Consider the following 57671-nt stretch of genomic DNA (forward strand, 5'->3'; position numbering starts at 1 on the left):
CAGTCTCGGGCCCTCTCCGGGCTGCAGCAGGGAGCGGAATCCGCGGCTGCCAGCCTGGTGACCGGATACGATGGACTGTCGCCTGCCGCGCTGCGCACACCAGTCGCACGGCGCGCACCGGCGCACCAGAACCCACGGCTGAGAGAAGGAGCGCGCTGCTTGCAATGACCGCCCAGAGCACGCCGTTTCGCACCAGCCGAGGCCTTGATGCGCTCGCGCTGGTCTGCCTCGTGCTCATCGCCGCGAGTCTGCGCCCAGCGGCCACCTCGCTGGGCCCAGTGCTGGCCGAAGTCACCGACGCCTTCGCCCTGACGGCCTGGCAGTCCGGGCTGCTCACTGCCTTCCCCGGCCTCGTCTTCGCCGCCTGCGGACTCATCGCCTTGCCGCTGCTCGCACGGGCAGGCCTGTTCGGGGCGCTCACGATCTCGTGTGCGTGCACGGCCACCGGTATCATCGCCCGCGCCCTGTCGGCCAGCTGGCCGGGCTTCGCGACGCTGACGGTGCTCGCGCTCATCGGCATGGCGCTGGGCAACGTCGTCCTCCTCGTCTACGTCAAGGCCCGCTTCCCGGCCCGCGGCCAGCTCGCCGCGACCGTCTTCACCGTCTCGCTCGGCCTCGGCGCCACCCTGCCCTCGCTGCTGACCGCCCCGCTGACCGGCCAGGCCGGCACGTGGCGGGTGGGCCTGGGCTTCTGGGCGGTCATCCCCGTCACTGCTCTGCTCGCCTGGCTCGTGCTGCGGGCTGCCGGCTCGGTGCCGCGCCTGGCTGGTCCTCCCGCTCCCGAGGCGGGCGGCACCCGCGTGCGCAAGCGCATCGTGGCCTCGCCGAAGGCCCGCTGGATGGCGCTGTTCTTCGGCTTCCAGTCCGTCAACGCCTATGTGCAGTTCGGGTGGCTGCCCCAGATCTACCGCGACGGCGGCCTCGATGCCGTCACCGCCGGGATCATGATCGGCATCGTCGCCTTCTCCGGCATCCCCGGCGGGTTCCTCGCCCCGCAGATCATCGTCCGCGACATCTACCCACGCGCTTTCATCATCAGCTTCGCCGCCGCCTCGACCGCCGGTTACACCGGCCTGCTCATCAGCCCCGCTGCCGCACCGGTGCTGTGGGCAGTGCTGCTGGCCTACGGCGGCTTCGCCTTCCCGGCCGTGCTCGCGCTCATCACCCGGCGCACGACCGATGTCACCGTCACCGCCTCGACCTCGGCATTCGTCCAGTCCGGCGGTTACATCCTCGCGGCCGTCTGCCCGATGATGGTCGGTGCGCTGCTCGGCCTGACCGGCGGCTGGACGGCCCCGATCGTCTTCATGATCGGCATCAGCGTGCTCATGGGGCTGACCGGCGCACTGGCGGCAGCGCCGGGCAGCGTCGACGAGGAGCTCGGCTGACCTCAGATGTCGAGGACGAGCCGATCGGTCTGGGCACGTGAGACGCAGATCATCATCGTCTCCTGCGCCTCCTTCTCCTCACCGCTGAGGACATGATCACGGTGATCGGCCCGCCCCTGCAGGATCGTCGTCTCACACGTCCCGCACGTGCCCTTCTGACATGAGCTCAGCGTCCGCACCCCGGCAGCACCAAGGGCTGCGAGGATCGACTGACCGCAGGCTACCTGCACTTCCGCGCCACTGGTCGTCTCGACGGTGAAGGCGGTATCCGCGCCCGAGGCGCCGGCCGCTTCGGTCTGACCGCTGCCGGTGGCCTCGGCTGCCGGTGGGGCGTCGTCGTCGAAGTCCTCGAAGATCACCTCGATGCCCTCGGCCTCCATCCCGGCGGCGAGCGCACGCATGAGCGGAACCGGGCCGCATGTGTAGACGACCGGACCGCACGCGGAGGCGACAGGACTGCCGACGGTGCCCTCCGCCTCGGTCGCGGTCCCGTCGGTGCCCTCCGCCTCGGGCGCGGTGCCGCCGGAAAGATGCTGACCGGCGGTGGCGAACCAGTCGCGGGCCAGGGCAACGACATCGGGCCGACCGGTCTCGGCGGTGATGCGCACATCGACGCGCTCGGAGCCGTGGGAGTCGATGAGGTCGCCGGCGAAGGCCATGAGTTCGTTGCGGCGGCCGACGTAGATGAGGTGCCAGTCGAGGCCGGCGTTCTCGGCGTCGTGGATCATCGCGGAGATCGGGGTGATGCCGATCCCGCCGGCAACGAACAGCATCGGCGAGCGGCGCTGGTAGCCGAAGGTGTCGCGCGGGCCGCGGATGAGCAGGCTGGTGCAGTCGGCGAGGTGCTCGTGCAGCCAGTGGGAGCCGCCGCGGCCGGTCGGCTCGTTGAGGATCGCAACCCGCCAGCCGTCGCTGCCATCGGGTTTCGAGCACAGCGAGTAGTGGCGGATCGCCGGGCCGTCGGGCAGCGGGATCGCAACTTCGAGGTGCGCGCCGGGGGTGAACGCCGGGTCAGCGCCCAGCGGCGGAGCGACGGTGATGGACAGGATTCCGCGTGCGACGGTCGTCAGTGATTCGATGCGGGCGGGCCTGAAGCCCTGCCGGATGAGCATGTCGATGTCCGGTCCGTCGAAGCTCGTGATCGACGGGCTGCCGGCCAGCGGCTGGGCCGGCTCGGTGCTGGTGTCTGCGAGTGCTCTCACGCCTGTCCCTCCTGCCGGCCGGTGGTCGCGGCGGCATCTGTGATCTGCCTCTCGGTGACGACCAGTCTGACCGATAGACACCCACATGAGCGATGCCGGTTCCCGAGCCCTGAGAAACAGCCGCCCACCCGCATCCGGGCCCGTTCCCCCGGGCCCCGCTCCCCCGGGCCGATTGCGCTGTTACCGTGGCGACATGACCATGCCCGATGCTGCCCGCCCACCTGTCACAGAGCTGCTGTCCACCGACCGCCGGCTCGTCGGCGCTCCGATGGCCGGCGGTGCCACCACGCCCCGGCTGGCCGCAGCGATCGCCGCCGGCGGCGGGTTCCCGTTCCTGGCCGGCGGCTACCTCACCGCCGCAGCGCTGAGGGCGCAGATCGATGAGTTCCGGCAGCTGGCCGGTGATGTGGCTTTCGGCGTCAACCTCTTCGTGCCCGGGCAGGCTGGCGTCGATGAGACTGCGTTTGCTGCCTATGCCGACCGGCTCACCCCGCTGGCCGATGCGCTCGACGCGCCGATCAGTGCCCGTCCGGTGATGGACGATGACGATCACTTCGGCGAGAAGCTCCAGGCGCTGCTGGCCGACCCGGTTCCGGTGGTCTCGCTGACGTTCGGGCTCCCCGCCCCCGAGGCGGTTGCGCGTCTGCATACGGTCGGCACCTGCGTGCTCGCCACGGTGACGAACGCCTCTGAAGCCGAGGCGGCGGCGGGGATCGGCTGCGATGGTCTCGTCGTGCAGGGCAGCCGGGCCGGCGGGCATGCCGGCACACATGATCCGCTGCAGGTGGTGACCGAGGTCGAGACCGCTGACCTGGTGCGCGAGGTGCGTGAGCGGGTGGATCTGCCGGTCATCGCCGCTGGTGGTGTCGACGGTCCCGAGGCGGTGGCCGCTCTGCTCGAGGCCGGTGCGCTGGCCGTGCAGGTCGGCACGCTGCTGCTGCGAACGCATGAGGCGGGCACCTCGGCGGTGCACCGGCAGGCACTCGCCGACCCCCGTTTCACCCAGACCGCACTGACCCGGGCGTTCACCGGGCGGCTGGCCCGCAGTCTGCGCAACCGGTTCATCGACGACTACGCAACCACTGCTCCGGCTGCCTATCCGCAGGTCCATCACCTGACCAAGCCCATCCGCACCGCGGCGGCGAAGGCTGGGCAGCCCGACTGGGTGCACCTGTGGGCTGGGACCGGCTGGCAGTCGACGCGCGAGGAGCCGGCTGCTGAGACGCTCGCCCGGTTGACCCCGCCGCGCTGAGGGTCACCGTCCGGCGGCGTATCCCTGCATGCCGCGCGGGTTCGCGGCCGCCTGCATGATCCCGGTCTCCGGGTCGTAGGTGACGCAGGAGAGCCGGCCGAGCGACCAGTCCCCTGCCCGGGAGACGTCGTGGCCGCGGGCGATGAGCCCGGCGATGACCTCATCGCCGAGCCGGTCCTCAACCACAACGCCGCCGGGAGTCCAGGTGCGCGGCCAGAACGAGCCCGGCAGCGCGGTTGTGTGGAACGCCGGTGCGTCAATCGCCTGCTGCGGGGTGTAACCGCCGACGAGCATCCGCAGGATCGCCAGCAACTGCCACTGATCCTGCTGATCCCCGCCCGGCGTGCCGATGGCGATCACCGGTATGCCACCGCGGCTGATGAGAGTCGGGGTGAGCGTCGTGCGCGGGCGCTTGCCGGCGGCAAACCGGGAGGGGGAGTCCTCATCGAGCCACATCATCTGCAGGCGGGTGCCGAGGCAGAAGCCGAGGGCCGGGATGAGCGGGGAGGACTGCAGCCAGCCGCCGGACGGGGTGGCGGAGATGATGTTGCCCCACCGATCGATGACATCGAGATGGCAGGTGTCGCCGCGCACCGCACGCGGGGTGGCGTTGGTCTGCATCGTCGGCTCACCGGAACCGCCTGCCGAACCGGCCGAGGCTCTCGCATCGGCGCCGACCGCCTGGGCCGGCAGCTCGAACTCATCGCCGGTCACCAGCGGCGGCACGAAACCAGGCTCGCCCTCGTCGCGGAGCCCAGGGCGGAAGTCGAGGGAGGCCCACTCGCTGATGAGCTCGCGCCGGCTGGCCGCATACTCCTCACTCAGCAGAGTCTCCAGATCGATCTCGCCGTGACCGTAGTGGGTGTCGCGGTCGGCGAGCGCGAGCTTGAGAGCTTCGAGGATCGTATGCGCACCGCGCTCGGTCGAGGGGTCGAGGTCCGCGTCATCGAAGCCGTCGAGGATCCGCAGGGCCTGCAGCAGCACCGGGCCCTGCCCCCACGGGCCGGTCTTGGCGATCGTGTGGCCGCGGAACTCAATCGACACCGGCTCCTCGTACCCGGCTGAGAACCTCGCCATATCCTCAGCCGTGAGCACCCCGGCGTGCGTGCTGCCGCTTGAGTGCATGTGGGGTTCGCGGATGAACGCGGCGGCTTCCGCGGCGACGAAGCCCTCGCGCCACTGGCGCCTCACCGCCTCGATCCGGGCGACCCGCACGTCGCTATCAGCCCCACCGTCCCCGGCAGCCCCGTTATCCCCAGCCGGCCCGGCCTCATCGGCAGCGGTAAGCAGCCGTTTGAGCGTGCTGGCGTATCCAGGCATCCTCACCAGATCGCCGGGCTCGGGCACCTGACCGCCAGGCAGCCACTGCGCAGCTGAACTGGGCCAATGAGCGCGGAACGTCTCAGCGGCGGCAGCGATCGCAGCACAGGCGCCGGCGTGGACCGGGTGGCCGTTCTCGGCATAGTCGACCGCGTAGGCGAGGACATCGGCGATGTCCCAGCTGCCGTGATCGCGCAGCAGCACCAGCCACGCATCGACCGCACCCGGGACGGCTGCAGCGAGCGCCCCAGCACCGGGGACCATGTCGAGGCCCTCGGCACGAAGGTGCTCGATCGTCGCCCCGGCCGGGGCTGGGCCCTGGCCCATGAGCACCTGCGGCACCGGCTCCTCGGCGGTGGCGAACAGGCCGGTCATGTCCCCGCCGGGGCCGTTGAGGTGCGGTTCGACGACGTGGAGGACGAAACCCGCCGCAACGGCCGCATCGAAGGCGTTGCCGCCGCGTTCGAGCACCGCCTGCGCGGTCTGGGCGGCCAGCCAGTGGGTCGAGGCACTCATGCCGAAGGTGCCCTGCAACGTAGGACGGGTGGTGGGATCCGGTGGCGGGGTGAACGTCACAGCAGCTCCTTGGCATCGGCTGCTGCCAGCCTACCGGTCACGCAGCCGCACCGCTTCGAACTGCCCGGCACCCGGCCCCATCAGGGAATACTCGCGACCCCTGCATCGTTTTCCTGCGCAGGAGAACCAACGGCCGCATCCCCCAGCGGTCTGAGAACAGGAGTAGCCCGTGACCAGCCCCTCCGCTGACAGCCACAGCAACCCACTCGCCGCCCTGCAGCGCCGTGCCCGCAACGGCCTCGTCATCCAGGGTGTGCTCGCCCTGCTCACCGGCGTCCTCATGATCGTCTGGCCGGGCGCCAGTCTGCAGGTCTTCGCCTGGCTCATGGCCGCCTGGCTCATCATCAACGGCATTCTGGGACTCGGTGCCTGGCTGCGCGGGCGCGCCACCGGCGTCCGCGGCGGCGGGACGCTGGCCTTTGCCGGAGCCCTCTCCCTCGTGCTGGGCATCATCGTCGGGCTGCTCCCGGAGACCGCAGTGGTCGCGATCGTGCTGTTCATCGCCTTCTGGGCGCTTGTGCTCGGTCTCATGCAGGTCTTCGGCGCATTTGCCTTCCGGCGCATGGGCGCGCCCAGCTGGTGGGTCATGCTCATCAGCGGCATCGCAGGCCTTGCGATCGGTCTTCTGCTCGTCATCAACCCCATCGCCGGCGCGGTCTCGCTGCTGTGGCTCATCGCCGCATTCCTCATACTCGCCGGCGTCATCGCGATCGTTCTCGGTGTGCGCATCGGCCGCGCCACCCTGCCGACTGCTTCCGCCGGGTTCGGCCCGGCAGGCTTCGGTCCAGCTGGCTTCGGCCGCAGCGGAGGCTACGGTGCCAGCGGCCCAGTCGTGCAGTCCGAAACCGTTGACCCCGATGACGAGGATCGCGAGGACCCCGGCACCCCGCCTCAGCTGAGGTGACCCACCCCGGCTCCGGTGACCGGAGCCTCCGGCACGGTCAGCGCGAACGCCGCCGCAGAAAGATTCCTGCGGCGGCGTTCGCCATCTCACGTCCGCGTGCTGCGATCCGCGCCCGAGGCGATGGACCCGGTTCCCGCAGCCGGTCCGGTTCAGCCGGTGCGGCCGTTGCGGGAGTTGCGCACAGCCTCAGCAGCAGCATCGTCAGCGGCCTCCTGCTCGGCCACGATCTGCTCGGCTGACTCGTCGGTGCCCTTGCGCGACTGGTGCATGAAGCGCTCGGTGCGCTCGGTGTCCGGCTTGGTCATGAGCGAGACGACGACGTAGAAGATGAAGCTCAGGCCCAGGCCGATGAAGATCCGGGTCGGTCCGTCATTGGGCCAGAAGTACGGCAGCGGCAGGCCGAGCTCGACGAGGAACCCGTAGATCGTGAAGCTCGACCCGGCGATGATGCCGGCCACCGCGCCCTTCTGCGTCGCCCGGCGCCAGAACATGCCCATGATCATCGGGAAGAACATGCTGGCTGCCAGGATCTCGCTGGCCAGGCCGAGGAGGATGAGCGCCTCCGGCAGCTGGATGGCGATGAGGAAGCCGAGCACCGAGGCGATGACCGTGCCGATCATTCCCACGCGCACCTTCTGCTTGTCAGAGACCCGGTTGCGTTTGATCTTCGTGTACAGCTCGGTCATGTACAGCGAAGACAGGTTGAGCGTCGTACAGATCGTCGACATGATCGCTGCGGCGATGCCGATGAAGACGAGCACACCGAAGATCGGCCAGAAGCGCTCGCCGGCGAGGGTGGCAACGACGCCGTTCTCCGGAACTTCGGGGAACACGCCGATCGAGGCGATGCCGGCGGCGACGACGAGGAAGTACAGCGGAATGAAGTACGACAGCGCGAAGCCGGCGGTCTTGCGCGCGTCACGCGGGGTGCGCCCGGCCTGCATGCGCTGCCAGGCCGCACCCTCGATGAGGAAGGCAAGCGCGAAGCTGACGACGAAGGCGATGTTCGGGGTGAAGCCGGCGAACAGGTTGAAGTAGTCATCAGGCCGTTCGGTCGTCGCACGCTCCATGACCGGGTCGATGCCGCCGGAGAGGATGAGCGCGCCGACGAGCGTGATGAACAGGCCGAGCAGCAGCAGCCCGAACTGGATCGTCTCGGTGAGCACGACGGCACGGAAGCCGCCGATGGTGGCGTAGAAGATCGCGACGACGATGCCGATGAGCACGGCGAGGACGAAGTTGATGCCGAAGAACGCGGCGAAGAACTTGCCCAGTGCGACCATCTGGGAGGCACCCCAGACGACCATGTAGATGCCCATGACGAGCGAGAGCAGAGTGCCGGTCAGCCGCCCGTAGCGCATGTTCATGACGCCGTCCTGGCTCAGCACACCGATGCGGCGGATGATCGGGCCGATGAAGATGAGGGCGACGACTGCGATGACCGTCGGGCCGCCGAGCACCCACCAGGAGCCCATGCCTTGCGAATTGGCTTCATCGATGGAGATGAGCGCGGAGTTGCCGCCGTACCAGGAGGCGGCAAAAGCCATGGCGAGCATCCAGGCGGGCATAGTCCTTCCGCCGAGGAAGTAGTCCGTGCCGGAGTCGGCGCGCCGACGGTAGAACGACAAGGCGATGAGCACGCCGAAATAGACGAGCAGTGCGAGGACGAACCAGATCGGATTCATCAGTTGTTCCTTTCAGAGCCGGTGCCCGGCTACTTTGCCAGGGCCCGGAAGATGATCGTGCGCTGGATCTCCGAGGAGCCCTCGTAGATCCGGTAGATGCGCACGTCGCGCGCATAGCGCTCAAGCGGGAAGTCACGGATGAACCCGTAGCCTCCGTGGATCTGCAGCGCCTCATCGGTGATGAAGCCGGCAGCTTCGCTGGCGACGAGCTTCGCAGTGGCCGATTCCAAGGTGAAGTCCTCCCCGGAATCGCGCACCGCTGCGGCCTCCATCGTCAGCAGCCAGGCAGCACGGTACTTGGCGTGCATGTCGGCGAGCTTGAAGGCGATGCCCTGCAGCCGGTTGATGGGCTTGCCGCCGATCTTCCGCTCCTTGGCCCAGGCGATCGCGGCATCCAGCGCCGCCCGGCTGATGCCCAAGCTCATGGCGGCGACTTCGATGCGGCCGCGATCGAGCACCCGCATCGCGGTGGCGAAACCCTGCCCTTCCTCGCCGAGGAGGGCCTCGGCGGGCAGTTCGGCGTCGATGACGAACTCGTAGATCGGGCTGCCGCGCAGGCCCATCGTCTTCTCCGGCGGGTTGAAGCTGATGGCGTCGCCGAGCTCACCGGGGCGGACGAGGAAGGCGGAGATGCCGCGGTGGGCGGCTTCCGGGTCGGTGATGGCGAAGACGACGATGAAGTCGGCGAAGCCGGCGTTGGTGATGAAGTGCTTGGTGCCCTTGAGCCGCCAGCCGGTCTCGGTGCGGACGGCCCGGGTCGACATCTCCGCCGGGTTCGATCCGGCGCCCGGCTCGGTCAGTCCGAAGGCGCCGATGAGCTGGCCGTCGGCTGCTGCCGGGAGGATGTCCTGCCGCTGGGCGTCGGTACCGCCGAGCAGCACGGCGTCGGTGGCCAGATAGTGGGCGGTGATGATCGAGGCCGTCGATCCGCAGCCTTCGGCCACGGCTGCGACCATGTGGCTCATCGCCACAGACCCCACCCCGGGACCGCCGTACTCGGCGGGCAGGTTGAGTCCGAGCACTCCGACCTCGCCGAGGGTGGCGATGACGTCGTCAGCGACGCGTTCGTTCGCATCCGCCTCGGCGGCCTGCGGGGCGAGCACGTCGCGCGAGACTGCGCGTACGGCGTCGATGAGCTCCTGTTCATCAGCGGTGGGTTCGAGGTTCATCCTCACTCCTCGTCAATCGGGTTCGCGGCGGTCAGGGCGTCGTTGTGCTCGCCGAGCTGTGGGACCGGCAGGTCGCTTGCGGCTCTCGTTCCGTCGATGAGCAGCGGGTGGGCGATGAAGCCGTGCCCGAGGCGGGAGTCGCGGGCGTGCAGATCGCGTTCGACTCCCAGGTCGCTGGTGAGAGCGTCTGCCATGTTCCACACCGGGGAGGCCGGCACGCCGGCAGTGTCGAGCAGTGCGCACATCTGCTCGACCGTGCGCGAGGCGGAGACTCCCTCGATCTCGTTGCGCAGGGCTTCGTCGTTGTCGCTGCGGTCTGCGTCGGTGGCGAATCTTGGGTCGTCTGCGAGTTCGGGTTTGCCCAGTGCCTCAGCGAGTACTGCGAAGAGCCGGTCGTTGGCCACTGCGATGACGAACAGGCCGTCGCTGGCCTGGTAGGTGTCGAACGGGGCGGAGACCGGATGCCGGTTGCCCACCCGGGTCGGGGCGGCACCGGTGGCAGCGTACATAGCGGAATTCGTCGGCTGCATTGCGAGCATGACGTCGAACATCGGGATGTCGATGTGGGCAGGAGCCCCGGTGCGCTCACGGCGCACGAGCGCTGCGGAGATTCCGAAAGCGGCGAAGACGCCGGCGGAGACATCGGCGATCGATTCGCCGACGCGGGTCGGCGGCCCGTCGGCGAAGCCGGTGGTGGCCATGAGCCCGGAGAGCGCCTGGATCACGGTGTCGTAGGCCGGACGCTTCGTCTGGCTGCCCGTCTGGCCGAACCCGGAGATCGAGGCGTAGACGATATCGGGTTTGATCGCTGCGACGTCGTCGTAGGACAGGCCGAGCTTGGCGGCGACGCCGGGCCGGAAGTTCTCAACGACGACGTCACAGGTCGTGATGAAGTCGCGCAGCCGTTCAAGGCTTTCGGGGTCTTTGAGGTCGGCTTCGATGCTGTGCTTGCCGTGATTGAGGCCGGAGAAATAGGTGCTCTGCGCGTCGATGAACGGTCCGAGATGCCGAGAGTCGTCACCACGGCCGGGCATTTCGATCTTGAACACCTCGGCGCCGTGGTCGGCGAGCATGCGGGTGCAGTACGGGCCTGCCAGCACGCGGGAGAAGTCGGCGATCCGAATGCCGTCGAGAAGCGGAGGTGATGCAGTCATAGGCATATGCTGACCGCTGCACACAAAGCCTGGGAAGACATGGCCAGGGTGAATAGTCCAGCATGTCGGACAGACAGTGGTCGGCACCACATCTGCGACTCAAGCCCCACGGACCTCGCCGGCAAAACCCCTGAGCTGCGACAGGCCACCCGCCGCAAGGCTGCCCGCCGCGGGCAGAGCCGCCGACGGGAACAGCGAGGTGCCGCCGCAGACAGAGATGCACCAGGGAAACCCATACCGGAGTAGTGAAACGTATGGGCTTCCCTGGTGCGGCAACCTCACTCCACAACCTACTCTAGCATTTAAGGTTAGGCTCACCTATAGCTCTAGGAGGAAAAGGTCGAAACGTCAGTCACGATATGATTTAACTTTCAATTATGTAGTGGTAGAGTGGGCATATGTCTGAGAACCCCACCCCCCGCGATCACGGCGCCGCCCAGCCCGACGAGAACCCCGAGCACTCACATCCCGGCGTCTATGTCTCCAAGGGCAAGGCATTCACCCGGGACATGAACTACATCGACGACCGCATTGTCGCGGACCCGCAGACGGCTGAGAAGTCCCACCCCGATCAGCAGCTGTGGCCCGTTGAAGCCGGCCGCTACCGGCTCGCGGCCGCCCGGGCCTGCCCGTGGGCCAACCGCACGCTCATCGTCCGGCGACTGCTCGGCCTCGAGGACGCCCTCTCGCTCGCCTTGGCAGGGCCGACCCATGACGAGCGGTCGTGGACCTTCGACCTTGACCCCGGCGGAGTGGATCCGGTGCTCGGCATCGAACGCCTCCAGCAGGCCTACTTCGCCCGCTACCCGGACTACCCGCGCGGCATCACGGTGCCGGCGATCGTTGAGATCGACAGCGGCCAAGTCGTGACCAACGACTTCAACCAGATGACCCTCGACTTCTCGACCGAGTGGACCGCCCACCACCGCGACGGCGCCCCTGATTTGTACCCGGAGGCGCAGCGGGAGGAGATGGACGAGCTCATGCGCTGGGTGTTCACCGAGGTCAACAACGGCGTCTACCAATGCGGGTTCGCAGGTTCTCAGGAAGCCTATGACGAGGCCTTCGAGCGGCTGTTCTCCGCACTCGACACGCTTGAAGCCCGCCTGCAGGACCAGCGGTTCCTCATGGGCGCTGCGATCACCGAGGCCGATGTCCGCCTGTTCACCACGCTCGCCCGCTTCGACGTCGTGTACTACTCCCACTTCAAGTGCAACCGCCAGCAGCTGCGCGACTTTCCGAACCTGTGGGCCTACGCCCGCGACCTGTTCCAGATGCCCGGCTTCGGCGACACAGTCGACTTCCAGCAGATCAAGGACCACTACTACATCGTCCAGACGTCGGTGAACCCGACCGGCATCGTCCCGCTCGGCCCCGACACCTCCGGCTGGCACACCGCCCACGGCCGCGAGTCGCTCAGCGACCGCCCGTGGGGTGAGGGCACCGCTCCCGAACCGGTCAGCTGAAACCGTCCCTCAGCTCTGACAGGCCTTGGGCTGCGACAGGCCCTGAGCTGGGGCGAGCCCTCAGCTCACGCAGCCGCTGAGCTGAGCCGCTCAGCCGAATGTCGGCTTGCGGCGCTCCTGGAAGGCGGTGAATCCCTCGCGGTAGTCATCGCTGGTCCGTGCGCGCTCCTGCATGAACGCCTCGGTCTCCCACACCTGGCCCAGCCGGGTGCGCTCCTCGGAGACGTTCTGGGTGAAATGCTTCTCCATCCGGAACGTCTCAGCAGGACCTGCCGCCATCTTCACCGCCTTCTCGCGGGCGAAGTCGAGCAGCTCACCGGCCGGGACCGCACGTGAGACGACCCCGGTGGCCGCCGCCTCGGTCCCGGTCATGAAGTCGCCGGTGAAGATGAGGTCCATGGTGCGGTGATAGCCGAGCCGGTCGACGAACACGGCGTGGGCGCCGGAGTCGAGGATCGCGCCGATCGCGGCGAACGGCGAACCGAACTTCGCATCCTCAGCCGCGTAGATGACATCGGCGGCTGCCGCCAGCCCGTAGCCCAGGCCCAGCGCTGCACCCTGCACGACGGCGATGACGGGGACCTCCAGGGACCGGATGGTCTCGAAGACCGGCCAGAAGTCACTGTTGAGGAACTCATAGGCGTCATCGGTCTCAACGTCGACGCCTGCGATGTCGCGGCCTGAGCAGAACACCGTGCCCTCCCCGCGCAGGATGAGCGCGCGCACGGCCCCTTCGTAGATGAACGGCAGCAGCGCCTCGACGTGGTCGAGCAGCGCATCGAGTGCATCGGCATCAAGCGCGTTGCGCGAGGCAGCGCCGTCGAGGACGATCTCGGCGACCGGCCCGGCCTCGACCGGTGCGCGCGTGGCATCGTCGGGGCTGTAGTGGGTGGAGGTGATGGTGGTCATGGGGTCCTTTCGAGAAAGCTGGGCTGCTGCCCGGAAAGCCTGGCCTGCTACTGGTCGTAGTCGACTTCGACGCTGTCGCTGGTGGGCACGGACTGGCAGGTGAGGACGTAACCGGCGTCGAGCTCATCGGGTTCGAGCGCGTAGTTATCAGCCATGTCGACGGTCCCGGTGATGAGCTTGGCCTTGCACGTGCCGCACACCCCGCCGGCGCACGCATACGGCACGTCGGGCCGGGTGGTGAGTGCGGTCGAGAGGATGGTGTCGGGGCTGTCCTGCGGGGTGGTGGCGTTGCCGGTGCGGCCGTCGAGGGTGAAGGTCACGGTACGCACCGGTCCCGAGGCGGTGGTCGCCTGACGCGGCCCGCGCGGACCTGAGCGGCCCTCGCCCTCCTTGCCGGTGGTGAAGAGCTCGAAGTGGATCCGTGAGCGGTCGACGTCGTGGGCGTCGAGGGTGGTCCGGGCCATCTCGACCAGCGGCAGGGGGCCGCAGAGAAACCATTCGTCGACGGTTTCGGGCGGGATGACGAGTTCGAGCAGCCGCTTGAGCTTGTCCTCGTCGATGCGCCCGGAGTACAGCTCGGCGTTGCGGCCTTCGCCGGAGAGGAAGTGGTGGACGTCGAAGCGGCCCATGTGGGCGTCTTTGAGGTCGGCGAGGTCTTCTAGGAACATGACGTCGGTGCTCGTGCGGTTGCCGTAGATGAGCGTGAAGTGCACTCCCGGGTGGGTGCGCAGCACCGAGGCGGCCAGCGACATCACCGGAGTGATGCCGGAGCCTGCGGCGATCGAGACGATCCGGCCGGTGTCGGTCTTCGTCAGCCGGGAGGTGAAGCTGCCCTGCGGGTTCATCACCGCGATCGTGTCGCCGATGGACAGGTCGTTGCGCACGTGGGTGGAGAACAGGCCGTCGGCGACTTCCTTGACGCCGATGCGCAGGGTCTTGCCGTCCGGGGGTGCGCACAGCGAGTAGCTGCGGCGGATCTCGGTGCCGTCGATGGTGGTGCGCAGGGCGATGTGCTGGCCGGGGATGTAGGAGAACTCCTCAGAGAGCTCCTCGGGCACCGCGAAGCTGACTTCGACGGCGGTGGCGGTGAGTTCGCGGATCCCGCTGACTTCGAGGTCGTGGAAGCGCAGCCGCTGCCGAGGCGGGGCCGCGGTCTGCGGGGCCGGTGCGGTGGTGGTCTTGGCCGGGCCGGGGTTCTCAGCCGGGCTGGGATTCTCGGCCGGGCTGGTGTTCTCGGTGTCAGAGGTTGCGGTCATCAGTGCACCTTGAAGTAGTCGAAGGGCTCGAGGCAGTCACTGCAGCGGTAGAGCGCTTTGCAGGCTGTGGAGCCGAAGCGGGAGAGTCCGGTGGTGTTGAGCGAGTGGCACAGCGGGCATTTGACAGCCATGCTCAGCCCGATCGGGCCGGCGGCTCTGCCGGCCGGAGGGGCGATACCGTACTCGGACAGCTTCGCTTTGCCCTCGTCGCTCATCCAGTCGGTCGTCCAGGCCGGTGAGAAGACGAGTTCGACATCGACCTCGGCAGCACCGGCGGCACGCGCGGCGCGCTGGACATCGGCGCGGATCGTCTCCATCGCCGGGCAACCGGAATAGGTCGGGGTGATGACGACGTGGGCGCGCAGCCCTGCGGTCTCGCCGGTCGCCTTGCCCTCCCCGGTCGCTTCGCCCTCTCCGGGCCCCTCGGCCTCGCCGGTCTCGTCCGCCTCGGCGGCGGCTTCGACCTCAACAGAGCGCAGGATCCCGAGGTCCTCGATGGTGAGCACCGGGATCTCCGGATCGCACACAGCGCGCACTGCGCGCACGATCGCCTCGGCGGTCTCAGCCGGTTCGGTCATCGGGGCGGCGGTCTCGGTGGCCATCACGATCGGTCCTCCTCACCAGGTGGCGCCGGGATGCTGGCGGGCGAGCACCTGCATCTCGGCGAGGATGTAGCCCAGGTGCGGTGAGTGCAGACCGAAGCGTCCCTGCCCACGCGCCGCCGGGATCTCTGGAAGGCTCAGCGTCGCGGTCTCAAGGATCTCAACCAGCCGGGCGTCGAACTCCTCACGCAGGCCAGCGGCGCTCACGGCGACTCCGGAGTCGATGAGGTCTGTGCATGGGCTGTCGTCGAACAGCTCGTCGACATACGGCCACATCATCTCCAGGCCGGCCTGCATACGGCGGTGGGACTCCTCGGTGCCGTCGCCCAAGCGCACGGTCCACATGCTCGCGTGTTCGACGTGGTAGTCGACTTCCTTGATCGACTTCGCAGCGACCGCGGCGAGGAACTCATCGCTGGAGTCGAGCAGGCCGCGGTAGAGCAGCTGCTGGTACAGGCTGGTGAGCAGCACCTTGGCGATCGTCTGCCCGAAGTCGCCGTTGGGCTGTTCGACCAGCGCGCAGGAGCGGAATTCGGCTTCGTCGCGGAAGTACGCGAGCTCGTCCTCGGTCGTGTCCAGGCCGCGGCCCGCGTACTGCAGGAACATGCGCGCGGCCCCGAGCTGGTCGAGGGCGATGTTGGTCAGCGCGATGTCCTCTTCGAGTTCAGGTCCCTTGGCGACGAGTTCGCCGAGCCGCTGGGCGGTGATGAGCGCATCGTCGCCGAGCATGAGGGCATAGCCGGCGACGTCCTCACTCGGCACGGAGGTGATGGTGGCTGTCAGCGGGACGCCGGCGCCGGGCAGCAGCGGGTCGACTTCGAGTTCGTCGCCGACGGTCGGCATGCCCCGGGCTGCCGGCTGAACAGGCGGTGTCGGCTCGACGGTCTCGTACGCCTGCGGTGCGTGCCCCGCTGCTTGGGCAGCGGCGGTTTCGGGAGTGGGATTGGTCTCGGTGCTCACAGGTGCGGGACCCCCTCGGCACGGGTGTAGAAGGTCGGGTGGCGGTAGACCTTGTCGGCGGCCGGTTCGAAGTAGGAGTCCTTCGAGTCCGGTTCCGAGGCGGTGATCTGCTCGCTCGGCACGACCCACAGGGACACGCCTTCGCTGCGGCGGGTGTAGAGGTCGCGCGCGTTGGCCAGGGCCATGCGCGCATCAGCTGCGTGCAGGGAGCCGGCGTGGACGTGGGAAAGGCCGCGCTTGGAGCGGATGAAGACCTCCCACAGCGGCCAGCCGCCGGTCGGCGTGCTGCCTGCCGGGGAGCCGGTGGTGGTGTTCTCCGTGCCCGAGGCGGTGGTCGGGTTGGTCATATCAGCTGGCCTCCTGGTAGGCGCGGGCTGCGCGACGTGACTGCTTGGCGGCATACGCGGTGGCGGCTTCGCGCACCCATGCGCCGCCTTCATGGGCGGCTCTGCGGTTGGCGATGCGCAGGTGGTTGCACGGTCCACGGCCCTTGAGGACCTCCTTGAACTCCGCCCAGTCGATCTCGCCGAAGTCGTAGTGACCGCGCTCGTCGTTCCACTTCAGGTCCGGATCCGGCAGGGTGAGGCCGAGGACCTCGGACTGCGGGACGGTCATGTCGACGAAGCGCTGGCGCAGCTCGTCGTTGGAGAAGCGCTTGATCTTCCAGGCCATCGACTGTGCTGAGTTCGGCGAGTCGGCATCTGGTGGGCCGAACATCATGAGCGAGGGCCACCACCAGCGGTTGACGGCGTCCTGGGCCATCGCCTTCTGCGCCTCGGTGCCGTGGGAGAGTTCGTAGAGGATCTCGAAGCCCTGCCGCTGGTGGAAGGACTCCTCCTTGCAGATGCGCACCATCGCCCGGGCGTAGGGGCCGTAGGAGGCGCGGCACAGCGGCACCTGGTTGCAGATCGCGGCGCCGTCGACGAGCCAGCCGATCGCGCCCATGTCCGCCCAGGTGGGGGTGGGGTAGTTGAAGATCGAGGAGTAGCGGGCGGTGCCTTCGATGAGCTGCTCGGTCATGGTGTCGCGGTCGATGCCGAGGGTCTCAGCGGCCGAGTAGAGGTAGAGGCCGTGGCCGGCTTCGTCCTGGACCTTGGCCATGAGGATCGACTTGCGCTTCAGGCTCGGGGCGCGGGTGATCCAGTTGCCCTCTGGCTGCATGCCGATGATCTCGGAGTGGGCGTGCTGGCCGATCTGCCGGATGAGGGTCTTGCGGTAGGCCTCAGGCATCCAGTCGCGCGGCTCGATTCGGCCTTCGGCGGCGATCCGGGCGTCGAATTCGGCCTGTGCCTCGGTGGTGTCGGGCTGGCCGTCCTGGGTGGGTACGGCAGTGGGTGCCGGGCGGTCTGCGGTGTGCATCGTTGCTCCTCTGCAGATCAGAATTACTGACCATTTGTTCAGATAATAGTAACCGGTGTGACGCGGGCCTCGCAACAGGAAAATCTGTGCGCATTCCGAGATGTTCGGCCCGTGTGGTTGACAGCACAGTCCTCGAGGGTGGACATTTAATGACCAAATGGTCGTTTAATCGCCGCGTGCTCAAGGAGGAGCCCCATGACCGACACCCAGCCCGCCCCTCACCTCATCGGCGGCCACGAGCACACCGGCCCCGAGGCGATGTACGCCAACGATCTGGCCTCCCGCCACCTCGGGATCACCCTCGACGACCACGGCGACGGGTACGCGACCTGTTCGATGACGGTGACCGAGACGATGGTCAACGGCCACGGCATCACTCACGGCGGCTACGTCTTCCTCTTTGCCGACACGACCTTCGCGATGGCCTGCAACTCCATCGGCTCGGTGACCGTCGCCTCGGGTGGGGACATCACCTTCCTGCGCCCGAGCCGCACCGGTGACATGCTCACCGCCCACGGCAAGCGCGTGGCTGCCACCGGACGCTCCGGCATCTACGACGTCGAAGTGTTCTGCGGCGACGAGCTCATCGCCGTCTACCGCGGCCGCTCCCGCACACTGCCGGCACCGCCGGCCAACCGCTGACCTCCTCGCCCCAACTGACCCGCTCCCCTGCCGCTGAGACGAAGGAGTCCTCACCTCATGGCCGACACCACCGTCCCCTCCACGACCGCCGCTTCGGCAGCGGGTGTCCGGTGGCACCTCGGGCAGGCGCCGGACCCGCAGACCCTCGATCCCGAGGAGCGGATGAGCCTCGATGAGCTGCGCGCCCTGCAGCTCGAACGGCTCAAGGCCAGCGTCCGCCACGCCTATAAGAACGTAGAGCACTATCGCCGCTCGTTCGCCGAGGCCGATGTGCACCCCGATGACATTCAGAGCCTGGAGGACCTGCAAAAGCTGCCCTTCACCCGCAAGTCGGATCTGCGCGACAACTACCCCTTCGGGATGTTCGCCGTGCCCCGCGACCAGGTCGCCCGCATCCACGCATCCTCCGGCACCACCGGCGAGCCGACCGTCGTCGGTTACACGAACGACGACATCAACTGCTGGTCGGCGCTCATGGGCCGGTCGCTGCGGGCCGCCGGCGCCCGGCCGGGCCAGATGCTGCACAACGCCTACGGCTACGGCTTGTTCACCGGCGGACTCGGCGTGCACACCGGCGCGGAGCGCTCCGGTTACACCGTCGTGCCGATCTCCGGCGGGCAGACCCCACGCCAGGTGCAGCTCATTCAGGACTTCCAGCCGGAGGTCATCACCTCGACTCCGACCTACCTGCTCACCATCGCCGATGAGTTCGCCCGGCAGGGCATCGACCCGGTCGAGACATCGCTGCGCACCGCGGTGTGCGGCGCGGAGCCGTGGACCGATGGGATGCGCCGGGAGATCGAGCGGACCTTCGGCCTCGACGCCGTCGACATCTACGGCCTGTCCGAGGTGATGGGCCCTGGTGTGGCGATGGAGTGCGCAGAGACGAAGGACGGCCCGACGATCTGGGAGGATCACTTCTACCCCGAGATCGTCGACCCGTTCACCGGCGAGGTGCTGCCCGATGGCACGGAAGGCGAGCTCGTCTTCACGTCGCTGACCAAGCAGGCCACCCCGATCATCCGCTACCGCACCCACGATCTGGCCAGCCTGCTGCCGGGCACCGCGCGGCCGGCATTCCGGAGGATGTCGCGGATCACCGGACGCTCCGATGACCTCATCATCATCCGCGGCGTCAACCTCTATCCGGCGCAGGTTGAAGAGGTCATCTTCGACTTCGAGCAGCTCAGCCCGCACTTCCAGCTCGTCCTCACCCGCCCGGGCCGCATGGATGAGCCCACCATCGAGGTCGAAGCGCGCCCGGACCTGCCGACGAGCGCCTGGCAGGCACTCGAACGTCAGCTCGCCGGGCGGCTCAAGGAGACGGTCGGCGTGACCTCGACGGTCATCATCGTCCACCCCGATACGCTGCAGCGTTCGGTCGGCAAGCTCAAGCGCATCATCGACCGCCGCGAGGACATCCGATAGGCAGATGCGGTCGCGGCGGACGAGGTGTGTTCGCTGCGGCCGCGCGGCTCCGCTTTCGTCCTAAGATGGGTGGATGACTGTGCACGATGGTGGGATGACTGTGCAGACGGGGACACCGCGACGCCGCGGCCGGCCCGGATACGACCGTGAAACGCTCATCGAGCGCTCCATCGAGATCTTCAACAAGCGCGGCTATCACGGCACCTCGATGGATGCACTCGCCCGTGAGCTCGGGATCACGAAATCGGCGATCTACCATCATGTCGGCTCGAAGGAGGACCTCCTGGAGCAGGCGATCGCCCAGGGCCTCAATCAGCTCTTCGCCGTCATCGACACCCAGGACGCCCGCACCGAGATCTCTGCTGAAGAGCGGCTGCGGGCGGTCATCCGCGGCAGCGTCGAGGTGCTCATCACCTACCGCGACTCCGTCGCCCTGCTGCTGCGGGTGCGCGGCACCTCGCCTGCTGAACGTCGGGCACTTGAAAAGCGCCGCGAGATCGATGAGCGCACGCGTACGCTCGTCGAAGCTGCGATAGCCGAGGGGTCCCTGCGCAGCGACATCGATCCCGGACTCATCACCCGCCTGCTCTTCGGCATGGTCAACTCGCTCACTGAGTGGTACCGCCCGCGCCCGGACCGCGACGCCGAAACCGTGGCCGAGGCGGTGGCGACGATCGCGTTCGAGGGCTTAAGGGCCTAGGCCGCTCAGCTCTTGCTCTTCCCTGCTTCCTTCTCGACCAGAGTGAGCACGTCGTAGGTGGCGACGATGTCGTCGTTTTGGTTCTTCACGAGCGCGTCCCAGCGGACTTCGCCGTACTCGTCGGTTTCGCGCGGGGTGATCTGCTTGGCTGTCAAGGTCACGGTCAGCGAATCGCCGGGTGAGACCGGTGTGATGAAGCGCAGGTTCTCCAGACCGTAGTTGGCCAGCACCGGACCGGGCTCGGGCTTGACGAATAGGCCGGCGGCGAACGAGACGACGAGGTAGCCGTGGGCCACACGTCCGGGGAAGAACGGGTTGGCAGCTGCGGCCTCCTCATCGGTGTGGGCGTAGAAGGTGTCGCCGGTGAATTCGGCGAAGTGATCGACGTCCTCCAGTGTCACCTCGCGCGGGCCGCCGACGATCGTGTCGCCGATGCGCAGCTGGCTTAAGTCCTTGCCGAAGGGGTGACCGCCCTCAGTCCGGCGGGCAGCCTGGGGAGCCCAGGTGCCGGTGATCGCGGTGAGCATATCGGGTGAGGCCTGGATGGCGGTGCGCTGCATGTAGTGCAGCACCGAGCGGATGCCGCCGAGCTCCTCTCCCCCGCCGGCGCGGCCGGGCCCGCCGTGCACCAGAGTGGGCAGCGGTGAGCCGTGGCCGGTCGATTCCTTCGCGTCGTCACGGTCGAGCACGAGGATCCGGCCGTGCCAGGGTGCGGTGCCGAGGACGACCTCGCGGACGACCTCGGGGTCGTGGCTGACGACCGAACCGACGAGCGAACCGCGGCCGCGGGCGGCGATCTCAACAGCTTCGGACAGCGAGCTGTAGGGTACGAGCGTGGCGACCGGACCGAAGGCCTCGACCTCGTGGACAGCGTCGACGTCAGCGGCGGCCTTGAGCAGCGTCGGGGGCACGAATGCGCGTGAGCCGGTCCCCTCACCCGAGGCGCCGGTCGCCTCGCCGCCGCACACCAGCTCGGCACCGGCGGCCGTCAGGGTGCCGATCGCCTCACGCACATCGTCAGCCTGATCTGCCGAGACGAGCGGGCCCATGCGGGTCGCCTCGTCGTGCGGGCTGCCGACGGTGATGCCGGCAAGCTTGCGGGCCACCGCCTCGGCGACGGCGTCGAGGTGGTCTGCGGGCACGAGCCCGCGGCGGATCGCGGTGCACTTCTGGCCGGCCTTAGCGGTCATCTCGGTCACAAGCTGGCTGACGTAGAGGTCGAACTCCTCGCTGCCAGGCCCGGCGTCGGGGCCGAGGAGGGCGAAGTTGAGCGAGTCGGCTTCGGCGAAGAAGCGGGTGCCGCGCTCGGTCACGCACTCATGCGAGGCGAGCGTCCGGGCGGTGGTCGCTGAGCCGGTGAAGGCGATGGTGTCCTGTTCGCCGAGGTGGTCGAGGAGGTCGCCGGTCGATCCGCAGATGAGCTGCAGGGCGCCTTCGGGCAGCAGCCCGGATTCGATGATGTCGGTGACGACAGCGTGGGTGAGCTGGGCGCCGTTGGTGGCCGGTTTGACGATGACCGGCTGGCCGGCGGCGAACATCGGCCCGAACTTCTCCAGCATCCCCCAGACGGGGAAGTTGAAGGCGTTGATCTGCACGGACACTCCAGGGCGGGCGGTGCAGATGTGCTGGCCGGCGAACGTCTGGCGCTTCGACAGGCGCTCGACGTCGCCGTCGAGGTAGACGGTCGAGTTCGGCATCTGCCGGCGGGCGACGGAGGAGTAGGAGAACAGCGTTGAGATGCCGCCGTCGATGTCGATGAGGCCGTCGCGTGCCGTCGCGCCGGTGGTGAGCGAGATCGCGTGGTAGCGGTCGCGGCGCTCGTTGAGGTAGGTGGCCAGGGCCTTGAGGATGACGCCGCGCTGGTGGAAGGTCAGCGCGCGCACGGCCGGTCCGCCGGTGTCGCGGGCGTGGGCGACGACGGCTGCGAAGTTGATGCCCGCAGACGACACGCCAGCCACTGCGGTGCCGGTTGCCGGGTCGCAGATCGTGCGCACGGGCGGCTGGGATCCTTGCGAAGTATCGTCGGCCGTTCCCGAGGTGTCGGCGGCGGGGGCAGTCCATGTCCCGCAGGTGTAGGAGGTGAGGATTTCGGTCATGGCGGCTCCTGAGATCGACGTCGTCGTCGCGCCCGCCGTCGGGTGCGCGGGCAGCGCTTTTCATACTAACCGTTCGGTCAGTTATTGTCATGGGTACTAGGCTGTTGGCCAATCCGGACGGGAGGACTCTGCACATGGCGCGTGACATCGATGACGTCGACCGCCGGATCATCGCCGCTCTCGTCGCCGACTCCCGCTCCTCGATCCGGCAGCTGGCCGAGCGCGTGCACATCTCCCGGTCCGCTGCCCACTCCCGGCTCAATGCGCTCATCGCCTCGGGCGCGATCCGCCGCTTCACAGCTGACATCGACAAAGAGGCCCTCGGCATGACGGTCTCGGCTGTCGTCGTCGTCAAGATCGGCGACCGCCCCTGGCCCGATGTCCGCGATGACCTCGCCGCCTTGCCTTTCGTCGAGAAGGTTCAAGCCGTCAGCGGCGACATCGATGCGCTGCTGACGGTCAACGCGCCGTCGAACACCGAGCTGTCCCAGGTGATCCTGCGCCAGGTGCACGAGGTCCCCGGCATCGTCTCGACTCGCTCGCTGCTCGTCCTCGACGAAGTCGACGGGCACCGCCCCGGCAGCTGAGCCTCGCTTCCACCACAGGCAAGCCGCCAGCCCGCGCGAGGCGGGATGTCAAAAGTATTTCACTTCCGTTATACTTTTGACATGGCATCAAGGAGCCTGGCCCGCGACGATCTGTGGGAGATTGCAGTTGACCAGCACGGATTTGTGACCGCTCAGCAGGCAGCCGAGCACGGCGTAAGCAAACATGCCCTGCAGATGCTGGTGCACCGAGGCACCCTCGACCGCGTCACCTTCGGCGTGTACAGGTTCCCTCGGTTCCCTGTTGGGGAATTCGATCCGTACATGCTCGCCGTACTCTGGACGCGCGCCCCAGAAGCCGCCCTCTCACACGAGACCGCGCTTAGCGCATATGGCATCAGCGATGTTAACCCGAGTCGCATTCACGTCACCGTCGGACGACATCGCCGCATTCGCCGCGCGGGTGGCGAAGGATACGCAGTCCATTACGAGGATCTGATTCCCCAACAGTTGACCTGGTGGCAGGAGATACCCACGGTGACCCCTGCGACTGCCGTCGAACAGTGCATCGAATCTGGTACGCCGACATATCTGATACGCCAGGCTATTGATCGTGGACACGCCCGCGGCTATTTAGCAAAGGATGAACACACTGCTCTGACCGCAAAGCTGGAGAACCGACATGAGCGATGACTACATCCGCTCGCCGCTGTCTCAAAGCCTCTCCAGCCTCAAGCCCAAGGCGAAGCAACCGGCATCCACACGAGTCCTCAATACGTGGATCTCTCAGGCAGAAGGGAAAATGGGCGCCGAGGCAGGCGGTGGCAGACTTGGCTGGCTGGTCGCCTCGTCAATCGCAATTGCAGCGGTGCAGCGAGCGGTCGATGCGAGCGGACAGCGTCTGTTCCTCCTCAAAGGAGGCACACTATTGCAGCATCGCCTCTCAGCTGTTGCGCGCGCTACACGCGACGTGGACGGCATCGTGCGTGGAGACATGGACGAGTTCCTGACCTCGCTCGATAGCGCCTTGAAGCATCCCTGGGGCTCGGTGACGATGCGCCGGGAGGAAGTCGAAGTGATCGAAACGCCGACAAAACTCATCAAACCCCGCAGGTTCGATCTCGTTCTGGAGATTCGGGGCGTCACGTGGCGACGAGTTCGTTTCGAGATATCACCCGACGAAGCGGGCATTGGTGCGGAATCCGAAAGCGTAGCCCCTCCTTCTCTGGCCGGTTTCGGCCTACCTGACCCCGACGCTCTGGCCGGCATCGCAATGCGATACCAGGTGGCGCAGAAACTCCACGCGGTTTCAGACCCACACGAACCGCCGGACTATCTGAACGACCGAGCGCGCGACGTAGTCGACCTGCTCCTGATCCGCGACCTCATTGCGGATACCCGATATCCCGCTCTTGCCGACGTGCGAGACGCATCCCTCGCAGTGTTCCTGGCCCGAGAAGCGGAGGCCCGCGAACTCTCTCTCCCCACCCGACAATGGCCGCCGACCGTCATCGCGCTACCTCACTGGAAAGGCGACTACGCCAGAGCCGCAGAGTCCGGCGGCATATCACTCTCCCTCGACGAGGCCGTTGCGGAGGTCAACGCATGGATTAGCGAAATCGGTCGAAGTCACCGCCCCGGCAGCTGAGCAGCCGCCTCACCTTTGGAGCAAACCTCATGACCGTCACCTCGGCCGCACCGGCGCGGCCAGTCCGGGCCAGCCGCGAGGAACGCAAAGTCCTCATCGGCGCCCTCGTCGGCACGACCATCGAGTGGTACGACTTCTTCATCTGCGCCCAGGCCGCCGGCCTCATCCGTGCGTCCAATACTTCGCACCGCTGAGTGAGGAGAACCCGGCACTCGCCCAGATCGTCTCGTGGGCCTCACTCGGCGTCGCCTTTCTCTTCCGCCCGCTCGGCGCCATCATCGCCAGCCGCCTCCAGCGTGCAGACCCCTGAGCAGTTCGCCTCCTTCGGGTGGCGCATCCCGTTCCTGCTCCCGATCGCGCTCGTGCTAGTCAACTACTTCATCCGCCGTTCGTGTGAGGAGTCGCCGGTGACAGACCGCCAGCCTGGCACACCGTTCCCGAGGCGGTGGGCACGGTGGACGAATGTCCCAGCAGCCGTGAGCTCGCACACGCGATCGTCCGATATTGCACAGACGCGCGGCCACCCGTCTGGCAGTGCCGATACCTGCTGGTGCAGTGACCGCGATCACAGGACGATGGTTGCATGACTATCGACATTCCACGCTCTGCCGACGCCGCCAGGGTGGTGCCGTCGCTGCACCCGATCAGCTTCATCGACGAAGCTGGCCAGGTCACCGACGCCTCAGCACCCGAGGGGCTGCGCATGCCCTCGGCTGACATGCTGCTCAAGCTCTACCGCCGGATGGTCATCGCCCGGCGCTTCGAAGCCCAGGTCACCGCGCTCACCCGCCAGGGACGTCTGGCAACCTACCCGTCAGCCGCTGGCCAGGAGGCCTGCGAGATCGGGGCGGTGTCTGCGCTCAAGGACACCGACTGGCTCTTCCCCACCTACCGCGACTCCGCCGCCCTGCTCACCCGCGGGATTCCGGTGCCGCAGATCCTCGCGGCCTTCCGCGGCGACTGGCACTGCGGCTTCGACCCGCACGCCCACTGCACCGCGCCGGCAGCGACTCCCCTGGCCACCCAGGGCCTGCACGCCGCCGGCTTCGGCATGGCCGCCACGCTGCGCGGTGACGACACCGCGACCCTGACGTTCATGGGCGACGGCGCCACCAGCGAGGGCGATGCGCACGAAGCGTTCAACTTCGCTGCCGTGTGGCAGACTCCCACGGTGTTCTTCATCCAGAACAACCAGTACGCGATCTCGGTGCCGCTGCGCGAGCAGACGAACGCGACCCTGCTGGCGGACAAGGCGATCGGCTACGGGATGCCCGGCTACTGCGTCGACGGCAATGACGTCGCCGCCGTCTACGCCGTCGTCACCGCTGCGATCGACCGCGCCCGCGCCGGTGACGGCCCGACCCTGATCGAGGGCCTGACCTACCGGATCGAGGCCCACACGAACTCCGATGACCCGACCCGCTACCGCGACGGGGCCGAGGTCGACATCTGGAAGCGCCGCGACCCGATCGCGCGCCTGGAGTCCTACCTGCGCCAGGCAGGTGCACTCGATAACGGCTCTGTTGAGGCGATCGCCGCCGATGCCGAGGAGTTCGCCGCCGAGGTCCGTGAGGCGATGAGCACCGAAGCCGAGCGCAACCCGCTCGAGATCTTCGACCACGTCTACGCCCACGCCCGCCCGGCACTGGCCGAACAGCGCGCCCTGCTGGCTGCCGAGCTGGAAGAGGCGTCATGACCGCCCAGATGACCACCAGCACTCAGGCAGGCGCTGGCACTCCGGCGAGCGCCGCCTCGGGCGAGGCGACCGCGCGCCCGGTGTCGATGACGACCGCACTCAACACCGCGCTGCGCGATGCGCTGGCAGCCGATGACTCCGTCGTCGTCTACGGCGAGGACGTCGGCCGGCTCGGCGGCGTCTTCCGCGTCACCGACGGGCTGCGCGAGGAGTTCGGCGCTGAGCGCGTGTGGGACTCCCCGCTGGCCGAATCCGGGATCATCGGCACTGCGGTCGGCATGGCGATGGCCGGGATGCGCCCGGTTGTCGAGATGCAGTTCGATGCCTTCTCCTACCCGGCATTCGAGCAGATCGTGTCGCATGTGGCCAAGATGCGCAATCGCACCCGTGGGCAGGTCGAGCTGCCGATCGTCATCCGCATCCCGTGTGCTGGCGACATCGGCGGCGTCGAGCACCATTCGGACTCCTCGGAGGCCTATTGGTGCGCCACCCCGGGGCTGACGGTCGTCACGCCGTCGAACCCGGCTGATGCGTATTCAATGCTGCGTGAGGCGATCGACAGCCCGGATCCGATCATCTTCATGGAGCCGAAGTCCCGCTACTGGTCGAAGGACACGCTGACTCTGCCGGTGCAGACCGCGTCGATGTATGAGGCGCAGGTCGTGCGTGAGGGCAGCGATGTCACGCTGCTGTCCTACGGCCCGACTGTGCGCACCGCGCTCGCCACTGCTGAGGCCGGCGCCGAGGAGGGCGTATCGATCGAGGTCATCGACCTGCGAAGCCTCTCCCCCTTCGACGATGCCACCGTCGCCGCGTCGGTTGCGAAGACCTCTCGCGCAGCTGTCCTGCATGAGGCCGCGCAGTTCTGCGGTTATGGTGCCGAGGTGGCAGCCCGGGTGACCGAACGCTGCTTCACCTCGCTTGCCGCCCCGGTGCTGCGCATCACCGGCTTCGACGTGCCGTTCCCGGCCCCGAAGCTCGAGGAGTTCTACCTGCCGACGCCCGACCGCATCCTCGATGCCCTGGACACCTGGGAGTGGGAGCTGTGACCGCCACACACGCGAGCACCGGCCAGGACTTCATCCTCCCCGACTTGGGGGAGGGTCTGACCGAGGCCGAGGTGGTGAGCTGGAAGGTCGACGTCGGTGACACTGTCGCCATCGACGAGATCGTCGCCGAGGTCGAATCCGCCAAAAGCGTCGTCGACCTGCCTTGCCCCTATGCCGGTGTCGTCACCGCCCTGCACTTTGCCGAGGGCGACACTGTTCATGCCGGTCAGGCGATCCTGACGATCGGCGGCGAACACGGCAGCGCTGGGGGCGGCGCCGCCGGCAGCACTGGAGGTGGCGCCGCGGATGGCGGTGCTGCTGACGGTGCGGGGCCAGCCGGCGGCGAGGACGTCGTGCCCGGCACGGCACTGCGCTCCACCGACGGCGATGACACACCTCCCGATCCCGGCGGGCAGAGCGAAGGCTCCGGTGCTGTGCTCATCGGCTACGGCACCAGGGAGGTCTCCGGTGCCACCCGCTCCGGCCGCCGCAGCTTCGGCAGGAGGACCGGTCAGCAGACCGCCCAGCCGCAGCCAGCCGCCCAAGCCCAAGGCCGAGCCCCGGCCGCGCCGAAAGCCGCACCTGCTCCGGCCGCGCCGGATGCCGAACCTGCCTCGGCTGAGGCAACCGCCACCTCGGGCGCGGGGAAGTTCTCCCGCGTCGTCTCACCGCTGGTGCGCAAGATGGCCGCTGAGAACGGTTTCGTCGCCAAGGAGCTCACCGGCTCCGGACCCGGCGGCATGGTCATGCGCCGCGACGTCATGGACGAGATCGCCCGCCGCTCCGAAACCGGCACGCAGACAGGCGATGCCGCGGCACCGGCTGCCACCTCCTCGGGCGCGGACACAGTCATCCCACTGACCGGGCTGCGCAAGGTCATCGCCGAACGGCTGTCCCGTTCGCGTCAGGAGGTCCCGGAGGCCACGATCTGGCTCGATGTCGACGCCACCGAGCTGCTGGCTGCCAAGAAGCAGCTCGAAGCCAAGCACAGCGAGAAGTTCTCGGTCATGTCGCTCGTCGCCCGGTTCGTCACCGCGGGCCTGCAGAAGTGGCCGATCCTCAACTCCTCTGTCGATGAAGCCGCCGGTGAGATCCGCGTGCACGCAGACGTCAACCTCGGACTGGCCGCCGACACTCCGCGCGGACTCATGGTCCCGGTCGTCCACGGTGCCGGCGGGATGACACTGCGGCAGCTGCGCGATGCGATCGGGGCCAAGGTCGACAAGGCCGCAACCGGGCGCTTCGACCCCTCCGAGCTGAGCGGCGGAACGTTCACGCTGAACAACTACGGTGTGTTCGGCGTCGACGGATCGGCACCGATCATCAACATGCCCGAAGTCGCGATGCTCGGTCTGGGCCGGATCAAGGAGCGGCCGTGGGTGGTCGACGGTGAGCTGACGGTGCGCAAGGTGATGTACCTGTCGTTCGTGTTCGACCACCGGGTGTGCGATGGCCGCGAGCCCAGCGAGTTCACCACGTTCATCGCCGACTGCATCGAAAATCCCATCAGCTTCTTAGCTGATATCTGAGCTCGACCGGCGGCCAGCCCGCAGGCGAGGCGCTGGCTGCAGGTCGTGGCGTGCCCGCGCGCATAGGGGCACGGCTGGGCCCCGGTCGGAGATCCACGGGATCTCCGGCCGGGGCCTTGTGCTCGCAAGATCTGCGCTACACCCGGGCAGGACGATCGACCATAGCGGCCGGTTTCGTTGTGAGCGAAACGACGATCAGCACGACGATGGCGATCGGAGCGGCGATGACCACCGAACGGACTTCTTCGGCGGGGCCGAAGACCTCCCACAGGATTGTCGCGATCCCGCCGGTCAGCATGGATGCCACTGCTCCTGCTGCGCTGGCACGCTTCCAGAACAGCGCCGCCAACACCGTGGGCGTCACCGCGGCTCCGTACATCGTGTAGGCGTACATCTGCAGTTCCAGCAGCGTGGGGAAGAACTGGACCATGACGAAGGCGAGCGCGGCAACTGCAGCCACCGCGATTCGGCCGACGACAACCTGGCTGCGCTCGTGCGACGGTTCGCGGCGGCGCCCACGGAACACGAGGTCGTAGACGATGTTGCCCGAGCATGTGAGCAGGTACGACGAGCCGGTTGTGACGATGAGCGCCAGGGCGGCGACCAGGAGTGTCGCCCCAACGACTGCAGGGGTGAAGTCCCCTGCCGCAAGCCCGAGGATCGCCATATCGGCTTCAGACGATGGGTTCACGATCGTCGCTGCCGAGGCCAGCAGAATGATTGGTGCCACCATGAATATCGCACCGATAAAGAACAACCCGGTTGCCTTGCGTGCGCTCGCAGGGCTCTGCGCAGCGGCAAGGCGCTGGTGCATGTTCTGGTCGCCAAGAACCAAGAGGAAGAGTGGGAGGAAGTAGCCCAGGATCTGCAGCGGGGTCAGTTTCCCGGTCACTGTGCGGAATGCCGGGTCGAGTTGGTTGACGTAGCTGCCGAAGCCGCCTAGGTCATGCACGAAAACGAAGTACAGTGTTGCCAACAAACCGATGACGATCAGCGCTGAAGAGAGGAAGTCGGTCCACGCCACGGATTTCAATCCGCCTGACAGTGACAAGAAGGTGATGACGACAACGGCGATGAGCGTGCCCTGCACCTCGGACAGAGGTGTGATGAGACTGAAGATGTAGCCTGCCCCGGTGAACTGGTAGGCGGCGATTCCGATGAATGCGACGAGGACGACGATCGTGCCGATGACACCCGTGGCCCGACCAAACCGTACACGCAGCAGTTCTGGCACGGTGTGGAAGGAATTCTCGCGCACTTTCTTCGCCATCAGGGACAGCGCGATGATTCCGGCGAACGTGCCCAGGAAGAAGAAGATTCCCGGAATCGGCCCATTGGCGAAGATGAAGCTCGCTCCGCCGATGATCGAACCGGAACCGACGAAAGTTGCGAGCAAAGTGCCAGCGAGCACCAACGGTGGTAGGGATTGCCCGGCCAACATAAAGTCCTCGCCGTCCTTCATCGCCGACCTACGAGAGAACCACGCAGCAACAAGGACCATGAGCAGTAGGTACCCGACCAGGACGCTGATATTCACCACGGACACGGATCCTCCTCAGTTCGGCTGATAAGCATGCGTGAATAGTTACACGAATCACAGCGTGGTGCAAGGAATTTTGCAGACTGCTCTGAGCGTCAGTCGAGAATCGCAGAAACGTCAACCGCAGTCGGGTCGCCCTTCACGACTCCAAGCCCATGCCAAAGCTGGTCGACACGACGCAGGCTCTTTTCGACGTTCTCGCGATGTTCAGCGGCGATGAGTTTGAGCACTGCCTGCACAACAGAGAACACTCCCGTCATCGACGGAAGGTACCGAGGACTTCCGCTCGACACGAGAATGGAGTGGTCGGCGACTTCAGTCACAGCAGTCGACCGATCGGCGATGACGAGCAGAGGCACACCTCGAGAGGCTGCCTCCAGTGCCAGCTGATTGATGACGTCGGTGGTCTTCCAGACGTTGAAGACAACGAGCACATCGTCTTCTCCGAGCCGCCTGGCAGCATTGATCTGCGCCGTAGCTGACCCGGCGTACTGCTCGACGTTAAACCCGAAAAGCTGCGCACCATGCGCCAACACACCGCCAGGCCCGGAACAGTAACCGGTGGCCAGGACCGCCGTACTGCGAGCCGAGGCGATCATCCGAGCGGCCGCAACCATCTCGTCTTCGTCGATCGCCTCCAGCAGCAGCTCAAGCATCCGAATGTCTTCGGCGATCGACGAACTCACCGTGCGATCAAAAGCAGCTTCACTCTGACCCATAATGCGATCAGCAGTGAGAGTAGCGAGATAGTGGCCACGCAGGTCGGTCACGAAGTCCGGCCAGCCGCGATACCCCAGGTACTGAGCGCAGCGCGTCGCTGAAGCGACGTTGACCCCCGCCATTGTCGCGACCTGCTGCGCAGTCGCGAACGCTGCAGTCTCAGGCTCAGACGAGATGACACCGAGCACACGCGCAATCGCCGGAGAGGGGGTCCGGTCACCAATGAGCTTCTCTATCCAGGGCACGGTGCCATCAGCCATCGTATTGCAAACACCTTTGCAGCAGGTTACGTTTGATCCAGACACAGCAGCCACCGCTTATCTGTCGGCAGGAGAGACCGGATGCACCTAGATGAATCAATCACTGCTATCACCAACGTGCGGATCCTCGATCCAGTCACCGAAACCGTGTCTGAACCGCAGTCTATCCAGATCAACGGTGATCGGATCTCGAGCATCAGTGCGGCAAACGACGAGTCCGGATCCTCAATCGATGCCGGAGGAGCGATTGCGATACCCGGACTCATCGACTGTCACGTTCACGTTCTGGCCAATACTGCAGACCTTGGACGCCTGGGTGATGAGTCGCCTGCATACCTGACCGCGTCGGCCATCAACACGATGCAAGGTGCTCTCCGACGCGGTTTCACAACGCTTCGGGATGCCGGAGGTGCGGACTTCGGGCTGGCCAGGGCAGCTGCAGAGCAGCTATTCCTTGCACCTCGGCTGTTCTTCGGCGGGAAGGCTCTGTCTCAAACCGGCGGCCATGCCGATATGCGCGGACCGGGGACGTCCATCGTCGACCAGCACCAGTGCTGCCCGCACATTGGGACGGTGTGCGACGGCGTCGATGAAGTCCGCAAGGCCGCTCGCATGCAGTTGCGGACAGGCGCGGACCACATCAAGATCATGCTCTCGGGCGGCGTCGCTTCGCCAACCGACCGAATCGACTCTACACAGTTCTCTGATGAGGAGATTCGGGCCGCCGTCGAAGAGGCAGCTGCTTCAAACCGCTACGTTCTCGGACACGCCTACACTGCCCGCGCGATCAACCGTGGGCTGAAGCTTGGGGTCCGCTCTATCGAGCACGGCAACCTTCTCGATGACGAGAGCATCAGACTCTTCACTGAGAACGACGCGTTCCTCGTGCCCACTCTTGTGACTTACGAACGGTTGAAGGCCGAAGGAGTCCGCCACGGACTGCCGCAGGCAAGCGCTGACAAAGTGGACAGTGTGCTCTACGCGGGTCTGAAGGCACTCGAAGTCGCCGATCAGGGCGGGGTCAACATCGCCTACGGCTCTGACCTGCTGGGTGACATGTGGAAATGGCAGAGCAAAGAGTTCGAGATCCGTTCGCAAGTCCAGTCCGCTGGAGCCGTTCTGCGCTCCGCGACAACGGTGGCCGCTCGCCTGCTGAATCAGGAAAGCGAACTCGGGATCATCCGAGAAGGCGCTCAGGCCGATATTGTCCTCTTGAACGCCAATCCGCTCGATGACATTACTGTGCTGGCGGAACCGCAGCAGTCGGTGCGTGACGTCCTTTCCCGCGGAGGCTTAGTCCGTGCATAACCGGTATATCTGCAGAGCGCTCATGCTAATGGGCACGATTGCTGTCGACGGCTTCGTGGGAAACCGGTGATCAGTACCTCGGGACACCCAGCTGTGCATTGCTGGGGTCGGCAGCCGCTGTCCGCTCAGCGCACGACTTCGCGCAAGTTCCCGTCCAGCCGACGGGTCCAGCCGCGGGAGTCGAGGTGTTCGAGCAGCGGGATCGCGATCCGGCGGGTGGTGCCGAGTGCCTGCCGGGCCTGGCTGGCGGTGAAGGGCTGGTCGAGTGCGGCCAGCACGCGCATCGCCTGCGCCGGTGCACTCGGCAGCAGCACCACGCCCTCAGAGATGCGGATGAGCCGGCCGATCCGTTCGGCAGCCGCGAGCTCCCTGGAACCCAGGTTCAGCCGAGCCAGATCGTCGGCTTCCGGAGCGCTGAAGGGGCTGGCGGCCAGCTGCCGTTCGAGTGCGGCGATGCCCTTCTCCGCCCGGCCCAAATCAGCCCGCTGCTGCAACGGGCGGATGAGCCCGTCGCGCTGCCGGAGCCTGGCGGCTTTGATGACGGCATCGAGCAGCTCTGCGTGCGGCAATTCGAGAGCATGCGCGGCAGCCTGACGGCTGAGGCCTGGTGAGAGCGCATCGGTTTTAAGGTGGGCGGCGAGCAGCTGCCGCAGGCGAGACGCCCAGGTGCGCACCGCGTCGGCGGTGGCCAGCCAGTCGCCGATCGCAACGACGCCTGCCGGCAGCTGGGCCCCAGCAAGCTCACCGATGTCGAATCCGAAGCGCCGCAGCGTCTCCACGCGCACCGCCTGCCGGCGGGCGACCTCCGCAGCCACCGACCCGCCAGCCGGCAGTTCGGCCAACGCCTCGGCACGCCTGCGCCCGGCCCCGCGGCGGGCCAGGGCCGGCGGGTCGAGGTCGAGGACCTGCACGCCGGCAACCACCATCTTCGCCCCGGAGTCGCGCAGCACCATTCGATCACCGAGCTCTAGGGGCAGCGGCCGGCTGAGCTGCAGCCGCGCATGATCGGCATCGAAGGGCCGCAGCCTGGCCCCGATCGCAGCAGTGCCGATGTGGACGGTGATGTGCTCGCTGCCCTCATCGAGCGCCCCGCCTGAAGCCCATCGGACATCGACGGTGTCGGTGATCCACCAGTCGGCGGAGATGAGCGCGTCCCCGCGGTGCACTTCGGCTGCCGGGATGCCGCGCAGGTTCAGCGCCGCCCGGCTCACCGGTTCGAGCACCTCTGACTGCTGACCGCGGGACTGCAGCCCGCGGACGGTGACCTCGCGCAGCCCGCCGGTCTCCTGCCCGATGAACTGCAGCCGCTCACCTGCCCGCACCGTGCCGCCGGCGAGCGTGCCGGTGACGACGGTGCCCGACCCTGCGATCGTGAACGCCCGGTCGACCCACAGGCGCAGCCGGGTGTGAGGGTCCGGCTCCGGCAGCCCGGCAAGCACTCCGTCAAGAGCCCCGCGCACCTCGTCGAGTCCCTCACCGGTGACGCCGGAGCAGGCGACGATCGGTGCAGCGGCCAATCCGGTGCCGCGCAGTTCGGCACGCGCCCGGGCCGTCACCTCGGGCACGGCGTCCGGGGCACGATCACGGCGGGTGATGACGATCAGACCTGCCGTGATGCCGAGGGCTGCAATCGCGTCGCGGTGCTCGCTCGACTGTGCCTGCCAGCCTTCATCGGCGGCGATGACGAAGCAGACGACGGGGACGGGTCCGAGGCCGGCGAGCATATTGCCGACGTAGCGTTCGTGGCCGGGCACGTCGACGAAGGCGACCTGGCGGCCAGACGGCAGGGCCGTCCACGCGAAGCCGAGGTCGATGGTCAGCCCTCGTTCGCGCTCTTCAGCCCACCGGTCGGGTTCGATTCCGGTCAGTGCCCGCACGAGCGTCGATTTGCCGTGGTCGACGTGCCCGGCGGTGGCGATGACAAAGCTGCTCATCTGCCGTTCCCGAGGCGATGGCCGGCAGCAGTGATGGCGTCCGCGAGTGCCGGGTCCTGGTCTGCGGGGATGCAGCGCAGGTCGATGAGGCAGCTGCCGTCATGCACGCGCGGCAGGACTGCCGTCTCGCCGGTGCGCAACGCCGCAGCGAAGCTTTCGGGCAGGGCGAGCGCCCAGCCCGGCAGCGGCACGCCGGTGCCGCCACCGCCTCCCACTCGGCCGTCATGTGCCACGACGGTGCCGCCGACCTGCTCAGCGAGCGTTTCGGTGCGGCGGCGAAGCTCAGCGGGGTCAGCGTGCAGCATCGCATGAACCGGGCTGGTGCTGGCACGCAGCGTTGCTTCGATGGCGGCGAGCGTGAGCTTATCGGCACGCACCGCGCGGGCCAGCGGATGGCGGGCGAGCCGCGCGATGGTCTCGCCGGTGCCGAGGATGAGGCCGGCCTGCGGGCCGCCGAGGAGTTTGTCGCCGGATGCGATGACGGCATCGGCTCCGGCGGCCAGAGCCGCGTCGATGCTCGGCTCATCGGGCAGGACGCTGTCGGCCTCCAGCAGCCCGGAGCCGACGTCGACGATGAGCGGCACCGCATACTCCCGGCACAGCGCGGCCAGCTCACCGGTGCCCACACTGGCGGTGAAGCCGGTGAGGGCGAAGTTCGAAGGATGGACCTTGAGCACGCAGCCGGCACCGGCGGCCAGGGCCTGAGCGTAGTCCTCCACATGGGTGCGGTTGGTCGTGCCGACTTCGCGCAGCTGCGTGCCGGCGGAGGTGATGAGGTCGGAGAGCCGGAATCCGGCGCCGATCTCGATGAACTCTCCGCGGCTGATGACGATCCCGCTGTGGCTGCAGTGATGATGGCCGTCGGCGACCGCTGCTGGCCCCCCGCCCAGGGCTGTGGCGGCCAGCAGCAGAGCGGCTGCGCCGTTGTTGACGATGAGCCCGTCTCCGGCGTGCGGGCAGCGCTCCAGCAGCGCCGCCCGAGCGGCGGCCCCGCGACGAGAGCGGGCGCCGGAGGGCAGATCGAGTTCGACGTCGACGTATCCTGCGGCATCGGCCAGAGCCTGCCGGGCGGGTTCGCTCAAGGGTGCGCGGCCGAGGTTGGTGTGGATGATGACGCCGGTGGCGTTGAGCACCGGGGTCAGAGAGGAGGCCCGCTGGGAGCCAGCGGCCTCGAGCACGGCATCAACCACCTCGGCGGCGGGGATCTCCCCGCGGCGGGCACGGTCCTGGGCGGCGCGCACGAGCCCGAGCACAACGCTGCGGCCGAGCGATCGGCTGGCGGCGATCAGCTGCGGATGCTCCATCAGCCGGTCGGTGCGCGGGATGGCGCGGCGCGGGTCCTCCACGATCCTCCTTGATTCTCCAGCCTGTGGCGGAGGCGGACGGGAATCGAACCCGCCAGACCGAGATGCTCGGTCTCACCGGTTTTGAAGACCGGGGGGCCCACCAGGACCCGGACGCCTCCGCGCTCCAACCTACCACCGCCTATACTTGCGTCCATGGCAGAGATGGTTGCACACACGTCCTCACCTCGACTGACATCGCTGGCCGCCGGCGGCGGCTGTGCGTGCAAGATCCCGCCCGGCGAGCTCGAAGATGCACTCGCAGCGCTGACCGGCCAGACCGGCCCTGATGTGCTCGTCGGCCTCGACGACGGCGATGATGCCGCGGCCGTGCAGGTCCGCGGGGATCTGGCGGTGCTCTCAACAGCTGATTTCTTCACCCCGGTCGTCGACTCCGCCTACGACTGGGGGCGGATCGCCGCGGCGAATGCGCTCTCGGACATCTACGCGATGGGCGGGGTGCCTGTCGTGGCGATCAACCTCATCGGCTGGCCGCGCGAGGTGCTGCCGATGGAGCTCATGAGCGAGGTGCTCGCCGGCGGGGTCGCGGTCGCCGGGGAGGTCGGCTGCCCGGTCATCGGCGGGCATTCGATCACCGCACCCGAACCGATCTACGGAATGGCCGTCACCGGGACCGCAGAACCGTCCCGGCTGCTGCGCAATGACGCCGCCGAGGCGGGGCTGCCGATCACGTTGACGAAACCGCTGGGCGTGGGAGTGCTGAACAATCGGCACAAGGCCACCGGCGAGGTGTTCGATGAGGCGATCGAGACGATGACGACACTCAATGCCGCCGCCTCGGCTGCCGCGCTCGAGGCCGGGGTCACTGCCGCGACCGATGTCACCGGGTTCGGGCTGCTCGGGCATCTGCACAAGATGTGCCGGGCTTCCGGCATCGGGGCGGAGATCAACATGTCCGCCGTGCCGGTGCTCGATGCTGCTGCGCGCAGTCTGGCCGAGGGGTTTGTGCCCGGTGGGACGAGGCGCAATCTCGACTGGGTGCGCTCGGAGCTCGACGGCTCCCCTGCTGCCGACGGTTCCCGTTCGGTCGGCACACTCGAGGTGGGTGCCGGGGTGAGCGAGGAGGACGTGCTCATGCTCGCCGATGCGCAGACCTCCGGTGGGCTGCTCGTCGTCGGTGAGCTGCCCGGCCACCCGGTCATCGGCGTCACCCGCGCCGAGCCTGGCATCAGCATCCGGCGGTAGTGCGCACAGCCTGAGTGCCGCTGGAGCCCGAGCGCATCAGAGGTGTCGGCGATAGGTTGGACAGGTGAGCGAATCAGACACCCGTACCAGCCGATCCGCCAGTACCCGCAGCGCGCAGGAGATCCTCGAAGGGGTCTTCGGCTTTGACGCCTTCCGTGGGGATCAGGCCGAGATCGTCGAGCATGTCAGCGCCGGCGGCGATGCGGTCGTGCTCATGCCCACCGGTGGTGGGAAGTCGCTGTGCTACCAGGTGCCGGCTCTTGTGCGCGACGGCACCGGGGTGGTGATCTCACCGCTCATCGCGCTCATGGAGGATCAGGTCGCAGCGCTGCGCGCCAACGGCGTCCAGGCGGCCTTTCTCAACTCGACGCTGAGCTGGGAGGATGTCCAGCAGGTCGAGGCGGCGCTGCTCGCCGGTGAACTCGACCTGCTCTATCTGGCACCTGAGCGTCTCGTCCAGGAGCGCACGCTGGCCGTGCTGGAGCGCGCGCGCATCTCGCTGTTCGCCATCGATGAGGCGCACTGCGTCTCTCAGTGGGGCCACGATTTCCGCACCGACTATCTGGGCTTGGCGGTGCTGGCAGACCGGTTCCCCGGGGTTCCGCGCATCGCGCTGACGGCCACCGCGACGCAGGCCACGCACGCTGAGCTGACCGAGCGCCTCAAATTCGACGGTGCCCGGCATTTCGTTGCGAGCTTCGACCGGCCCAACATCCAGTACCGCATCGAACCGAAATCCCGGGCGCGTCAACAGCTGCTGCAGTTTCTGCGCACCGAGCATGCCGGGGATGCCGGGATCGTCTACTGCCTCTCCCGCCGCGGCGTCGAGCAGACAGCGGAGTTCCTGCGCGGCGAGGGCTTGGCCGCACTGCCCTATCATGCGGGTCTGAGCGAGGTGGAGCGGGCGGAGAATCAGCGCCGGTTCCTCCGCGAGGAGGGCATCATCATGGTCGCCACGATCGCCTTCGGGATGGGGATCGACAAACCCGATGTGCGCTTCGTCGCCCATCTCGACCTGCCGAAGTCTGTGGAGGGCTACTACCAGGAGACGGGACGGGCCGGTCGTGACGGGCTGCCGTCGACGGCGTGGATGGCCTATGGTCTCGGCGATGTCGTGCAGCTGGGCAGGATGATCGACCAGTCGGAGGGTTCGGCGGCGCACCGCCGGCGCCAGCGCGAGCACCTTGAGGCGATGCTCGCCTTATGTGAGACGGTCGAATGCCGCAGGGTGCAGATTCTGCGCTACTTCGGCCAAGACGCGGGGCCCTGCGGCAACTGTGATACGTGTCTGCAGCCGCCCCGCACCTGGGATGCGACAGTGCCGGTGCAGAAGCTCATGTCAGCGGTGATCCGCCTCGACCGCCAGCGCGGGGAGCGCTTTGGGGCCGGTCAGATCATCGATGTGCTGCGCGGACGGGTCAGTGACCGTTCGTCTGCTTCACGGCATGAGGAGCTGACCGTGTGGGGCATAGGCGCCGAACTCTCCCCGTCGGTCTGGCGTTCGATCGTCCGCCAGCTGCTGGCCCGCGGGCTGCTGCAGGCCATCGGCGAATACGGGGTGCTTGTCGTCCCCGAGCAGGCCGGACCGGTGCTGCGCGGGGAGGAGTCTGTGCTGTTGCGCGAGGATGTGCAGGGTCCCGGCGGCCGGACTCCTCGGTCGGGCGACGGCGCATCTGGTGGGCCCGGTCGTAGCCGGCACAGCCGAAGCGCTGCAGCAGAGCTGACCCGTGCTGATGCCGAGCTGTTCGAAACCCTGCGCTCCTGGCGCACCCGGGAAGCGTCGAGCCAGGGGGTGCCGCCCTATGTGGTGTTCTCCGATGCGACCCTGGTGGGAATCGTACGCGCCCGGCCCACCGACTCAGCCGCCCTCAGCGAGGTCAGCGGCGTGGGTGCGACGAAACTCGACCGCTACGGTGACGCCGTCCTCCGGATCGTCGCCGAGGCGGCAGCTGATTGAGCTGCCCGGTCTGCCAGGTGCCGTCAGCACAGCCCCCGGGTGCCGGCGGCTCCGAAGGTGACGATGGCAACCGCGCCTTCCAGCTGCCCCACGGATCGGCAGCCGGTTCACCCGGCCGTCGTGATCGAGTCGTCGGTGATGCCGGCCGCCTGCCGGGCAGCGAGCCGGTCCCTCTGCGGTTCGATGACGTGCTTGGGGTCCTTCGTCGACTCCAGACCGGCTTCCAGGACGCCGAACCGGGTCAAAGCGGAGGCGGCCAGCAGCGCAGTTCCCGAGGCGGCGGCGACGAGCCGGTTGCCGGCGAACAGCGTGCCGATGCCGCCGGCGATCGCCAGGCGCTCAGCCCATGTGAGCTTGGCACCCGGCTTGCCGGTCTCCAGCGGCTCTGCTTCGGCCGGGTGCATGTGGTCCTTCATGACGTGCATGGCGACGACATCGCCGACCACGCCGAGGGCCGCGAGCGCCCGTGCTGGGGCGGTCTGAGCAGCGGGGGTCGTCACCATCGCAGCGCCGCCGGCAGCAAGACTGGCCGAGGAGACGAACACATACGGCAGGTGCTTGCGGGCTCCATGCCAGGTCGGCACGGCGGTGTCGGAGAGCAGCACGGCGGTGTAGGCGGCCAGGGGTGCCGCGAGCACCGCGGCTGCCAGCCCGGACGGCCCTTCAACTCCCCGCAGCACCGGACGCAGCGGGCCCAGCGGCAGCTTCTCACCGGTGAGGCGGTCGATCTCAGAGGCTGCGGCGACTCCCATCGGCGTGGAGAAGCCGGCGAGGATCCAGGAGCCGAGGCTCATCGGGGAGGTGACTTTGACGGTGCGCATCATGTTGAGGAACCGTTCGGGCCGGCCGAGGTCCATGATGAGGGCGACCGCGCCAGCGCTGACAGCTCCGAGGGCCGTCAGCCGCGTATTGCGGCGCAGCAGCTCCCGGCCGGTCAGCTGCGCGCCGAGAGCCAGCAGCCCGGAACCGCCGGCGAGCCCGCCGAGGAACAGGTAGGTCGAGATCTCATGCCCCCACGGCGGGGCCTTGACGATGGGCCGGCCGTAATACGAGGTGAACTGCGCCTCGGCGACCATCGGCATCTCCCGCGAGCCATCCGCCCCACCGCCTCGACGGCGGCCACCGGGACCAGCACCTGGCGGGCGATCACGTCTCTGGGTGCGGCCGTCGCTGCGGGAGCGGCGGAACAGGTCACGCTTGCGCCTCCGCGGCGGCTCAGGCGGGCGGTAGGAGTCGAATTCGCTGGTTGTCACGCGCTCTGCCTCACTTCCGGCCGCCGAGGAATGCGAACGCGGTCGCCGCGATCATCCCGGCGGCGGCGATGCCGGCGGTGGCGAACATCTGCGGCAGGTCCTTCGTCGCCACGCGCGGGTCCGGCGGCAGGCCGTAGACCTCGGGTTCGTCAAGCAGCAGGAACACCGAGCCGGTGCCGCCGACGCCGTCGTTGGGGTTGGCGCCGTAGAGGCGGGCTTCGGTCATGCCCTGCGCGTGGAGGTCGCGGACGCGCTGTTCGGCAGTGGCGACCATGTCGGCGCGGTCGCCGAATTTGATCGAGGTCGTCGGGCAGGTCTTCGCGCACGCTGGCTGGTCGCCGGCGACGAGGCGGTCGTAGCACAGGGTGCATTTGTTCGCCGTGCCCGGGTGCGGCACGTCCTGTTCGATCGGCGTGCCGGCGGCGGGGCTTTCGCGTTCGGTCGGGGGGTTGATGGTGCCGTCGTCGCGGCGTTCGATGACGCCGAACGGGCAGCCGGCCACACATGTGCCGCAGCCGTTGCACACATCTGCCTGGACGACGACGGTGCCGAACTCGGTGCGGAACAGCGCGCCGGTCGGGCACACGTCGAGGCAGCCGGCGTGCGTGCAGTGCTTGCACACGTCTGAGGCCATGAGCCACCGGAACTCCGGGGTGTCCGGCGGGGTGAGGTCAGTGTCCCCGATCGTCTCAGCGGCGGCGAGCGCATCGACCTGCCGACCGCCGGCCGGCCCACTGGCAGCCGGCCCACCGGGGGTGGGGGTGTCGTTGCCACGGGTGCGCACGGTCGGCATGCCGAGGTTGACGAGCCTGCGGCCGGATTCGCGGGCGGCGGCGATCTGTTCGGCGTCCTGTTCGATGAAGGCGACGTGGCGCCACGTGTTCGCCCCGAGCCCGCCGGTGTTGTCGTAGGAGGAGCCAAGGAGTTCGAGGTTGCCGTCAGCGGGGTTGCGGTTCCATTCCTTGCATGCGACTTCGCAGGCCTTGCAGCCGATGCAGATCGAGGTGTCGGTGAAGAAGCCCTTGCGTTCGTGGGTGTGCTCCCACCCGGTGGCGACGGCCGGGTCGGCGGTGTCGCTCGGAGCACTGGTCGCAGCGTTGTGATGCTGCTCGGCCGGTGCCGTCATCGGTGCGCTCATGACGAGCCCTCCTCCTTCTCAGGTTCGTGGAAGCTGTCTGCGGCATCGGCGCCGCCTCCGTCTTCATGGGTGTAGACACCCTGCTGGGCTTCCGGCGGAGTATCCCACGGGTCCCCGGGCCGGTCGTCCTGGTGTGCCTTGTCGGTCACGCGGCCTGCGGCGTCGATGAGGCCGGCGCGGCGCCGGTAGTCGTCGACGAGCTCTTCAAGCTCGGGGCCGCGTGGGCGCCGGCCGGGGATGATGTCACAGGCACCAGTCTTCGAATCCTGGATGAGGACGTTGGGGTCGAGTGTGATGCCGAGCAGATCGTTGACGGCGTCGCCGACGATGTGCGCCTGGGCGCCGACACCCCAGTGATACGGCAGCCCGATCTGGTGGACAGTGCGCTGGCTTCCGGCTGCTGCACTGCCGACGCTTATCGGAGTCACTCGCTCGGTGACGAGCAGCCGGACTTCGATCGCAGCGCGCGGGGAGATGATCGTCGCCCAGCCATAGGGTTCAAGCCCGCGTTCGGCAGCCAGTTCCGGGGACACCTCGGCGAACAGCTCGGGCTGCAGCTCTGAGAGATAGGGCAGCCACCGGCTCATACCGCCGGCGGTGTGGTGTTCGGTGAGCCGATAGGTGGTGAAGATGACGGGGTAGACGCCTGCGCCTGCCTGCCCCGGCAGCGGAGCCATGAGGTTGTCCCTGCGGTCGAACATCACTTGGGCCGGGCTGTGCTGCTGGGCGTAGAGCGGATTGGGCACCGGGGATTCCTGCGCCTCGTAATGGGTTGGTAACGGCCCGTCGACGACTCCGGTCGGCGCGTAGAGCCAGCCCTTGCCGTCGGGCTGCATGACGAAGGCGTCAGCGCCGGTCAGTGCCCCCGGCCCGCCCTGAGCCCGTTCGGGTACGGCATCAGGCGCCCGGTCGGCTGGGAAGTCGGGGACATCCTGGCCCGTCCAGCGACCGGTCTCCTCATCCCACCACACGAGCTTCTTGCGTTCACTCCACGGCTTGCCCTGCGCATCGGCAGAAGCGCGGTTGTACAGGATCCGCCGGTTGGCCGGCCACGCCCACGCCCAGTCGGCGGCGATCTCGTCCTGTGCACTGCCGGGCACACGCTTGTTGGCGTGGTTGATGCCATCAGCGTAGATGCCGGTGTAGATCCAGCAGCCACCGGCGGTCGAACCGTCGGCCTGCATCTCCAGGTAGGAGCTCAGCGGCGTACCTGCCTCCGGGCCCGAGGTATGGAAGCCGTTGATCTCGGCGAGGACCGCCTCGGCAGACGGGTCGCCGTGCTCATCGACCGGGTAGTCCCAGGTCAGGTCGAGCAGCGGCCGGTCGCGCGGGTCAGTGGAGTCGGCGAGTTTCTCGCGCAGCCGGCAGCCGAGTTCGTAGAAGAACTGCAGTTCGCTCTGCGCGTCCCCGGGCGGGTGGACGGCCTGTTCGCGCCACTGCACGAGCCGCTGCGTCTGGGTGAAGGTTCCGGACTTCTCGGTGTGGTTGGCAGCCGGGAGGAAGAACACCTCGGTGTCGATGTCCTCGGTCTTGAGCTCACCGGAGGCGATCTCCGGCCCGTCCTTCCACCAGGTCGCCGATTCGATGAGCTGGAAGTCGCGCACGACGAGCCATTTGAGGTGCGACATGCCCAGCCGCTGCATGCGGCCGTTGGCTGAGCCGACGGCCGGGTTCTGGCCGAGGATGAAGTAGCCGTCGACCTCATCTTTCAGCATGCTCATGACGGTCTGGTAGGTGCCGTGGGCGCCGGTGAGGCGGGGCAGGTAGTCGTAGGCGAAGTCGTTGTCCGCCGTCGCGGCTTCACCCCACCAGGCCTTGAGCAGGCTGATCATGTAGGTATCAGCGTTGGCCCAGTAGCTCTTCTGCTCCTTCGAGCCGATCGCCGCCAGGTAGTCCTCAAGGGTGTCGTGGGTGCCGGCTTTGGGCATCGGCAGGTAGCCGGGCAGCAGGTTGAACAGGGTCGGGATGTCGGTCGAGCCCTGGATGGAGGCGTGCCCGCGCAGCGCCATGATGCCTGAGCCTGGCCGGCCGACGTTGCCGAGCAGCAGCTGCAGCGCAGCGGCGGTGCGGATGTACTGCGCGCCCTGGGAGTGCTGGGTCCAGCCGACGGCGTAGGCGAAGCAGGTGGTGCGCTCTCGTCCGGAGTTCTGCGTGATGGCATCGGCGAGGTAAGCGAAGTCCTCTGCTGAGATGCCGCAGACCTCTTCGACCATTTCCGGGGTGTAGCGGGAGTAGTGGCGTTTGAGCACCTGGAAGACGCATCGCGGGTCCTGCAGGGTCGGGTCCTGTTCGGCCGGTTGGCTCGGCGGCACGCCACGGCGTGACCTGTCGACATCGGCATATGCCCAGGTCTGGGTGTCGTACGTGCCGGTGTCCGGGTCGTAGCCGGAGAACAGTCCGTCGAGGTCCTCGGTGTCGGCGAAGTCGTCGCCGAGGATGGTGGAGGCGTTGGTGAACGTCCGGACGTATTCGTCGAAGTACAGGTCGTTTTCCAGCACATGCCGAATGAGCCCGCCGAGCAGCACGATGTCAGAGCCGACCCGGATCGGGACATGCTTGTCTGCGACTGCCGTGGTGCGTGTGAAACGAGGGTCGACATGGATGACCTTCGCGCCGCGGGCCTTGGCCTCAGTGACCCACTGGAACCCGACGGGATGGCACTCGGCCATGTTCGAACCCTGGATGACGATGCAGTCGGCATTGGCCATGTCCTGCAGGGACTGGGTCGCGCCGCCGCGTCCGAACGAAGCTCCCAGACCGGGAACTGTGGCGGAGTGTCATATGCGGGCCTGGTTCTCGATCTGGATCGCCCCGGCTGCGGTGAACAGCTTCTTGATGAGGTAGTTCTCCTCATTGTCCAGAGTCGCCCCGCCCAGGGAGGCCACACCCATGGTGCGCCGCAGGTGCCGGCCTTCGGAGTCTTTGTCCTGCCAGTGGTTGCGGCGGGCTTCGAGGAACCTCTCGGCGATCATGTCGAGGGCGGTGTCGAGATCGAGTGTTGTCCACTCCTTGGCCTTCGGGGCCCGGTAGAGGACTTCGGTGATGCGCCCGGAGGCGTTGACGAGCTGTTCGCTGGCCGATCCCTTGGGACACAGGCGGCCACGGGAGATCGGTGAGTCCGGATCGCCTTCGATCTGGATGACCTTGTTGTCTTTGGCGTAGATGAGCTGGCCGCAGCCCACCGCGCAGTAGGGGCATACGCTGCGCGCGACGGTATCGGCGTCTTCAGTGCGCGGACGCATGTCCTTCGTCTGCTGGGATGTCACAGCTGGACCGCGCCCGGTGGTGTCACCGGAGCGGAACTGCCGGAACACCGGCCAGTCGAGGAAGCTGATGCGCGCCATGGCTTAAGACTACCATCGCCGTGCTGCCGCCGACAGCCTCACGCAGCTGCATCGTCTGAGGTCATGACGACGATTCAGTGTCTCGACGCGCCTATTGAGCGCAGCTGCCGGGTGGGGTTGAATGAGCAGCATGAGTGACACGATCACTGTCGTCGGTGCGATCTTCTCCCGCGGGGAGCAGATACTGGCCTGTCGGCGCGCGCCGCACAAGGCTGCGGCTGGCAAGTGGGAGTTTCCCGGCGGCAAGGTCGAAGACGGTGAGACGCCGGCAGCTGCACTCGCCCGTGAACTGCGCGAAGAACTCAACGTCGAAGTCACCGTCGGTGAGCTGCTCGTCCGCGAGACGACCCCCGCCTCGGGCGCGGCCCACAGCATCGGCCCGGCGATCGACTTGGCCTGCTATTGGGTGACCGCCGCCGAGGTGCCGGTCGCCAGCGCTGATCATGACGCGCTTGTGTGGGTACGTCGCGAGGAGCTCGACAGCCTTGACTGGGCGGCCCCTGATCTTCCGGCGGTTGCGCTGCTGCGCGGAGGTGCGAGCGCAGGTGCGCACCGATGACGGTCGGAGATCCCCAATCTGGCACCGGTGCCGGATCGCCGGGTGGCCTCGTCATCGGTCTGCACGAGCGGGTGCTCGAACGCCGGCTGCAGGAGCTCATCGATAACCGGGCTGATGCCAGCGCGGACATCAAAACTGTCGACGCCGCCGATGCTCCCCATGTGCTCAGCCGGCATGTCGCCGGACACCTGGCGCATGCGCTCGCCGCTGTCGAGGAGGGTGACCGGGTCGATCTCGTCAACCGGATCCTGGGGCTGCTGCCGGAGAACCCAGATGTCGTCCTCGACGGCCCGCAGCAGCTGCTGTCCCTCTACCCGAGTCAAGCGCAGCCTCCGGCTCGGCCGACGACGCCGCTGTCGGATGTCGCACTGCTGACGAACTCACCGCGCGACCCGCAGCTGGGCACCGAGCTCAAGCGGGAGCTCGCGAGCGCGGACCGGGTGGACCTGCTGTGCGCATTCGTCAAATGGAGTGGGATACGCCTGCTGGAACGGGAGCTGGCCGAACTGCGCGACCGCGGTGTGCCGCTGCGGATCCTCACGACCACCTACATCGGGGCGACCGACCGGAAGGCCCTCGACCAACTCGCGACCGACTACGGTGCTGAAATCCGGGTGAACTACGAGACACGCTCGACCCGGCTGCATGCCAAGGCGTGGCTGTTCTACCGTGACACCGGATACGACACCGGTTACGTCGGCAGCTCGAATCTCAGCCGTGCTGCCCTCGTCGACGGTCTTGAGTGGAATGTGCGGATCTCGCAGCCAGCGACTCCGAGTCTCATCGAGAAGTTCACTGCGACCTTCGACAGCTACTGGAACGCTCCCGAGTTCGCACCATACGACCCGGGACTCGATGCTGCGCGTCTCGATGCGGCGCTGCAGGAGGCCCGCGGTGGACCGTCTGCAGCGGCGAGCACCGCCTCGGGCCAGGCGATCGATACGACGCTGCTCGACGTGCGTCCGTATCCGCACCAGCAGATCATGCTCGACGACCTCGCCGCCGAACGCGAGGAGCATGATCGGCACCGCAATCTGCTCGTCGCGGCCACCGGAACCGGCAAGACGGTCATCGCCGCCCTCGACTTCGCGCGGCTCGCCCGCCAAACGCGTCGCAGCGGCCAGGGTGGTCTTCCGCGGCTTCTGTTCGTCGCTCATCGGGCCGAGATCCTCGAGCAGGCGCAGCGCACCTACCGCGATGTGCTCAAGGACGGCAGCTTCGGTGAACTGTTCGTCGATGGACACCGCCCGACGAGCGGTGCGCACGTCTTCGCCTCGGTGCAGTCACTCAGCCGGGTCGAGCAGCTGCAGCAGTGGGCCCGCGATCACTTCGATGTCATCGTCATCGACGAGTTCCACCATGCTGATGCCGAAACATACCGGCGTATCCTCGCCTGGTTTGAACCGGGCGAGCTGCTCGGGCTGACTGCGACACCTGAACGTGCTGATGGGGTCGATGTTGCCGATGAGTTCTTCGCTGGGCGTGCTGCGAGTGAACTGCGTCTGTGGGATGCCCTCGAAGCGGACCTGCTCGTGCCCTTCCACTACTTCGGAATCTCAGACAACACCGATCTGCGCTCCATCACCTTTCGGCGCGGGCGCTACGACACCGATGAGCTGACACGGCTCTACACCGGCAACGACGCCCGCACCCGCATCATCGTGAGAGCGCTGACTGACACCGTCGTCGATGTCGCAGCCATTCGGGCGCTGGGGTTCTGCGTGTCCATCGATCACGCGGAGTACATGGCGCGGAAGTTCACCGAGGTCGGCATCACCTCACATGCGATCACGAGTGAGACTGGGAGTGCGGAGCGCGCGGACCTGCTGCGGCGGTTCAGAGCCGGTGAGATCCGCTGTCTGTTCACCGTCGACATCTTCAACGAAGGCGTCGACATCCCGGAAGTCGACACGGTGCTCATGCTGCGCCCGACCCAGTCGGCGACGATCTTCCTCCAACAGCTGGGCCGTGGTCTGAGGCGAGCTCCTGACAAAGCCGTGCTGACTGTGCTGGACTTCGTCGGGCATCAGAGTACGGAGTTCCGCTTCGACATCAAGCTGCGCACACTAACGGGCGCATCGCGTCGGCGGCTGCAGCGCGATGTCGAACAGGGCTTCCCGTTCCTGCCGGCCGGTTCGCAGATCGTGCTCGACCGCACCTCCGAGGAGGAGATTCTCAAGAGCCTGAAGTCGACACTGAATCTCTCGACCCGCGATCTCATCAGCGACATCCGATCGCATCAGCCGGCTGGGGTCTCGACTGCTGAGTACAGTCTTGCGACGTATCTAAACGAAGCCGATCGGGGTCTGGCGGACATCTACGGCGGTTCGAGTTCCCGCACCTTCAACGGGCAAAAGCGGGCGCGCTCGTGGTCAGCGCTCAAGGACTGGGCTTTTCCAGATGCCGGGTTGTCGCTGAGTGACGACGAGATCGAACTGATTGGCCGGATGCGGGCCTTCACGCATATCGATGACGGCGCACGGCTCGAACACTACCGCGAGCTACTACGTGGAGATCTCCCCTCCGATCGTGTTCTGGCTGCGGACCCGTATGCCGCGATGCTCTTCTATCAGCTGCGCCCCACGGCACCGGCCAGCGAGATCGCCGAGACGATCAGAGGCCTGCGCAGGATGCCGGCGATCACCGGCGAGCTGCTGGGTCTGCTGGAGATCTGCGAGGAGAACGCGCGCACCAGGCCGCAGCGGTTAGCCGGGCTGGAGAACACTCCCCTGCGCAGCCACGCCCGCTACACACGTGAAGAGCTGCTCGCCGGGTTCGGTCTCGGCACCACGCAGCAGGGCATCGCGCCGGGCAACATGCGCGAGGGCGTCAAATGGATTCCGGCCGCGCAGACCGATGTGCTGCTCGTGACGCTGAAGAAATCGGAAAGCGACTACTCTCCAACGACTCTTTACCGCGACTACGCGATCTCGGAGACCCTCTTCCACTGGGAATCGCAGAACGCAACAAGCCCCGAGAGTCCCACTGGGCAGCGTTACATCCATCATCGCCAGCAGGGCTCGCATGTCGTGCTCTTCGTCCGCGTAGCCAAAGAAGGAGACCTCGGCACGGAGCCCTACACCTGTCTGGGCACCGTTGACTACGTACAGCACTCCGGGTCGCGGCCCATGCAGATCGAGTGGAAGCTCGACCGGGCGATGCCGGCCGAGATGCTCGTCGCTGCCCGGGCGGTGGCGTGATCAACTACCACCTCAGCAGATCCGTACCGGTGCACCACTGGCCCGCTCCTGTGCCTTCGTCGACAGTGCAGGATCGATGATGAGGTCGTTGCGGACTAGATGATAGAACCATTGCAGGATAGATGATGGAAGCGTTGCAGAATAAACGATAGAATCGTTGCAGAATAGATGATCGAGCCATGTGGACGTCGTCAACCGTGGCGCGATGGGTTCGGCAAGGCGGTCGTTCGAAGCAGGGGAACGACATGTACAAGCAACGGGCCGTTGACCAGATTCTCGCTGAGCTTCTCAAAGGAATGGGAGCGGTCCTCATCGAAGGTCCACGCGGCTGCGGGAAGACGTCGACGGGTCTCCACCATTCGCGAAGCTCTATCCGACTCGACCACTCACCCGAGCTCATCCAGCTGGCAGAACTCAACCCGACGGCACTGCTTGAAGGAGAAACTCCACGCCTCGTCGACGAATGGCAGCTTGCACCCAGCCTGTGGAATGCAATGCGTCATGAGATCGACGACCGACAACAGCGAGGTCAGTTCATCCTCTCCGGCTCGGCACAGCCCGCTTCCGACGTCACCCGGCATTCAGGGGCTGGCCGATTCGGGCGACTGCGCATGCGGCCGATGGCGCTTGCCGAAAGCGAAGCCTCCTCGTCAGACATCTCCCTCTCAGCGCTCAAGGGTGCGAGTACTGTGTCAGCGCGATCGCCCCTGAGCTACCAGGCGCTGGCAGAACAGGCGGTACGCGGCGGCTGGCCCGGACTGCTTGACGTTCCAGTGCGACAGGCAGTGCTGTTCAATCGCTCGTATTGCGACGACCTGTGTGACTCAGATATCCCTGCCGCCGTCGGCGTTCGCCATGACCCGGCTCGAATGCGAAGGGTGCTGCAGTCGATCGCACGGAATGTCGCTGCCGAGGCGACAGCACAGAGTCTTCGACGAGATGTGTCGGGAGCCGACGCGCCGCTGAACTACGGGACTGTCAACGCCTACCTTGACTCGCTGGAGACCGTGTTCGCGCTGGACAATCTGCCCGCGTGGAGCGTCGATCTCCGATCGAAGTCGCGACTGCGCACAGCACCCAAGCTCCAGCTGGCCGATCCGGCCCTGGCATGTGCCGTACTCGGCGTTGGGGCAGACCGGCTGGCGAAGAGCCCAGAGTACTTCGGTCAGGCTTTTGAGGCGATGGTCATCAGGGATCTCCGAGCACTCGCAAGCGCGGAATCCGGTCAGGTCTACCACTATCGCGATAGCACCGGCCTGGAGATCGACGCCATCATCGAATATCCCGACGACGGCTATTGGGGTGCCTGCGAAGTCAAGCTCGGGCAGTCACAGGTCGAGGCTGCCGAACGCAATCTCATCAAGCTGCGCGATGAGCGCGTCGATCTCGATCGCGCCGGCGAACCGGCATTCCTCGCGGTGGTGACTGGCACGGAATACGCTTACACGCTGCCCAGCGGTGTGCACGTCATCCCGCTCGGCACCCTCGGAATCTGATGGCTCCACACGTCCCGGCAGAGACGCCGATCCTGCAGCTGAACGTCCCCGCGGGGACGTCACCGGCCGAGCAGATCGAGTGCCGCCGAGGCGATCGAGGCGGTGTCGATGCCGTGGATCGCATAGGCCTCCGAGACCGATGACGCCTGCCCGAACTCGGTGACGCCGAGGTTGCGGGCACGATCCCCGCGCACGCCGGCGAGGAACGACAACGTGTGCGGGTGGCCGTCCATGACGGTGACAAGCGGAGCAGGGTGCTCAGCGGGAAAGAGCACGTCGACGATGCTCGTCGCCCCCATCCCGGCCTGCGCTCCGCCGAGCCCGCCGCGGGCCTGCAAAGAGCGGAACACGAGGCTCGGGCTCGTGATGCACACGACGCCGGCTCGGATTCCCCGTTCAGCAAGGTACTCAGCAGCCTGGCACACCTCGGTCATGATCGCACCGGCACCCACGAGGGTGATGTCATCCTCGGCAGCCGGGTGGGTGCTGAGGCGGTAGCCACCAGAGATGACCTGCTGGCGGCGGCGCTCACGCTCGATCTCATCATCAGGCACCCGGGCGAGTCCCTGGTCGACCGGGCGGGTCGAGAGCCGGAAGTACGCCGAGTGTCCATCAGGCCGGCCGATGTGGCGCATCGCCTCGAGCAGCGTCCATTCGAAGTCCTGCGCAAACGCCGGCTCCCAGCTCGTCAGCCCCGGGATCTCCAGCGTCACCGACGGGGTGTTGAACGACTGATGCGCCCCGCCCTCGGGAGCCAACGTCACACCGGACGGCGTGCCGATCATGATCGACTGCCCACCGGCGTACAGGCCGAAGGTCCACGGCTCAAGCGCCCGATTGATGAACGGATCGTAGATCGTGGCGACCGGAATGAGCGGCTGACCCCAGCGCGAGAACGTCGAGCCGAGCTCTCCTGCCAACGAGACGAGATTGACCTCGGCGATGCCGAGTTCGATGTGCTGGCCGCTGGAGGCCTCCTGCCAGCGCAGCACCCGCTCGCGGTCGTCAGCGAACCAATCCTGCCGGCCGGCGATCGACCATACGCCGGTCTTGTTGATCCAGCCGCCGAGGTTCGTCGACGTCGCAACGTCAGGGCTGAGGGTCACAACCCTTTCGGCGAGCTCGGGTTGGGCACGCTTGAGATCGGACAGCACGCGGCCGAGTGTCGCCTGGGTCGAGGTGATGGCCTTGTGGGCGTACCCCAGCTCGGCGGGCACGTCGCCGACCTGGTGGACCGGTGCGGGTGGGCGGGTGAGCCGCTGTGCTGTCGAGCGGCATACCTCGGCGGCGGACGATTCCGGGGCGAAGCGCGCCCACGGGTCCTCCAGCGAGGTGCCCGAGAGCTCAGCGAGCTCGCGCATCTGGCTTTCGGTCAGCTGGGCTGCGTGGTTGTTCGGATGTCCCTCGGTGGCCAGGCCGCGGCCCTTGATCGTATAGGCGAAGATGACGGTCGGGCGGGTGTTATCGATCTGCCGGAACGTGTCGATGAGCGCAGGGATGTCGTGTCCGGCGAGGTCGCGGATGACCTCGGCGAGCGCACGCGGGCTCAATGAGGCGATGACGTCACGCAGCACTGCCGCCTCGTCTGAATCGAGGCCGGCGAGCATGCGTTCGTGCAGCTCGTCGGGGTGGCTGCGCAGCAGCCGCTGATACTCCTCGTTGGGCATGCCCTCCATCCGCTGAGCGAAAGCCTCTCCGCCCGAGGCGGCGAAGAGCTTCTGGATGCGGGTGCCCCATTTGCAGGTGAGGACCTGCCAGTCGGCGGCGGCGAACATACCCTGCAGCCGCTGGATCTGCACATCGGGGATGACGCGGTCAAGCGACTGCCGGTTGAGGTCGACGATCCACACGACGTTGCCGAGTCCGCGCACCTCCGGGTCGATGATCGCTTCCCACACAGCGCCTTCGTCCATCTCCGCATCGCCGAGCAGGGAGATGAAGCGACCGGCCTCCGGGGTCTCGGGGAAGCGGTCGCGCAGATAACGATGCGACAGGGCCGCCCAGATCGGGGCGGTGGCACCGATGCCCACCGAACCGGTGGAGAAGTCGACGGTGTCCGGATCCTTCGACCGCGACGGATAGGGCTGCAGGCCGCCCTTGGCGCGCAGCGAGGGCAGATAACGTTCGTCGAGGTCGCCGAGCAGGTAGTTGATGGCGTGCAGCACCGGGGAGGCATGCGGTTTGACTGAGACCCGGTCGGCTGCCGTGAGTTCGTGGAACCACAGCGCGGTCATGATGCCGACCATCGAGGCCGACGACGACTGATGCCCGCCGACTTTGACGCCGTCGGGGTTCTCACGGCCCCGGTTGGCCGCGTCGATCATCGCGGTTGAGAGCCACAGCACCCGCTGGGCGATTTCGTCGAGGACGGACGCGCCGGTGGCCGAGGCGGATGCAGAGAGCGGGCGGGAGTTCACGCTCGGCGGGTCGAGCTGAGTGGAGGTCTCGAACTGCTGGCGGTCCTCAGCCTGCTCGTCGACAGGGATGTGCTGGGTGCCTGCGGCCTGGGGGTTGTCGGGGCTGTGCTGCATTGCATCTGTCCTTCGCTCGGCGGCGATGTCTCGTCCACGGTAGAGACTACCCGCCGGGTGGGAGCAGAGCGCATTGGAGTCTGTACCGAGGCGGGTGCGGAGCTCACCCGACTGAACTGGCTGACGATCATCACCGCCTGAAGCCGTCTCATCCACAGTCCGGCAGGTGAACGCATTCTTGCCCGGCGCTGGTGAGAGGCGCTTAATGGACGGACAGAGGTGTGCATCGAGTTCTGCCAGGAGGTGCGTCATGATCGCCATCGCCATCATCATTCTGGGTCTTCCGTGCGTCGGCCTGTATTTCCTCATCGGGCACCTCATCTGCCCGAGCCGTGAGCGGCTGCCGTTTCGGAGCATGGATTCGGCCGCGATCGCCCAGACCATCACCCGCGGCTGGAACGCGCTGCCGGTCGGGCCGGCTTCCTCGGTCGGCTTCACGCCGGTGCTGCCGCAGCGCTGAGATCCGCCCGAAGCGCTCACTGGCTGCCGCCGGCGCGCACGATCCCCCGCCTCGGGCCCGGGGCCGACGCTAGGATTGCCGCATGACCCTGGGCATCGTGGCAGCGACCCTCGCTGCGGTCTTCCTCGGCGCTACCCTGCAGCGGCTGTCGGGAACCGGCGTCGGCCTCGTCGTCGCTCCAGTGCTGGCGCTGCTCATGGGCCCGGCGCTAGGGGTGTTCATGGCGAATGCGACGACGATGCTCTCAGGCACCATCATCATGCTTGCCGTCCTCAAGGACGTCGACTGGCGCCGCTACCTCATCTTCCTGCCTGCCGGGATCCTCGGCGCGATCCCGGCCGCCCTGCTCGTCCGCGAGCTCTCCGCGGCGTGGCTCAACATCGTCATCGGTCTCGTCGTGCTCGCTGCCCTCGCCCTGACCTTCGGGACCCCGCGCGTTCGGCACATCCGCTCCCGCTGGCTCACCGCTGCCGGTGGAGCAGCCGGCGCCTTCCTCAACACCTCGGCAGGTGTCGCGGCACCGGCCATGGTCATCTATGCGAAATTCGCACGCTGGCCGCAGCGCTCGTTCGCCGCGACGATGCAGCCGACGTTCGCGACCTTCGGGGCGCTGTCGGTCGGCTCGAAGCTGGCAGTCGGGGCGATGACGATCGCCCAGCTGCCGCCGTGGTGGATCTTCCCGGTGATCTTCGCAGCCGTCGGCCTGGGCATCATCGCTGGCGGGAGGCTCGCCAGGCTCGTGACCGCCGAGGCTGCTCGCAGGCTGGCGATCACGCTCGCTGGCGCCGGGGCCGTCGTCGCGCTTGTGCGCGGGCTCGTCATGCTTGCCGGCTGAGCCACCGCAGTCGAGGCGGTCGGAACCGCGCCGAGGAAACCGTGCCGGTTAGTGGAAGCATCCGCCGGTGCGTGGAAGCATCCGTGCCGGTGCGTGAATGCCGCAGGCGGGCAGACGCTGCCTCGTCTGCCCGCCTGGTGCGTGATGTCAGCTGAGCGCAGCTCAGATCTTCCGGTCGGGGTCGTCAAGCGCGTCGACGTCGACTCCGCGCTTGCGCTGGGCGCTGCGGAAGCCCGAGCGCACGCGCTTGCGGTGCTCGCGGGCCTTGTGGCGGCGGGTCTTCTCCCGCTCGACCTGCTCAGGGGTGGGCTCGTGGTCGCGCAGACCGACCTGCAGGTCGGCGGGCACCTCGCTCATCGTGCCGACGGCGACCTTCGTCTTGTGCCGGATGATCTCCATCCGCACGATCTTCGACAGGAAGTACAGACCCAGCAGGTTCGGCACTGCCATGAGGAACAGGGTGGCATCGGAGAAGGCGACGACGCTGTCGAGCGAGACAGCCGAGCCGACGACCACGGCGGCGACCCACACGAACTGGAAGATCTTCTCAGCCACAACCGAGTTCTTCGTCAGGTATCCCAGCGCCTTCTGGCCGTAGTAGGCATAGGAGAGCACCGTCGAGAAGCCGAAGAGCACCACGGCAACGGTCAGCAGGTACGGGAACCAGGCGGAGACGGTCGCGAACGCCTGGCTCGTCAGGGCCACGCCGGCGCCGGTCGAGCCGTCGCCGGCATCAGCCTGGTACAGGCCGGTGGTGATGATCGCCAGGGCGGTGAGCGTACAGATGATGACGGAGTCGACCAGCGGCTCCCACATCGCGGTGAAGCCCTCGGTGGCCGGCTCATCGGTCTTGACTGCCGCGTGGGCCATACCGGCGGTGCCCACACCGCCGACGTTGGAGAACAGCGCACGCTGGATGCCGACGATCGCCACACCGACGATTCCGCCGGCCACACCCTCCCCGGTGAAGGCGCCTTCGATCATGAGCCAGAAGGCGTGCGGGACGGCGGTGACGTTCATCGCGAGGATGACGAGCACACATGCGGTGTAGAGAATCGCCATCGCCGGGGTGATCGCCGAGGTCCATTCGGCGATCTTCTTGATGCCGCCGATGATGACGAAGCCGGCGAGCAGCGCCATAACGAGGCCGATGAGCCACAGTTTGTCGGCCAGGAAGCTCGAGTCACCGCCGGTGGAGTCGACGATGATCGCTGCGACCTGATTGGCCTGGAACAGGTTGCCGGCGCCGAACACACCGATGAGGGTGGTGAGGGCGTAGAACACGGCGAGGAACTTGCCCAGCCGCGGCCAGCCGACCTCGGCCAGACCCTCACGCAGGTAGTACATCGGCCCGCCGGAGGTCTTGCCGTCGCCGGTGATCTGGCGGTACTTCACACCCAGGGTCGCCTCGGCCATCTTCATCGACATGGCCAGCAGACCGAAGATGATGATCCACAGTGCCGCACCCGGGCCGCCGATCGTGATCGCGACAGCGACACCGGCGATGTTGCCCAGGCCCACGGTGCCGGAGAGCTCGGTGGCCAGCGCCTGGAAGGACGAAACCTCACCGGGGTCGGTCTTGCGGGTGAACTTGCCGCGGATGACGCGCAGTGAGTGCTTCAAACCGGTGATCGGCTGGAAGCGCAGGAAGACGGTAAGGAAGATCGCTCCGACCATGAGCCAGACGACGATGAGCGGCAGACCGACTCCGAAAAGCGGGATCTCGAAGAAGACGATGAATGACAGCCATTCGGCGAATGGGGCGAAGAGACCGTCGATGAACTGGTCAACGGAGGAGCCGGACTGGTCAGCCGCTCCGGCGAGAACGGCAGGTGGAGCAATCATATTCATGTTGTCGGGCGCGTGGTAGACGTACGGCCAAAGGGTCGGTTCGGCTGCGGCGCCAGTGTGCAGAGTAGCAACTCAGGCATTGCCAATCCAATGCTCAGGCTGGAAACGACGCCTATTCGTGACGCGGAATGCGGCAGTTTCAGGCCTAGGCGGGTTCATCTGCGGCGTTCCGCTGGACCCGCCACCCCCGCCGTCCCACCGCTGCGGCAGCACCGCCGTCATCGGCTGCGCAGCGGTGGTCACCTGCGCAGATAGTCGACGAACGCCGCCGCCAGCGGGGCCATTGCGGCCTCCACCTCCGGCTCGGCGTTCGTGATCTCCGCAAGCACCTGTTCGCGTGCCTTGCCGCACCACACCGGCATCGACACATCGGCTCCCCACCCCCGCGCCTGCGCTGCTGTGGTCTCGGGATGGAACTGCGTGCCCCACGCCTGACCGATCCGGAACGCCTGCACAGGTGCGTCGGTGCCGTCGACGAGGTGGACCGCGCCCGGCGGCAGGCCCATCTCCTCCTGGTGCCACAGAACCGCAGGCGCCGAGGCGGGCATCGCTGAGAAGACCGGGTCGCCTGCGGCTTCGGGCCGGGCGGCGACGATGTACGCCCCGACCTGCGGGACACGCCGGCGGCGCAGCTGCCCGCCGGTCGCTGCAGCGAGCAGCTCGCCGCCTAAGCAGATGTTGAAGCTGGGGAATGCTCCCTCGGCCGAGGCGGCGAGCAGGCTGCGCACGTGCGGGAACCACGGGTTGTCCTCATCATCGAGCGGGCCAGCGGCTCCGCCGAGGACGATGAGGCCGTCGTAGTCGGCGCGCAGCGCGGCTGCATCGGCTGGCAGCGGCGGGCCGAGGCCGGCATGTTCGGACCCGAGGTAGGGTCGGGCGACGATGAGCTCGGCACCTGCGCGTTCGAGCCAGTAGCCGAAGCGCCGGGCATCAGTGCCGGCTTCGTGTTCGATGACGAGGATCCGCAGTGACATGTCTCCACAGTAGCGCCGGGGCAGTGTTCATCGGCAGGTCGTGGGCGCCCTTCTGACGTCTGCTGCCGGGCAAGCGCAGACGGGGCTCCCCTCCGTGTGGAGAGGAGCCCCGCAGGCTCAGCTCAATGTCTGTGCTGTGCCGCTGAGGTCAGTCAGCGACGTAGTACATGCGCTTGTTGACGAACTCGTCCATGCCCAGCGGGCCGAGCTCGCGGCCGAAGCCGGAGCGCTTGACGCCGCCGAAGGGCACCTCGGCACCCTCCCCGGCTGGGGTGTTGACGTTCGACATGCCGACGTCGAGCTGCTGGGCGATCTTCTCCGCCCGGGCCCTGTCCTTGGAGAACACCGCGCCGCCGAGACCGAAGTCGGTGTCGTTGGCCAGCGCGAGAGCCTCCTCATCAGAGGACACCTTGTACACGACGGCCACGGGTCCGAAGAGCTCCTCGCGGTAGGCCTCCATGTCGCTGGTGACATCGGTGATGACGGTCGGTGCGTAGTAGGCGCCGTCCCCGCGCTTGCCGCCAGCGCGCAGTGTCGCGCCGTCCTTGACAGCCTGCTGGACCTGCTCATCGAGCCGGTCGGCTGCCTCCTTCGACGACAGCGGCGTGTAGTTGGTCTCGTAGTCATCGCCGGGTCCGCCGGGCTGCATGCCCTCAGCGAGGCTCGTGAGCTCGGAGACGAACGCGTCGTAGATGTCGTCCATGACGATCATCCGCTTGTTGGAGTTGCAGGCCTGGCCGGTGTTGTACATCCGGGTCTCCCAGGCGGTCTTCGCCGCTTCCTTGACGTCAACGGTGTCGAGGATGACGTACGGGTCGGAACCGCCGAGTTCGAGCACGGCCTTCTTCAGGTGCTTGCCGGCCAGCGCACCGACGACCGAGCCGGCCCGTTCGGAGCCGGTCAGCGAGACGCCCTGCACGCGCGGGTCAGCGATGATCTCGGCGATCTGATCGTGGCTGGCGAACAGGTTGTTGTACACGCCTGCCGGCACACCGGTGTCATCCATGATCTGCTGGATCGCCTGGGCTGAGCGCGGGCAGATCTCGGCGTGTTTGAGGATGATGGTGTTGCCGAGCATGAAGTTCGGAGCGGCGAACCGGGCGACCTGGTAGTAGGGGAAGTTCCAGGGCATGATGCCCAGCAGCACACCGATCGGGCGGCGCTCGACGTACGCCTTGCCCTCGGAGAAGGTCGGGATCTCCTGGTCAGCGGCCAGCGTGGGGCCGT

Annotated in this window: 44 protein-coding genes, 1 tRNA gene and 1 pseudogene (1 of these 46 running past the window's edge); 22 read left to right on the forward strand and 24 right to left on the reverse strand. The window is 67.3% G+C overall.

Features of this window, described 5'->3' with window-relative positions:
• The first annotated feature begins 164 nt into the window (after nucleotides 1-164).
• Nucleotides 165-1388: an MFS transporter gene (locus tag M3B11_RS05105; RefSeq protein ID WP_259875664.1), complete on the forward strand. Its 1224-nt coding sequence runs from the start codon at nucleotides 165-167 to the stop codon at nucleotides 1386-1388.
• Nucleotides 1389-1390: 2 nt separating this feature from the next.
• Here M3B11_RS05105 and M3B11_RS05110 read toward each other — a convergent pair whose 3' ends face one another.
• On the reverse strand, nucleotides 1391-2590 hold the full coding sequence (locus M3B11_RS05110; RefSeq protein WP_259875665.1) for a PDR/VanB family oxidoreductase: 1200 nt from the start codon (nucleotides 2588-2590) through the stop codon (nucleotides 1391-1393).
• A gap of 193 nt (nucleotides 2591-2783) precedes the next feature.
• Between M3B11_RS05110 and M3B11_RS05115 the strand changes: the two genes are divergently transcribed.
• Nucleotides 2784-3842: a nitronate monooxygenase gene (locus tag M3B11_RS05115; protein WP_259875666.1), complete on the forward strand. Its 1059-nt coding sequence runs from the start codon at nucleotides 2784-2786 to the stop codon at nucleotides 3840-3842.
• A gap of 3 nt (nucleotides 3843-3845) precedes the next feature.
• Here the strand turns inward: M3B11_RS05115 and M3B11_RS05120 are convergent, their stop codons facing one another.
• Nucleotides 3846-5738, reverse strand: a complete 1893-nt coding sequence (locus M3B11_RS05120; protein ID WP_396121532.1) for a gamma-glutamyltransferase family protein — start codon at nucleotides 5736-5738, stop codon at nucleotides 3846-3848.
• Nucleotides 5739-5907: 169 nt separating this feature from the next.
• Between M3B11_RS05120 and M3B11_RS05125 the strand changes: the two genes are divergently transcribed.
• Nucleotides 5908-6642: an HdeD family acid-resistance protein gene (locus M3B11_RS05125; protein ID WP_259875667.1), complete on the forward strand. Its 735-nt coding sequence runs from the start codon at nucleotides 5908-5910 to the stop codon at nucleotides 6640-6642.
• Between the two features lie 149 nt (nucleotides 6643-6791).
• On the opposite strand, the gene M3B11_RS05130 is transcribed toward M3B11_RS05125, so the two are convergent.
• The 3 genes from M3B11_RS05130 to M3B11_RS05140 are packed head-to-tail and all read right to left on the reverse strand — an operon-like array spanning nucleotide 6792 to nucleotide 10650.
• Nucleotides 6792-8327, reverse strand: coding sequence for a sodium:solute symporter (locus M3B11_RS05130; protein WP_259875668.1), 1536 nt, complete (start codon nucleotides 8325-8327; stop codon nucleotides 6792-6794).
• A gap of 29 nt (nucleotides 8328-8356) precedes the next feature.
• On the reverse strand, nucleotides 8357-9496 hold the full coding sequence (locus tag M3B11_RS05135) for an acyl-CoA dehydrogenase family protein (protein ID WP_259875669.1): 1140 nt from the start codon (nucleotides 9494-9496) through the stop codon (nucleotides 8357-8359).
• A 2-nt stretch (nucleotides 9497-9498) separates the two neighbouring features.
• Nucleotides 9499-10650: a CaiB/BaiF CoA-transferase family protein gene (locus M3B11_RS05140; RefSeq protein WP_259875670.1), complete on the reverse strand. Its 1152-nt coding sequence runs from the start codon at nucleotides 10648-10650 to the stop codon at nucleotides 9499-9501.
• Between the two features lie 398 nt (nucleotides 10651-11048).
• On the opposite strand from M3B11_RS05140, the gene M3B11_RS05145 reads away from it, so the two are divergent.
• Nucleotides 11049-12116, forward strand: a complete 1068-nt coding sequence (locus tag M3B11_RS05145) for a glutathione S-transferase family protein (protein WP_259875671.1) — start codon at nucleotides 11049-11051, stop codon at nucleotides 12114-12116.
• 90 nt (nucleotides 12117-12206) lie between these two features.
• Here the strand turns inward: M3B11_RS05145 and M3B11_RS05150 are convergent, their stop codons facing one another.
• The 6 genes from M3B11_RS05150 to paaA are packed head-to-tail and all read right to left on the reverse strand — an operon-like array spanning nucleotide 12207 to nucleotide 17202.
• Nucleotides 12207-13025, reverse strand: coding sequence for an enoyl-CoA hydratase/isomerase family protein (locus M3B11_RS05150; protein WP_259875672.1), 819 nt, complete (start codon nucleotides 13023-13025; stop codon nucleotides 12207-12209).
• Nucleotides 13026-13072: 47 nt separating this feature from the next.
• Nucleotides 13073-14281, reverse strand: coding sequence for a 1,2-phenylacetyl-CoA epoxidase subunit PaaE (gene paaE, locus M3B11_RS05155; RefSeq protein WP_259875673.1), 1209 nt, complete (start codon nucleotides 14279-14281; stop codon nucleotides 13073-13075).
• A complete protein-coding gene (gene paaD, locus M3B11_RS05160) occupies nucleotides 14281-14883 on the reverse strand; it encodes a 1,2-phenylacetyl-CoA epoxidase subunit PaaD (RefSeq protein ID WP_396121533.1) in 603 nt (200 codons plus the stop codon). The genes paaE and paaD overlap by 1 nt, the downstream gene beginning before the upstream one ends.
• A 15-nt stretch (nucleotides 14884-14898) precedes the next feature.
• A complete protein-coding gene (gene paaC, locus M3B11_RS05165) occupies nucleotides 14899-15843 on the reverse strand; it encodes a 1,2-phenylacetyl-CoA epoxidase subunit PaaC (RefSeq protein WP_259875674.1) in 945 nt (314 codons plus the stop codon).
• Nucleotides 15840-16190: a 1,2-phenylacetyl-CoA epoxidase subunit PaaB gene (paaB, locus tag M3B11_RS05170; RefSeq protein WP_259875675.1), complete on the reverse strand. Its 351-nt coding sequence runs from the start codon at nucleotides 16188-16190 to the stop codon at nucleotides 15840-15842. The genes paaC and paaB overlap by 4 nt, the downstream gene beginning before the upstream one ends.
• Nucleotide 16191: 1 nt before the next feature.
• Nucleotides 16192-17202, reverse strand: a complete 1011-nt coding sequence (gene paaA / locus M3B11_RS05175) for a 1,2-phenylacetyl-CoA epoxidase subunit PaaA (protein WP_259875676.1) — start codon at nucleotides 17200-17202, stop codon at nucleotides 16192-16194.
• A gap of 195 nt (nucleotides 17203-17397) precedes the next feature.
• On the opposite strand from paaA, the gene paaI reads away from it, so the two are divergent.
• From paaI to M3B11_RS05190, 3 genes are all read left to right on the forward strand, one after another.
• Nucleotides 17398-17844: a hydroxyphenylacetyl-CoA thioesterase PaaI gene (paaI, locus tag M3B11_RS05180; protein ID WP_259875677.1), complete on the forward strand. Its 447-nt coding sequence runs from the start codon at nucleotides 17398-17400 to the stop codon at nucleotides 17842-17844.
• A 57-nt stretch (nucleotides 17845-17901) separates the two neighbouring features.
• The gene (gene paaK, locus M3B11_RS05185) at nucleotides 17902-19272 is read left to right on the forward strand and encodes a phenylacetate--CoA ligase PaaK (protein WP_396121534.1); all 1371 of its coding nucleotides are present in this window, start codon (nucleotides 17902-17904) and stop codon (nucleotides 19270-19272) included.
• A gap of 94 nt (nucleotides 19273-19366) precedes the next feature.
• Nucleotides 19367-19972 carry a TetR/AcrR family transcriptional regulator gene (locus M3B11_RS05190; RefSeq protein WP_259875678.1) on the forward strand — a complete coding sequence of 202 codons (606 nt, stop codon included), beginning with the start codon at nucleotides 19367-19369 and terminating at the stop codon, nucleotides 19970-19972.
• Nucleotides 19973-19977: 5 nt separating this feature from the next.
• Here the strand turns inward: M3B11_RS05190 and paaZ are convergent, their stop codons facing one another.
• A complete protein-coding gene (gene paaZ / locus M3B11_RS05195) occupies nucleotides 19978-22068 on the reverse strand; it encodes a phenylacetic acid degradation bifunctional protein PaaZ (RefSeq protein ID WP_259875679.1) in 2091 nt (696 codons plus the stop codon).
• Nucleotides 22069-22202: 134 nt separating this feature from the next.
• On the opposite strand from paaZ, the gene M3B11_RS05200 reads away from it, so the two are divergent.
• The 7 genes and pseudogenes from M3B11_RS05200 (at nucleotide 22203) to M3B11_RS05230 (ending at nucleotide 28535) form a co-directional block, all read left to right on the forward strand.
• Entirely contained in the window at nucleotides 22203-22655 is a 453-nt protein-coding gene (locus tag M3B11_RS05200; RefSeq protein WP_259875680.1) for an Lrp/AsnC family transcriptional regulator, read from the forward strand.
• Nucleotides 22656-22736: 81 nt separating this feature from the next.
• Nucleotides 22737-23306: a type IV toxin-antitoxin system AbiEi family antitoxin domain-containing protein gene (locus M3B11_RS05205; RefSeq protein ID WP_259875681.1), complete on the forward strand. Its 570-nt coding sequence runs from the start codon at nucleotides 22737-22739 to the stop codon at nucleotides 23304-23306.
• A complete protein-coding gene (locus M3B11_RS05210; protein ID WP_259875682.1) occupies nucleotides 23296-24261 on the forward strand; it encodes a nucleotidyl transferase AbiEii/AbiGii toxin family protein in 966 nt (321 codons plus the stop codon). Before M3B11_RS05205 ends, M3B11_RS05210 begins: the two co-directional genes overlap by 11 nt.
• 29 nt (nucleotides 24262-24290) lie before the next feature.
• Nucleotides 24291-24553: pseudogene (locus M3B11_RS05215) on the forward strand (MFS transporter); the annotation flags it as partial.
• Between the two features lie 291 nt (nucleotides 24554-24844).
• Nucleotides 24845-25957, forward strand: a complete 1113-nt coding sequence (gene pdhA, locus M3B11_RS05220) for a pyruvate dehydrogenase (acetyl-transferring) E1 component subunit alpha (protein ID WP_259875683.1) — start codon at nucleotides 24845-24847, stop codon at nucleotides 25955-25957.
• Nucleotides 25954-27006, forward strand: a complete 1053-nt coding sequence (locus M3B11_RS05225) for an alpha-ketoacid dehydrogenase subunit beta (protein WP_396121535.1) — start codon at nucleotides 25954-25956, stop codon at nucleotides 27004-27006. Before pdhA ends, M3B11_RS05225 begins: the two co-directional genes overlap by 4 nt.
• Nucleotides 27003-28535 carry a dihydrolipoamide acetyltransferase family protein gene (locus tag M3B11_RS05230; protein ID WP_259875684.1) on the forward strand — a complete coding sequence of 511 codons (1533 nt, stop codon included), beginning with the start codon at nucleotides 27003-27005 and terminating at the stop codon, nucleotides 28533-28535. The genes M3B11_RS05225 and M3B11_RS05230 overlap by 4 nt, the downstream gene beginning before the upstream one ends.
• 136 nt (nucleotides 28536-28671) lie before the next feature.
• Here the strand turns inward: M3B11_RS05230 and M3B11_RS05235 are convergent, their stop codons facing one another.
• Complete coding sequence (locus M3B11_RS05235; protein WP_259875685.1) at nucleotides 28672-30081, reverse strand: sodium:solute symporter; 1410 nt, start codon at nucleotides 30079-30081, stop codon at nucleotides 28672-28674.
• A gap of 89 nt (nucleotides 30082-30170) precedes the next feature.
• On the reverse strand, nucleotides 30171-31055 hold the full coding sequence (locus tag M3B11_RS05240; protein WP_259875686.1) for a MurR/RpiR family transcriptional regulator: 885 nt from the start codon (nucleotides 31053-31055) through the stop codon (nucleotides 30171-30173).
• A gap of 81 nt (nucleotides 31056-31136) precedes the next feature.
• Here M3B11_RS05240 and M3B11_RS05245 point away from each other — a divergent pair, with 81 nt between their 5' ends.
• Nucleotides 31137-32363 (forward strand): amidohydrolase family protein, encoded by a 1227-nt coding sequence (locus M3B11_RS05245; protein WP_259875687.1) that lies wholly within the window; start codon nucleotides 31137-31139, stop codon nucleotides 32361-32363.
• A 125-nt stretch (nucleotides 32364-32488) separates the two neighbouring features.
• Here M3B11_RS05245 and selB read toward each other — a convergent pair whose 3' ends face one another.
• From selB to M3B11_RS05260, 3 genes are all read right to left on the reverse strand, one after another.
• Entirely contained in the window at nucleotides 32489-34297 is a 1809-nt protein-coding gene (gene selB / locus M3B11_RS05250) for a selenocysteine-specific translation elongation factor (protein WP_259875688.1), read from the reverse strand.
• On the reverse strand, nucleotides 34294-35646 hold the full coding sequence (gene selA, locus M3B11_RS05255; RefSeq protein WP_259875715.1) for an L-seryl-tRNA(Sec) selenium transferase: 1353 nt from the start codon (nucleotides 35644-35646) through the stop codon (nucleotides 34294-34296). Before selA ends, selB begins: the two co-directional genes overlap by 4 nt.
• A 21-nt stretch (nucleotides 35647-35667) precedes the next feature.
• Nucleotides 35668-35762, reverse strand: a tRNA-Sec gene (locus M3B11_RS05260).
• 43 nt (nucleotides 35763-35805) lie between these two features.
• Here M3B11_RS05260 and selD point away from each other — a divergent pair.
• Nucleotides 35806-36846 (forward strand): selenide, water dikinase SelD, encoded by a 1041-nt coding sequence (gene selD, locus M3B11_RS05265; RefSeq protein ID WP_259875716.1) that lies wholly within the window; start codon nucleotides 35806-35808, stop codon nucleotides 36844-36846.
• A 64-nt stretch (nucleotides 36847-36910) separates the two neighbouring features.
• Complete coding sequence (recQ, locus tag M3B11_RS05270) at nucleotides 36911-38803, forward strand: DNA helicase RecQ (protein WP_259875689.1); 1893 nt, start codon at nucleotides 36911-36913, stop codon at nucleotides 38801-38803.
• A gap of 107 nt (nucleotides 38804-38910) precedes the next feature.
• Here the strand turns inward: recQ and nrfD are convergent, their stop codons facing one another.
• Genes nrfD through fdnG form a run of 3 tightly spaced genes read right to left on the reverse strand, consistent with a single transcriptional unit; the run spans nucleotide 38911 to nucleotide 44538 of the window.
• Nucleotides 38911-40056 carry an NrfD/PsrC family molybdoenzyme membrane anchor subunit gene (nrfD, locus tag M3B11_RS05275; RefSeq protein ID WP_259875691.1) on the reverse strand — a complete coding sequence of 382 codons (1146 nt, stop codon included), beginning with the start codon at nucleotides 40054-40056 and terminating at the stop codon, nucleotides 38911-38913.
• 10 nt (nucleotides 40057-40066) lie between these two features.
• Nucleotides 40067-41194: a 4Fe-4S dicluster domain-containing protein gene (locus tag M3B11_RS05280; RefSeq protein WP_259875692.1), complete on the reverse strand. Its 1128-nt coding sequence runs from the start codon at nucleotides 41192-41194 to the stop codon at nucleotides 40067-40069.
• Nucleotides 41191-44538, reverse strand: coding sequence for a formate dehydrogenase-N subunit alpha (gene fdnG, locus M3B11_RS05285; protein ID WP_259875693.1), 3348 nt, complete (start codon nucleotides 44536-44538; stop codon nucleotides 41191-41193). The genes M3B11_RS05280 and fdnG overlap by 4 nt, the downstream gene beginning before the upstream one ends.
• 130 nt (nucleotides 44539-44668) lie before the next feature.
• Here fdnG and M3B11_RS05290 point away from each other — a divergent pair, with 130 nt between their 5' ends.
• The 3 genes from M3B11_RS05290 to M3B11_RS05300 all read left to right on the forward strand — a co-directional run bounded on the left by M3B11_RS05290 (nucleotide 44669) and on the right by M3B11_RS05300 (nucleotide 49793).
• Nucleotides 44669-45097, forward strand: coding sequence for a (deoxy)nucleoside triphosphate pyrophosphohydrolase (locus M3B11_RS05290; protein ID WP_259875694.1), 429 nt, complete (start codon nucleotides 44669-44671; stop codon nucleotides 45095-45097).
• Nucleotides 45094-48297 carry a DUF3427 domain-containing protein gene (locus M3B11_RS05295; protein ID WP_259875695.1) on the forward strand — a complete coding sequence of 1068 codons (3204 nt, stop codon included), beginning with the start codon at nucleotides 45094-45096 and terminating at the stop codon, nucleotides 48295-48297. Before M3B11_RS05290 ends, M3B11_RS05295 begins: the two co-directional genes overlap by 4 nt.
• 296 nt (nucleotides 48298-48593) lie before the next feature.
• Nucleotides 48594-49793: an ATP-binding protein gene (locus M3B11_RS05300; RefSeq protein ID WP_396121537.1), complete on the forward strand. Its 1200-nt coding sequence runs from the start codon at nucleotides 48594-48596 to the stop codon at nucleotides 49791-49793.
• A gap of 59 nt (nucleotides 49794-49852) precedes the next feature.
• Here the strand turns inward: M3B11_RS05300 and M3B11_RS05305 are convergent, their stop codons facing one another.
• The gene (locus M3B11_RS05305; protein ID WP_259875696.1) at nucleotides 49853-52324 is read right to left on the reverse strand and encodes a transketolase-like TK C-terminal-containing protein; all 2472 of its coding nucleotides are present in this window, start codon (nucleotides 52322-52324) and stop codon (nucleotides 49853-49855) included.
• Nucleotides 52325-52574: 250 nt separating this feature from the next.
• Here M3B11_RS05305 and M3B11_RS05310 point away from each other — a divergent pair, with 250 nt between their 5' ends.
• Complete coding sequence (locus tag M3B11_RS05310; RefSeq protein ID WP_259875697.1) at nucleotides 52575-52784, forward strand: hypothetical protein; 210 nt, start codon at nucleotides 52575-52577, stop codon at nucleotides 52782-52784.
• Nucleotides 52785-52866: 82 nt separating this feature from the next.
• Nucleotides 52867-53619 carry a sulfite exporter TauE/SafE family protein gene (locus M3B11_RS05315; protein ID WP_259875698.1) on the forward strand — a complete coding sequence of 251 codons (753 nt, stop codon included), beginning with the start codon at nucleotides 52867-52869 and terminating at the stop codon, nucleotides 53617-53619.
• A gap of 162 nt (nucleotides 53620-53781) precedes the next feature.
• Here M3B11_RS05315 and M3B11_RS05320 read toward each other — a convergent pair whose 3' ends face one another.
• The 3 genes from M3B11_RS05320 to M3B11_RS05330 form a co-directional block, all read right to left on the reverse strand.
• The gene (locus tag M3B11_RS05320; protein ID WP_259875699.1) at nucleotides 53782-55464 is read right to left on the reverse strand and encodes a sodium:alanine symporter family protein; all 1683 of its coding nucleotides are present in this window, start codon (nucleotides 55462-55464) and stop codon (nucleotides 53782-53784) included.
• A 245-nt stretch (nucleotides 55465-55709) separates the two neighbouring features.
• The gene (locus M3B11_RS05325; protein ID WP_259875700.1) at nucleotides 55710-56444 is read right to left on the reverse strand and encodes a type 1 glutamine amidotransferase; all 735 of its coding nucleotides are present in this window, start codon (nucleotides 56442-56444) and stop codon (nucleotides 55710-55712) included.
• A 148-nt stretch (nucleotides 56445-56592) separates the two neighbouring features.
• A protein-coding gene (locus M3B11_RS05330; RefSeq protein ID WP_259875701.1) for an NAD-dependent succinate-semialdehyde dehydrogenase crosses the window boundary here: on the reverse strand, nucleotides 56593-57671 show its 3' portion. Its footprint extends 298 nt past the window's final position; the window shows 1079 of its 1377 coding nt (coding positions 299-1377); its start codon lies beyond the right edge, outside the window — the gene reads right to left on this strand; its stop codon occupies nucleotides 56593-56595.

The organism is Brevibacterium sp. p3-SID960 (assembly GCF_025144725.1).
Classification (GTDB): Bacteria; Actinomycetota; Actinomycetes; order Actinomycetales; family Brevibacteriaceae; genus Brevibacterium.

What these genes read in the sequence shown, in the direction of transcription:
- pdhA (WP_259875683.1), top strand. Translation starts at nt 24,845, where the DNA reads ATGACTATCGACATTCCACGCTCTGCCGACGCCGCCAGGGTGGTGCCG.
- paaK (WP_396121534.1), top strand. Translation starts at nt 17,902, where the DNA reads ATGGCCGACACCACCGTCCCCTCCACGACCGCCGCTTCGGCAGCGGGT.
- M3B11_RS05305 (WP_259875696.1), bottom strand. Translation starts at nt 52,324, where the DNA reads ATGCAGCACAGCCCCGACAACCCCCAGGCCGCAGGCACCCAGCACATC.
- M3B11_RS05315 (WP_259875698.1), top strand. Translation starts at nt 52,867, where the DNA reads ATGACCCTGGGCATCGTGGCAGCGACCCTCGCTGCGGTCTTCCTCGGC.
- M3B11_RS05205 (WP_259875681.1), top strand. Translation starts at nt 22,737, where the DNA reads ATGGCATCAAGGAGCCTGGCCCGCGACGATCTGTGGGAGATTGCAGTT.
- M3B11_RS05150 (WP_259875672.1), bottom strand. Translation starts at nt 13,025, where the DNA reads ATGACCACCATCACCTCCACCCACTACAGCCCCGACGATGCCACGCGC.
- selB (WP_259875688.1), bottom strand. Translation starts at nt 34,297, where the DNA reads ATGAGCAGCTTTGTCATCGCCACCGCCGGGCACGTCGACCACGGCAAA.
- M3B11_RS05225 (WP_396121535.1), top strand. Translation starts at nt 25,954, where the DNA reads ATGACCGCCCAGATGACCACCAGCACTCAGGCAGGCGCTGGCACTCCG.
- paaE (WP_259875673.1), bottom strand. Translation starts at nt 14,281, where the DNA reads ATGACCGCAACCTCTGACACCGAGAACACCAGCCCGGCCGAGAATCCC.
- paaA (WP_259875676.1), bottom strand. Translation starts at nt 17,202, where the DNA reads ATGCACACCGCAGACCGCCCGGCACCCACTGCCGTACCCACCCAGGAC.
- selD (WP_259875716.1), top strand. Translation starts at nt 35,806, where the DNA reads ATGGTTGCACACACGTCCTCACCTCGACTGACATCGCTGGCCGCCGGC.
- M3B11_RS05130 (WP_259875668.1), bottom strand. Translation starts at nt 8,327, where the DNA reads ATGAATCCGATCTGGTTCGTCCTCGCACTGCTCGTCTATTTCGGCGTG.
- M3B11_RS05325 (WP_259875700.1), bottom strand. Translation starts at nt 56,444, where the DNA reads ATGTCACTGCGGATCCTCGTCATCGAACACGAAGCCGGCACTGATGCC.
- paaZ (WP_259875679.1), bottom strand. Translation starts at nt 22,068, where the DNA reads ATGACCGAAATCCTCACCTCCTACACCTGCGGGACATGGACTGCCCCC.
- paaB (WP_259875675.1), bottom strand. Translation starts at nt 16,190, where the DNA reads ATGACCAACCCGACCACCGCCTCGGGCACGGAGAACACCACCACCGGC.
- M3B11_RS05320 (WP_259875699.1), bottom strand. Translation starts at nt 55,464, where the DNA reads ATGATTGCTCCACCTGCCGTTCTCGCCGGAGCGGCTGACCAGTCCGGC.
- M3B11_RS05300 (WP_396121537.1), top strand. Translation starts at nt 48,594, where the DNA reads ATGGGAGCGGTCCTCATCGAAGGTCCACGCGGCTGCGGGAAGACGTCG.
- M3B11_RS05140 (WP_259875670.1), bottom strand. Translation starts at nt 10,650, where the DNA reads ATGACTGCATCACCTCCGCTTCTCGACGGCATTCGGATCGCCGACTTC.
- paaD (WP_396121533.1), bottom strand. Translation starts at nt 14,883, where the DNA reads ATGGCCACCGAGACCGCCGCCCCGATGACCGAACCGGCTGAGACCGCC.
- M3B11_RS05210 (WP_259875682.1), top strand. Translation starts at nt 23,296, where the DNA reads ATGAGCGATGACTACATCCGCTCGCCGCTGTCTCAAAGCCTCTCCAGC.
- paaI (WP_259875677.1), top strand. Translation starts at nt 17,398, where the DNA reads ATGACCGACACCCAGCCCGCCCCTCACCTCATCGGCGGCCACGAGCAC.
- M3B11_RS05310 (WP_259875697.1), top strand. Translation starts at nt 52,575, where the DNA reads ATGATCGCCATCGCCATCATCATTCTGGGTCTTCCGTGCGTCGGCCTG.
- M3B11_RS05145 (WP_259875671.1), top strand. Translation starts at nt 11,049, where the DNA reads ATGTCTGAGAACCCCACCCCCCGCGATCACGGCGCCGCCCAGCCCGAC.
- M3B11_RS05290 (WP_259875694.1), top strand. Translation starts at nt 44,669, where the DNA reads ATGAGTGACACGATCACTGTCGTCGGTGCGATCTTCTCCCGCGGGGAG.
- M3B11_RS05280 (WP_259875692.1), bottom strand. Translation starts at nt 41,194, where the DNA reads ATGAGCGCACCGATGACGGCACCGGCCGAGCAGCATCACAACGCTGCG.
- M3B11_RS05200 (WP_259875680.1), top strand. Translation starts at nt 22,203, where the DNA reads ATGGCGCGTGACATCGATGACGTCGACCGCCGGATCATCGCCGCTCTC.
- M3B11_RS05105 (WP_259875664.1), top strand. Translation starts at nt 165, where the DNA reads ATGACCGCCCAGAGCACGCCGTTTCGCACCAGCCGAGGCCTTGATGCG.
- M3B11_RS05240 (WP_259875686.1), bottom strand. Translation starts at nt 31,055, where the DNA reads ATGGCTGATGGCACCGTGCCCTGGATAGAGAAGCTCATTGGTGACCGG.
- M3B11_RS05295 (WP_259875695.1), top strand. Translation starts at nt 45,094, where the DNA reads ATGACGGTCGGAGATCCCCAATCTGGCACCGGTGCCGGATCGCCGGGT.
- M3B11_RS05245 (WP_259875687.1), top strand. Translation starts at nt 31,137, where the DNA reads ATGCACCTAGATGAATCAATCACTGCTATCACCAACGTGCGGATCCTC.
- M3B11_RS05190 (WP_259875678.1), top strand. Translation starts at nt 19,367, where the DNA reads ATGACTGTGCAGACGGGGACACCGCGACGCCGCGGCCGGCCCGGATAC.
- M3B11_RS05135 (WP_259875669.1), bottom strand. Translation starts at nt 9,496, where the DNA reads ATGAACCTCGAACCCACCGCTGATGAACAGGAGCTCATCGACGCCGTA.
- M3B11_RS05115 (WP_259875666.1), top strand. Translation starts at nt 2,784, where the DNA reads ATGACCATGCCCGATGCTGCCCGCCCACCTGTCACAGAGCTGCTGTCC.